This is a genomic window from Streptomyces aureocirculatus, from assembly GCF_000720475.1.
In the GTDB taxonomy this organism is placed as follows: Bacteria; Actinomycetota; Actinomycetes; order Streptomycetales; family Streptomycetaceae; genus Streptomyces; species Streptomyces aureocirculatus.
Genome location: NZ_JOAP01000008.1, coordinates 285,859 through 331,797 on the forward strand (window position 1 = coordinate 285,859; position 45,939 = coordinate 331,797).

Genomic DNA, 45,939 nt, shown 5'->3' on the forward strand with positions numbered 1-45,939 from the left:
CGCGCCACCGGCCACACCGAAGAACGTCTCGCCCGCGAGTTCCTCGAAGGACAGCGAGGCGCGCCCCGCGAAGCGGTGGCCGAGCGGCACCGCGAGGGCCCGGGACTCGTTGATGACGACCGGGCCCACCGTCAGATCGGGCTCCTGCACCGGCAGACAGGTGAAGAGGACGTCCACCTCACCCGCGCGCAGCGCGCCCAGCGGGTCCTGGAACTGCGTCTCGCGCATCCGCACCGCGCACCCGGGGCACCGCTCCCGGAACAGCTTCAGGACTGGCTGGGTGAGCGAACCGGCCCCCGACCCGAGGAAGCCGACCACAAGCTCCCCCTCCACACCCCGCGCCACGTCCTTGGCGCGGGCTACGGCCGCCTCCATCCGGTCGTGCAGCGGTGCGAGGTCGTCGTACAACTGCCGTCCCAGGGGCGACATCCGCACCACCCGGCTGGTGCGCTCGAACAGCGGCGCGCCGATCTTCCGCTCCAGCTTCTTCACGGTCTGGCTCACCCGGGCCTGCGAGAGCAGCAGCCGCTCGGCCGTGCGGCCGAAGTGCAGCTCCTCGGCGAGGGTCAGAAAGGTCTGCAGTTCCTGTCGTTCCATGGCGCGCTCCCCCTGTGACCTGCATCGATAAGCCCGAGCGTGGTGATCGTTTCACGGTTCGGCGTTGATGGGCCATCGCCGTGGGCGGATCTTTGAGTGGTCGGCACGGCAGCGTGCCGACCACCTCGGAGCCGGGGCGATCCCGGCTCCCTCACGGCCAACCTCCAGGAGTTCCCGATGTTTTCGCGTACCCGAACGACCTCCGTCGCCGTCGCCCTCGCCGTCACCGCCGGTACCGCCGTCACCGTCGCCCAGGCCTCCGACAGCGGGGCCTCCCGTCACGCAACCGGCCACGAGGCCGCCGAGGGGGCCTGGACCGCGGCGTGGGCCGCGGCGCCGCAGCGCCCGAGCACCAACTTCAAGGCCAACTGGTCCGAAGCGGGCTTCGACGACCAGACCCTCCGGCAGGTCGTCCGGGTGACGGAAGGGGGTGACAGAGCCCGCATCCGTCTCTCCAACCGGTACGGGGCCTCACCGCTGCGCATCGCGAGCGCGACCGTCGCCCGCACCGCGGGCACCAAGGGCGCGGACGTCGAGCGGGGCTCGGTGCGGCGGCTCACCTTCGGCGGCGCGGGGTCCGCCACCGTCCCGGCGGGCGGGCAACTGGCGAGCGACGAAGCCGGCCTCGACCTCGGCCGGTTCGAGTCCGTGACCGTCACCCTGCACCTGGCGGGCACCACGGGCCCCGCCACGTTCCACGCCCAGTCGTTCGCCACCAGCTACCGGGCGCAGGGCGACCACACCGCCGACACCGGCGCGCGGGCCTTCAAGGAGTCGACCGAGTCCTGGTACTACCTGTCCGGCGTGGACGTACGCGACTCGCGGACGGCGGGCGGTCGCGGCACCGTACCGCGGCGTACCGGGGTCGTCCTCTTCGGCGACTCCATCACCGACGGCTTCGCCTCCTCCACCGACACCAACCGCCGCTGGTCCGACGCCCTCGCCGAGCGCCTCGCGAAGTCCGGTACGCCGCGGCCCGTCCTGAACTCCGGCATCGGCGGCAACATGGTCCTCAACGACTCGGCCTGGTACGGCGACAAGGGCACGGGACGGTTCCGCAGGGACGCGCTCGACCTGCCGGGCGCGAAGACCGTCGTCGTCCTCGAAGGCGTCAACGACATCGGTTTCAGCGAGACCGACAAGCCCACCTACAAGCCCGCACCCGTCGTCAGCGCCGAGCAGCTCATCGCCGGGCACCGCGAGTTGATACGCGCCGCGCACGACAAGGGCCTGAAGGTCGTCGGGGCGACGCTGGTGCCGCTCGGCGGGTCCGACCACTACGGTGCGCGGGCCGCCGCCGTCAGCGACGCGTTCAACGCGTGGGTGCGGACTTCCGGCGAGTACGACGCGTACGTCGACCTCGACCGGGCGCTCGCCGACCCGGCGGACCCGGAGCGGATCCGTCCCGCCTACGACAGCGGGGACCACCTGCACCCGAACGACGCGGGGTACCGGGCCATGGCCCGGGCGGTCGACCTCGGAACCCTCTGAGGCACGCGCACCGCAGGGGCCAAGCCGTCACTCCCGTGTGTAGTACCGGTAGAACGCCGTCGCGAAGACAACCGCGGCGACCAAGGCCGCCACCACAGCCGTCCGCAGGACACCCGCGTCCGTGAGGCTGTACAGGAAGCCGAAGGACACCCCCGCGAAGAGCGCCCAGGCCGCGCCGCGCAGCTCGCGGGGGAGCGCGGGGGCGACGGCACGCAGCGCGACGTACAGTCCGGCGAAGACGAGGCCGGACAGCACCCCGAGAAGGACGTTGCCGCCGGTGATCGGACCACCGTCGCGGTGGTTGGCGGCGGCCCAGACGCCGTACACGACGGCGAGGAGGGCGGGCACCGCCCAGGTGGCCGAGAGTGTTCCAAGTCCCCCGTGCGCGCCGTGCCCGGTGTGCGCGGTGCGCGCGCCGTGCCCGGTGTGCCCGGTGTGTGCGGTGTGAGCCATGACGCGGCTCCTCTCTGCTCACGCCCAGTGGCGTCCTGTTCCCCAGCTCAAGGAAACACCCGTTCGACCCCGCGCTCCACCGGAGCGCGTGCCACGCTGGACAGCAGCGACCCGCCGCCGGGCCCCGCAGCGATGAGTTTCCGCCGCCGGACCGGTCTTCCCTCACGACGGACAGCCGACGAACCGCACAGCGGAGGGCACAGGGACATGAGCGACAAGCACCCACACCGGGGCCCGGGGTCCGGAGGTCCGGCCATCGAGACCGCGGGCCTGGTCAAGACGTTCGGCGACAACCGCGCGGTCGACGGCGTCGACCTGACCGTCCCCGCGGGCACGGTCTACGGGGTCCTCGGGCCGAACGGCGCGGGCAAGACGACGACCGTGAAGATGCTGGCCACGCTGTTGCGACCGGACGGCGGTGAGGCGCATGTCTTCGGCCACGACGTGGTCCGCGAGGCCGACACGGTCCGCGGCCTCGTCAGCCTCACCGGGCAGTACGCCTCGGTGGACGAGGACCTCACCGGCACCGAGAACCTGGTGCTCCTCGCCCGCCTCACAGGACACGGCAAGAAGGCCGCGTACGCCCGCGCCGAACAGCTCCTTGACGCCTTCGGGCTCGGGGACGCCGCGGCCCGGCAGGTGAAGCACTACTCCGGCGGCATGCGGCGCCGCATCGACATCGCCGCCTCCATCCTCAACACCCCCGACCTGCTGTTCCTCGACGAGCCGACGACCGGCCTGGACCCGCGCAGCCGCAACCAGGTGTGGGACATCGTCCGCGCCGTCGTCGGCCACGGCACCACGGTGCTCCTGACCACGCAGTATCTGGACGAGGCCGACCAGCTCGCGTCCCGTATCGCCGTCATCGACAAGGGCCGGGTCATCGCCGAGGGCACCAAGGGCGAGCTGAAGGCGTCCGTCGGCGCCGGGTCCGTGCACGTCAGGCTGCGCGACGCCGAGCAGCGCCCCCGGGCCGAGGAGGTGCTGCGGCTCGCGCTCGACGGCGCCACGATCCAGTTGGAGGCCGACCCGGTCGCGCTCACCGCCCGCGTGGGCGAGGGCTCCGCCAACGGCATCGGTGCCGCCGAGCAGGCAGCGCGCGCCCTCGCCGAACTGGCCCGCACCGGCATCACCGTCGACAACTTCTCCCTGGGCCAGCCCAGCCTCGACGAGGTGTTCCTCGCGCTCACCGGCCACCCGAGCGAGCACGAACCCCCGGGCGGGGGCGCCCCCCGCAAGGACATCGACGTCAACGACCGCGAGGAAGCCGAGGTGACCCGATGACCACCACGCGTACCGCGACCACCACCGAGGCCCAGGACCTCGCCCCCGTCCGCCCGGAGTCCCTCGCCGAACTGCTCATCGCCAAGGAACGCCCGCCGCGCCCCAGCGCCCTGTCCGCGTCCCTGACCTTCGGCTGGCGCGCCATCCTGAAGATCAAGCACGTGCCGGAGCAGCTCTTCGACGTCACGGCGTTCCCGATCATGATGGTGCTGATGTACACGTACCTGTTCGGAGGCGCCCTCGCCGGTTCCCCGCGCGAGTACATCCAGTACCTGCTGCCCGGCATCCTGGTGATGTCCGTCGTCATGATCACGATGTACACGGGTGTCTCGGTGAACACCGACATCGAGAAGGGCGTCTTCGACCGTTTCCGCTCGCTGCCGATCTGGCGGCCCTCGACGCTCGTCGGCTATCTCCTCGGCGACGCCCTGCGGTACGCCATGGCGTCCGCGGTGATGCTGACCGTCGGCATCATCCTGGGCTTCCGCCCGGACAGCGCGCTCGGTGTGCTCGCCGGGGTGCTGCTCCTGCTCGTGTTCTCGTTCGCCTTCTCCTGGGTGTGGACGATGTTCGGGCTGCTCCTGCGTACGGAGAAGTCCGTGATGGGCGTCAGCATGATGGTGCTGTTCCCGCTGACGTTCCTCAGCGACATCTTCGTGAAGCCGGAGACGATGCCGGGCTGGCTCCAGGCCTTCGTCAACAACAACCCCGTCACGCATGTCGCCTCGGGGGTGCGCGGTCTGATGGACGGTGACTGGCCGGCCGCCGACATCGCCTGGAGCCTCGGCTGGGCGGGCCTGCTCGTCGCGGTCTTCGGTCCCGTGACGATGCGCCTCTACAACCGCAAGTAGCCCGTACGCGGCGCGCGGGCGGCGTCCCACGAAGGCGGGCATTCCTGCCCCCATATGCAGTGACCCCGGTCGCGCGGTCCGCGGCCGGGGTCTTGCCTGGGGGGCGTGCCCCGACGTCCACGCGCCGCCCTGTCCGCCGTACTGCTGGTCCTCGCCTGCCTGCTCGTACCGCTCGGCACGGTCTCGACCTGGGCGAAGTACGAGATCGAGGACGCGAGCGCGTACGTGGCCACGATGGCGCCGCTCGCCTCCGACCCCGCGGTGCGTGCCGCCGTCAGCGACGCCGTCACCGAGTCCGCGATGAACGAGATCGACGCGGGTCCGCTGCAGTCGGTCGTCACGTCCTTCGTCCGGGACGCGGTGCACTCCTTCACCGAGACCGGCGCCTTCCAGGCCGCGTGGAACGCCGCCAACCGGGCCGCCCACGACGCCGTGCAGGCCGCGCTCACCCATGACGCCGAGGGCGCCGTCACCATCGACCTCGCGCCCATCACCCAGCAGGTCAAGCGCCAGCTCACCGAAGAGGGCACGCCCTTCGCGAACCGCATCCCGGTGCGGCACACCGAGGTCACCGTCATGAAGGCCCAGGATCTCAGCGACTTCCGTAAGGGGTTCCGCATGCTCCAGGTCGCGGGTCTCTGGCTGCCCGTCGCCGCCGTGCTGCTCGCCGCGGGCGGCATCCTCCTCGCGGTGCGCCGCCGCCGCGCGGTGGTCGCGACCGCCCTCGGCGCGGCCGCGGGGGCGGGCGCGCTCGCCGTCGCCGTAGCCGTGGGCCGCGGGCTCACCCTCGACGACCTGCCCCCGGACGTGTCCCGTGACGCGGCGGGCGCCGTGTACGACGCACTGACCGACACCCTGCGGACCGCGTCCTGGGTGATCGTCGCCGTGGGCCTCACGGTGGCACTCGGCACGTGGCTGATCCGACACCCCCGGGGCGGGGCGCCCCGGGGGCCTCGGATGTCCCGCCTGACAGGACTGTTCCGGCGAGCCGGATGGCGTACGGGGCCGGGGCGGGCGTCGTCCGGGGGGCCTGGGGGGACGACGGCCCGTACGGGCGGGATGGCTCGTATGGCCTGTGCTGCCCGCGCTGCCTGTGCTGCCCGTGCTGCCCGTGCTGCCCGTGCTGCCCGTGCTGCCCGTGGCGACTGTGCGGCCGGAGCTGCCGGTGCCGCCCGCGCCGACCGTGTGACCGGTGCCGATGGTGTGACCGGTGCGGCCGGTGCAGCCGGTGCTACCGGTGTGGCCGGTGTGGCCGGTGCCGACTGTGCCGACTGTGCCGCCGGTGCTACCGGTGTGGCCGGTGCCGACTGTGCCACCGGTGTGGCCGGAGCCGCCGGTGTGATCGGTGCTACCGGTTTGACCGATGCGGCCGGAGCGGCCGGAGCGGCCGGAGCCGACTGTGCCACCGGTTTGACCGGTGTAGCCGGTGCGGCCGGTGCGGCCGGTGCCGACTGTGCCACCGGTGTGGCCGATGTGGCCGGAGCCGCCGGTGCCACCGGTGCCACCCGTGCCACCGGTGTGTCCAGTGTGGCCGGTGTGTCCGGTGCTACCGGTGTGGCCGGTGCCAACTGTGCCGCCGGTGCGGCCGGAGCCGCCGGTGTCATTGGTGTGACCGGAGCCGCCGGTGTGATCGGAGCTACCGGTTTGACCGATGCGGCCGGTGCGGCCGGTGCCGCCGGTGCGGCCGGTGCCGCCGGTGTGGCCGGTGTGGCCGCCGGTGTGGCCGGTGCCACCGGTGGTGCCGGTGCCGACTGTGCGGCCCGTGTGGACGGAGCTGCGGTTGCTGCCGGTGCTGCCGCAGTTGGTGCGAGCGCCGCCGTCGGCGACGGTGATGGGGACGCCCCGCGCCCCGGCCGGACGCGGTGCGCCCCCGCCCCCGTTCCCGCCTTCGGCAACCCGCCCGCCGTCCGTTCGCGTCCCTGAGGGAGGATCTGCGCGCGCAGATCCTCTCCGCGCGAGACGAAAGGGCGCCCCTTGGAGCACGTGACGGCACCGTCCCCACCTCCCGAGGCCGGGCCCGGTGGCCTCGACGGCGGTGACGAGTACACGTACGTACGGCGGCCGCAGAGTCGTCGCGTCGCCGCCTGGGTCGCCGGGCTGCTGCTCGCCGGGGTGAGTGCCGTCCTCGGGTGCCGCGCCGCCGACACGGACGCCGTCACGCCCGTGCCGCAGGTCCTCGCCTTCCTGCCGTGGCTGCTCGTGCCCGCCGCGGCCGCGCTGCTGCTCGCCGCGCTCGGGCGGTGGCGGGTGGGCCTGGTGTGGGCGGTGACCGTACTCGGCGGGCTCGCGTGGTTCATCCAGCCGTACGGGACGGTGGCCGACCCCGAGGGGCCGCCGGTCGCCGAGGTGCGGGTCCTCGCGTCCAACGTCGAGTTCGGGCGCGGAGTGCGGGGGCTCGTGGAGACGGTGCGGGAGCGCAGGCCCGACCTCGTCTTCGCCTCCGAGTGCGACCGGGCGTGCGACGCCGCGCTGCGCGCAGGGCTGCCCCGGTCCGCCTACCCCTACCGGGTCGCCGTCTCCGGGAACGGTGCCGACGGCTCCGTCATCCTCAGCAACCTGCCACTGACACCGGCCGACGGCGTGCGCGGGACCCTCGGCATGCCCGGTGCCGTCGCCGACGTGAAGGGTGTGCCCGTACGCCTCCAGCTCGCGCACCCCATGCCGCCGACGCCCGGTGATGTCGGCCGCTGGCGTACCGAGCTGGGGCGGCTTCGTGACTTCGCCGCCTCGGGGGGCGGGCAGGCCACCATCATCGCCGGGGATTTCAACGCCACCCAGGACCATGCGGCGTTCCGGCGCATTCTCCGTGCCGGGGTGCGTGACGGCGCGCGGGTCGCCGGCTCCGCCCGCACTCCCAGTTGGCCCACCGCCGTGCCACGGCCCCTTGGCACGCAGATCGACCACGTTCTGGCCACGGAGGATTTCGCTGCGCGCGACGCCCGTTTCCTGGAGATCGGTGACACCGATCACCGGGCGCTCCTCATCGACCTGACGCTGCACCGTGCTCCGGAGTGACCGCGCCCCCCTGTCGGCGCTACGCGCCTCGTCCTCAATCGCCGGACGGGCTTTTTTTCCCCACCCGCCCGCCCTTTCCCGCGCTGACGCGCTTGTCCTCAAACGCCGGACAGGCTGAATACTCCGCCCCCGGCGGCACGGTTCCAGCCCCCGGGCAAAGCTCCTAGCCCGTCCGGCACAGCTTCGAGCCCGTCCGGCACAGCTTCAAAAGCCCGTCCGCCGAAGCTTCAAGCCCGTCCGGCGCTTGAGGACAAGCGCGCAGCGCGATTACAGCCCGCCCGGCAAAGTTCCAAGCCCTCCCGGCGAAGCTTCAAGCCCGTCCGGCGTTTGAGGACGAGGCGCGGAGCGCCGATGGGGCGGGGGTCCAGGGGGCGGCAGCCCCCTGGTTATCGGGAAAGGGGCGGGACCGGGGCGCCCCGCGAGGGACCAGCCACCCCCCACCAGCGATAATGACCCCATGCGGAACAGCACACTCCGTCCCCTCACCCCGCCCGACTGGCTGGTCCGCTCGCTGAAGCCACAACCGGCCACCACCCCATGGGCAGCCGTGGCCCGCGCAGCGATCGCCACGAGCCTGCCCCTGGCAGTGGGCACCGCCGCAGGCCACCCGGAGTACGGCGCACTGGCCTCGATGGGCGCCCTGTCGGGCGTCATCGGGGACACGGCGGACGCGTACCGCATGCGCATCCTGAACATCGCCGTCCCCCAGCTCTTCGGCGCCCTCGGCGTAACCCTCGGCTCCCTCGTCTTCGGGCACGGCTGGACAGCGGTGGCCGCGGTCACGCTCGTCGCCCTGGTCTCCGGGATGATGTCGACGATCGGCGCCGTCGCCTCCGTATCGGGACTGCTGCTCCTGCTGAACAGCGTGATCGGCGCGGGCCTCCCCCTGCCGGGCCAGTGGTGGCTCGCCCCCGCCCTGATGACCGGCGGCGGCCTCCTGGTCCTCGCCCTGGCGCTGCTCGCCTGGCCCCTGCGGTCCGGCGTACCGGAGCGCGCCGCGGTAGCGGCCACGTACCGCAGCGCGGCCGCACTTCTGGAGGCGGCAGGCCCGGGCGACGGCACCGCCGCCCGGCACGAGGCCTACGACAGGGCCCGCGCCGACGTCACCGCCGCCCTCAACAAGGCCTACGACCTGGTCCTGGCCCGCCGCACCCGCGACCACGGCCGCAGCCCCGACCTGGTCCGCCTCATCGCCGAACTCAACGCCGTCACCCCCGTCGTCGAGGCCGCCCCCACCGCCCACCGGTACGGCGAGAGACTGCCGCCCGAACTCCCCGCCGCCCTGCGCGCCCTCGCCGACGCCGTCGGCCGCGGCGAACGCCCGGGCGACCCGGCGTACACCGACATCGGCCTGCCGGAGGAACCGGCCCTGCCGTACGGGCCCGCCGCCCGCGCCGTGCACCACGCCCTGCGGCACGCCGCCGACACCCTCGCCGACCCCGACCCGCTCACGGTGGTGCACGCCGAGGACCGCCTCGGCCGCCCGGCCGCGCTGCGGGTCCGCGCCCGCCGCGCCACCCGCAACGTCATCCTCTCCGGGGCCTCCTGGCGCTACGGCCTGCGCCTGGCCCTGTGCATCGGCATCGCCCAGGCGCTGGTGTCGCTCGTCGACGTACCGCGCTCCTACTGGGTGGCCCTGACCATCACGTTCGTACTGAAACCCGACTTCGGCTCGGTGTTCTCACGGGCCGTGCTGCGGGCGCTCGGTACCGTCGCCGGGCTCGTGGTGGCCGCCGCCGTCCTCTCCGCCGTGGAACGCGGCTGGTGGGACGTGCCGGTGGTGCTTGCACTCGCCGCGCTCATCCCGGCCCTCACCCCCCGCGGCTACGGCTACCAGACGGCCGCCATCACCCCGGTCATCCTGCTCCTGTCCGACGTACTGAACCACCAGGGCTTCGGGCTCGTCCTGCCGCGTCTCGTCGACAGCCTCATGGGCTGCGCCATCGCTCTCGTCGCCGGGTATCTGCTCTGGCCGGAGAGCTGGCACACCCGCATCGGCGACCGGCTCGCCGACGCCGTCTCCGACACCGCGCGCTACGTCGAGTGCGCCTTCGGGCCCGAGTCCGAGCAGGCCCCGGCCGCACGGGCCCGGATGCGGCGCCGCCTCTACCGCGACCTGTCCGACATCCGCACCGAGTTCCAGCGCGCCCTGACCGAACCGCCGCCCACCGGGGCGCGGGCCGCCGCGTGGTGGCCGCTGGTGGTGGCCGTCGAGCGGATCGTCGACGCGACGACCGCCGCCCGGGTGCGGGTCCGCCACGGGGCGCGGCAGCCGGGTTCCGTGGAGGTCTCCGAGGTCTCCCGGCAGTTGCGGGAGCTGGCCGGGGGCCTGCGCGAGGTGGAGGTCCTCGTGCCGGTCCCGGTGGAGTTCACCGGGACCGACGAAGGTGTGCTCGGGCCGCTCCGCCAGGAAGTGACAGCGGCCCGCGCGGTGGCTTCACCGGGCGGGCAACTGTCCTGACGTGATCGTCAGCCCTGCTTCTGGACCTGCTTCATCGCCGTGGCGAGGCCGTTGGCCCAGAGCTGGTTGACGCGGGCCCGCTCCTGCGCGTTGGGCTGGGCGTTCTGGCAGGAGGTGCCGGGGCCGCCACCGGACATCAGCTCGGAGCACGGGCCGCGGTAGTTGTCGGGGAGACCGAGCACGTGGCCCGTCTCGTGGGCGGTCACCCGGGTGGAGTTGTACTGCTGGTTCTGCCGGTAGTCGAGGAAGATGTAGCCGCGCCCGTGGCCGTCGGTGCTCGCGTACGAGCCGCGCGGGTCATTGCCCTCGCGGTACGAGAAGCTGGCGCCGGACGTGCCCTGGCGGAGCTGGACGTTGGTGACGGCCGCGTTCCATATGGAGGTGGACGTGGCGATCTGCTGCCGGAACGTGGGCGCCTGCGCGGCGTTGTACGTCACGGTGACGGCCTTGGCGCCCGGGTTGGCGGCCCGCTTCTCGGCGACGGCCTTCACGACGGCCTGGAAGAACGCCTTGTTGGCGGCGGCCTCTTCGCCCGAGCCCGCGTACTTGGCGACGGACGCCGGCGTGGACACCGAGGACGTGGTGCCGGTCGCGGCCCGGGGGGAGTCGGTGGCCGACGCGACGGACGAGGTCCCGAGAGCGGCGACGGCGAGGCCGAGGGCAGCGGCGACAGACAGGTATCGCTTGTGCATGTGGGGGGCTCCCTGCTCGTTCGATGAAAGGTGAACGTTTCGGTATCCGTGAGTGTCGGGGAGCCGCGCCGCCCCGGGATGATGGCAGATGGCGATAGCACCGCCCTATCGCCGCACATCAGGACACCGGGCATACGTGCCAACTCATGGGGGTCCGTCGGGGTTTGGGAGGCTGGTGGGAGGCCGTCAGCCGCTCTAGTCTCACGCCATGGAGCTAGAGGTCAGGCACCTCCGCGCACTCTGTGCCATCGCCGATACGGGCAGCCTGCACAAGGCCGCCCGGCAACTCGGCATGAGCCAGCCCTCGCTGACCACCCAGTTGCGCCGCATCGAGCACGCCGTCGGCGGTCAGCTCTTCGCCCGCGAGCGCACCGGCTGCCGGCCGACACCACTCGGCCGCACCGTCCTCAGCCGTGCCCGCCCCCTCGTCGTGGAGATGCGCGCCCTGCTCACCGAGGCGCGCGCGGTGGCCGCCCGCTCCGCCGACGGCACCCCGCAGTTGCGCATCGGCTCCACCGCGAGCCGCGCCATACCGGGGTGGCTGCGCCGCCTTCGGCACCGCATGCCGGAGGCCGACACCTCGCTCCAGATGGACGTCTCCGCGAACGCGCTGCTGCAAATGGTGGCCGCGGGGCAGCTTGACATCGCCTTCGTGCACGAAGTGGAGGGCAGCCCGCTGCGCCTCCCCGACGGGCTGCGCCGGAGGGTGCTCGTCGAGCGCGAGCCGCAGTTCGTCTCGCTCGCCGCCGACCATCCCGCGGCCCGCAAGCCCGTCGTCCACCTCACGGACCTCGCGGCCGACCGCTGGATGGTGGACCCGACGGTCGACGGCGAATGGGACGGACTGCAAAGGGTGTTGCGCGAAGCGGGGCTCAGCCCGCGCGTCCTGCACGGCGACTACCTCACCGCGGCCACCCTCGTCGCCACCGGTGAGGTCGTCACGGTCTGCCAGCCGACCTCGGTGGCGAGACCCGACCTGGCGGTCAGACCCCTGTACGGCGATCCGCTCGGGGTACGGCTGCTCGTCGCGGCCCGCACCACCGCGGAGCTAGACGCGGTCTACGGCGAGCTGGAGGCCGCGTACTGGGAGGCCGCCGCGGAAGCCCCCGCCTACCAGGACTGGCTGCTCGGCACGAGAGCCACCACACCGCCCCCGGCCGTCGAACAGGTCCCGGCACCCCCCACGACGGCCCGGCTCCCACGCCTCACCCCGGGGCGCATCCCACCGCCGGGCCTCGGACCCGCCCCGGTCCAGAACCTCCGCCCCACCCCGCTGTGACCTCTCCGGCACCCTGACGACAGGGTGCCGTCGTCAGGGTGCTCAGACGCCGATGTCGGAGCCGTCCTTGCGCCACACCGACACGACCGCGGGACGCACGATCCTGCCCGGCCCGTCGGGCCAGGCGCTCGCGGGCTTCTCGACGGACGCGCCGTCGATCTCACCCGGGTGCTGCACGGCGACGAGCACGCGCCTGTCCTGCACCAGCGGACCGCAGGTCTCCGCGCCCTTGGGCATCGTCAGGAACTGCTTGAGCTCACCGCGCCGCTCGCCCTTGGTGGCGACGCCGAACAGGCCGTCGTGGGAGCCGAGCTGCGCGCCGTCCGTGGAGATCCACAGGTTTCCGTGCGGGTCGAAGGTGACGTTGTCCGGGCAGGAGATGGGACTGACCTTGTCCTTCGGGAAGCCCGCGAAGTACGTGGCCGGGTCGTTCGGGTCGCCCGCGACCAGGAAGAGGTTCCAGGCGAAGCGGGTGGACTCCGGGCGGTTGCGGGACTCCGTCAGCTCCAGGACCTGGCCGTGCTTGTTGAGGTTGCGCGGGTTGGCCTCGTCGGCGCCTGCCTTGCCGGGCTTGCCGCGGTCGGTGTTGTTCGTCAGGGCGACGTACACCTTGCCGGTCTGCGGGGACGGCTCGATGTCCTCGGGGCGGTCCATCTTCGTGGCGCCGACCTTGTCGCCCGCGAGGCGCGTGAAGACGTACACCTCGTCGGCGGTCATGCCCTCGACGTGGGAGACGGCCTTGCCGCCCGCGTACGAGGTGGCCAGCGGAATCCACGTACCGCTGCCGTCGAACTCGCCGTCACCGGGGAGCTTGCCCGTGCCGTCGATCTCCTTCTCCGGGGAGTCACCCGTGAACTTCGCGACGTACAGGGTGCCCTCGTCGAGGAGCGTGAGGTTGTGCTCACGGGCCCAGCGCGAGTTCCCCTTCGCCATCCGCTTGCTGCCGACGAACTTGTACACGTAGTCGAAGCGCTCGTCGTCGCCCATGTAGACGACCGGACGGCCGTCGGCGGTCAGACGCGGCTGGGCGCCCTCGTGCTTGAAGCGGCCGAGCGCCGTGCGCTTGCGCGGCACCGAGTCCGGGTCGTACGGGTCGAGTTCCACGACCCAGCCGAAGCGGTTGGCCTCGTTCGGCTCCTTGGCGAGGTCGAAGCGGTCGTCGAAACGCTCCCACTTGCGCTCGGACTCGGCCCCGGCGACGCCGTACCGCTTCAGCCGCGCGGCCTGCGTCGGGTCGGTCACCTTCGCCGCGTTGGCGAAGTACTGGTTGAAGTTCTCCTCGCCGTGCAGCGTCGTGCCCCACGGCGTCGTGCCGCCCGCGCAGTTGTTGAGGGTGCCGAGGACGGTGACGCCGCGCGGGTCGGCCTTGGTGCGGACGAACTCGCTGCGGGCGGCGGGGCCCGTCAGGTGGAACTTGCTGGTGACGGTCAGGCGCCGGTTGAGGTGGTGGCGCGGCACGGCACGCAGCGCACCGCTCCTGCGCTCGCCCTCCACCACGACCACCGAGAGGCCGTGCGCGGCCCAGGCGATCTCGACCTGCTCACGGGTGGGGTTCTTCGCGTCGTACCCCTTGAACATCAGGATCTCGTCCGTGTACTCGTGGTTGGCCACGAGGACCTGACGGCCGTGGTCCTGGCCGTGCTTCTCGCCGGGCAGCGGGAGCAGGCTGAGGAAGTCGTTGTTGTAACCGAACTGGCCCGCCTGCGCCTTGGCGGTCTGCTTGTCCGGGTCGAAGGCGGGCGCGCCGCGCAGGATGGGCTCGCCCCAGCGGATCACCACGTTCTGGCCGTAGCCGGTGGGGACGGTGACCGTGTCGGCGGTGTTGGGGGCGACGGGCGTGAAGCGAAGGCCGCGGGCCGCCCTTTTCCCTCTGCGTTTCGCCGCGGCGGCCGCCGCCTGTGCCTCGGCGGACCCGGACGCCGCCTGCGCATCGGCCGTGCCCGGGCCGAGGGCGAGGCCGCCGGACGCGGCCGTCGCGACGGTCACGACCGCCGCGGCGCGCATCATCGAGCGGCGGCTGAGCGCGCCCGCTATGACGTCACCCATGTACGCGTTGTCGCTGGTGTTGGGCACCGGGTGGAAGCAGGCGTCGCCGCAGCGGAACCGGCACGTCATGGCCGAGCGGCCGCCGGAACCGCCCGGGTGTGAGGTGATCAGAGGCAGCAGCTTGGGCACGGGGTCCTCCATGAAGTGGCCGGTTGGCGGCGCTTTGGCTTTTTTTTGCCGGTGATTCCGGCTGGAGGCTAGGCGGGGTGGCCTGCACGGCGGGGGACTGCGGGTGAACGGAGGGTGAATCCGTGCCTGTCGTGGGCCGCCGGTGCGGGCGCGGCGGGGGCCGCTAACCTTACGTGTCCCTCTTGGCCAGAGGGGGCTCCGGGATTTCGGGGACACAAGTCACGTGAAGGGTTGCGCACATGGGCATTTGGGATCGCCTGCGGGCTGTCTTCCGACGGTCCCGTAACGAGGGCGCTTCGACGGGGGTCCCGTCGACGTCCCCTGAGCTTGCTGCCTCCCCGGCGGGGTCGCCCGACGGCACGCCCGCCTCACCGGCGCGGGACACCGCCGACGGCACGTCCGGCTCCTCGGCGCGCGATGCCGACGGTACGTCCGCCTCTCCGACGCGGGATGCCGCCGACGGTACGTCCGGCTCCTCGGCGCGGGATGCCGACGGTACGTCCGCCTCACCGGCGCGGGATGCCGCCGACGGTACGTCCGGCTCCTCGGCGCGGGATGCCGACGGCATGTCCGCCTCACCGGCGCGGGATGCCGACGGTACGTCCGCCTCCGGCGGTGGGGGTGAGGGCGGGGTCACCGCCGCGCCCGCTGTGACCTCCGTCGGGTCCGCGGCCGCGGAGGCGCTCGTTGCTCAGGCCTTCGACCATGTGACCGTACGCGTACCCGCTGCCCGCCGCTCCGCGGCGGATGCCTCCCACCCGCCCACCCGTGACCCCGAACAGCCGGATGCGGCTACGGCGCCGGGGTCCGACGCCGCCACACCCCTCACCGCCGCACCCCTCACCGCCACACCGCAGGCGTCCCCCGCCGGGGTCACGGAGCCCGCGGAGGCGGAGACGAGCGCCTCCCCTGTGGGCACCTGGTCCGCCCAGGGGGCGGAACGGGTGGGCACAGCCACGGCCGACGGGACCGTCAACGACGAGGGCACCCCCTCCGACCCCCTGGCGAAGCCGGAAACCGGGGCCCCGGCCCACGGGACCCTCGACGACAAGGACGCCCCCTCCAACCCCCCGGCGAAGCCGGAAACCAGGACCCCGGCCCACGGGACCTCCGACGACAAGGACGCCCCCTCCAACCCCCCGGCAAAGCCGGAAACCGTCGGCGTCCAGGCGCAGGACGCGGCCCCGGCGCAGCCGAGCCCCACCCCTGCCGAGCCCAAGGCCGCCCCGGCAAAGCCGGAAACCAGGACCCCGGCCCACGGGACCGACAACGGCAAGGGCACCCCCTCCAACCCCCCGGCAAAGCCGGAAACCGGCGGCGTCCAGGCGCAGGACGCGGCCCCGGCGCAGCCGAGCCCCACCCCCGCCGAGCCCAAGGCCGCCCCGGCGCAGCCGGAAGCCACCACGCAGCCGCAAAGCCCGGCGCAGCCGGAAGCCGGTGCCCGGCCCGCCGGCAAGCCCGCCCTGAGCCTCGCCAGGGTCAAGGCCGTCGCCCCCACCCTCACCACCGCCTACAAGGCAGCAGGCGCAGCCCTCCGCAAGGGGGGCCAGGCCGGCGCCCGGGCGCAGGTGTACCTCGTTCTCGACCGGTCGGGGTCGATGCGCCCGTACTACAAGGACGGCTCCGTCCAGAATCTGGCCGACCAGACGCTGGCGCTCGCGGCCCACACGGACGCCGGTGAGAGCGGCGGCGGCCCCACCCTCCACGTGGTGTTCTTCTCGACGGACATCGACGGCACCGCCGACCTCACACTCGACGCCCACGAGAACCGCGTGGACGAACTGCACGCGGCCTGCGGCCGCATGGGCCGCACCAGTTACCACCGCGCGATCGAGGAGGTCGTGGCCCACTACGAGAAGTCGGAGTCGGCCCGCACCGGCGCACCGGCCCTCGTGGTCTTCCAGACCGACGGCGCCCCGGACACCAAGGGCCCCGCCACCCAGGCCCTGGCCGACGCCGCCCGCCACCCCCTGTTCTTCTCCTTCATCGCCTTCGGGGAGAAGGACAACAAGGCCTTCGACTACCTGCGCAGGCTCAAGGCGGACAACGCCGCCTACTTCCTCGCGGGCACCGACCCCCGGGAACTCACCGACAAGGAGCTCTACGAGGGCATCCTCGCCTCCTGGCGCCCGGAGGCACCGGAGGCACCGGCTCCGCACCAGGGCGAGGTGTGAGTCGATCTTCCTGGGGCCGTTAGGATTTCGGCCATGGCGGCCACTGGATCCGAGAAGCAGGGGACGAGCGAGAACGCGAAGGCGTTCTACGTGTCGACCCCCATTTACTACGTCAACGACGCTCCTCACCTGGGCCACGCCTACACGACCGTCGCAGGCGACGTGCTCACGCGCTGGCACCGCCAGCGCGGCGAGAAGGTGTGGTACCTCACCGGCACGGACGAGCACGGTCAGAAGATCATGCGCACGGCCGAGGCGAACGGCGTCTCACCTCAGGAGTGGTGCGACAAGCTCGTGGAGGAGGCCTGGCGGCCCCTCTGGGAGCACCTGAACATCGCGAACGACGACTTCATCCGCACCACGGAGAAGCGCCACACGGACCGGGTGCAGGAGTTCGTCCAGGATCTCTACGACAAGGGCGAGATCTACAAGGGCGGCTACGAGGGCCCGTACTGCGTCGGCTGCGAGGAGTACAAGCTCCCGGGCGATCTCATCGACGGTGAGGGCGAGTACGCGGGCGAGAAGCTGTGCCCGATCCACAAGAAGCCGGTCGAGCTGCTCAGCGAGGAGAACTACTTCTTCAAGCTGAGCGAGTACGGCGACAAGCTGCTCGCCCTGTACGAGTCGAACCCCGGCTTCATCCAGCCCGAGTCCGCGCGCAACGAGGTCGTGAACTTCGTCAAGCAGGGGCTTCAGGATCTTTCGATCTCGCGGTCGACGTTCGACTGGGGCGTCAAGGTGCCCTGGGACGACAAGCACGTCATCTACGTGTGGGTCGACGCGCTCCTGAACTACGCCACCGCCGTCGGGTACAACGAGAACCCGGCCAAGTTCGACGCCACCTTCCCCGCGAACGTGCACCTGGTCGGCAAGGACATCCTGCGCTTCCACGCGGTCATCTGGCCCGCGATGCTGATGGCGCAGGGCCTGCCGCTGCCCGGCAGGGTCGCCGCCAACGGCTGGCTGATGGTCGGCGGCGAGAAGATGTCCAAGTCGAACCTGACGGGCATCAAGCCGCAGGACCTGACCTCGCACTTCGGCGTCGACGCCTACCGCTGGTACTTCCTGCGCGCCATCGCCTTCGGCCAGGACGGCTCGTTCTCCTGGGAGGACTTCACCGCCCGCTACACCAGTGAGCTGGCCAACGACTACGGCAACCTCGCCTCGCGCCTCGCCGCCATGGTCGGCAAGTACTTCGGCGGCGCGCTGCCCGCCGACGAGGCGCCCGGCGCCGCCGAGCAGACGGTCCGGAACGGCCTGGCCACGGCGGTCGCGGAGGCCGACCGGCGCGTCGGCGACGACCTCGACTTCCAGGGCGGCATCCTCGCCGTCTTCGACTTCGTGAAGCAGGTCAACGGCTACATCACGGAGCAGGAGCCGTGGAAGGTCGCCAAGGACGAATCGCCCGAGGGCAGGGCGCGCCTCTCGACCATCCTCTACACCGCCGCCGAGTCGCTCCGCGCGGTCGCCGTGCTCCTGAACCCCGTCATGCCCGAGACCTCCCAGAAGCTCTGGGACTCCCTCGGCGCCGAGGCCCCGCTGGGCGCCCTCGCCGAGCAGCGGATCCAGGACGCGGGCACCTGGGGGCAACTCCCCGCCGGGGCCACGGTCACCAAGGGCGCCGTGCTCTTCCCGCGCCTTGAGGAGCCCAAGCAGGCCTGATCCCCGTACGGGATTCCCGTACGGAGTCCTCGTACAGAGTCCCCGTACGAAGTCCCCCGAAGGGCCGGAACCGCACGTCGGTTCCGGCCCTTCAGGGTTTGCGTACGCCCACGCGTACGCCCACGCGTACGTCCACGCGCACGTCCACGCGTACGTCTACGCGTACGTCTACGCGTACGTGCCGATGAGCCGCGCGAGCTGCCTGCCCGCCGCCCGCAGCGGCTCCTCGCTGCGGCTCACCTGGGCGGTGACCTCCGCGCCCTCCAGGGCGCTGATGACGGTGGTGGCCACCTCGCGGGCGTCCTGGTCGGCGAAGCCGCAGGCGCGGAGCTTCTCGGCGACGATGTGCTCCCAGCCGCGCAGGGCCTCGGCGCACACCTGCTGGATCGCGGAGTCGGTGCCGAGGGTCTCCAGGGCGGCGGCCGTGACGGGGCAGCCGTCGACCCAGCCGGACTCCCGCAGCCCGCGGGCCAGTTCGACGGCGCAGGCCTCGACGGCGGCGGCCGGGTCGTCCTCGGGGCCGAGCGTGTCCCTGAGGAGCTGGGCGAACTCCATCTCACCGTGCCGGAGCGCGGCCACGGCGACGGCCTCCTTGCCGCCCGGGAAGAAGTGGTAGACGGAGCCGAGCGTGGCCTGGGCATCGTTGGCGATCTGCTTGATGCCGGTGCCGACGTAGCCCTGCCGCTGGATGAGCCGCGCGGCGACCAGGACGATGCGCTCGCGCGTGCTGGGGGGCGCGCTGTGGGGACTCATCCGCCCACCATACCCATTCTCTAAGTAGAGCGTTCGTTCTAGAGCTGTGCTATGTTTTCGCACAGCGCTGGATAGAGCGCTCGTTCTAGTAACTTCACGTACTCACTGGGGGCACCCATGTCGCAATCCGTAACCGTCATCGGCCTTGGTCCGATGGGGCAGGCGATGGCCGCCGCATATCTGGACCGGGGCTACGAGGTCACCGTCTGGAACCGCACCCCGTCCCGCGCCGACGCGCTCGTGGCACGCGGCGCCGTGCCGGCCGCGAGCCCGGAGGAGGCGCTGCGCGCCAACGAGTTGGTGATCCTGAGCCTGATCGACTACGACGCGATGTACACGGCGTTCAAGGGGGCCGAGCAGGCCGTCGCGGGCCGGGTCCTGGTGAACCTGAGCTCGGACGTGCCGGAGAAGGCGCGCGCGGCGGCCCGCTGGGTGACGGGCCTCGGCGGTACGCATCTGACGGGCGGCGTCCTGTCCCCGCCGCCGGGGATCGGCAGCCCGGACATGTCGACCTTCTACAGCGGCCCGCGAGAGACGTACGAGAGGTACCGCGCGGACCTGGAGGTCATCACCGGCAGGACCGACCACCGGGGCGAGGACCCGGGCCTCGCCGCCCTCATGTACCAGCTCAACATGGTGATCTTCTGGCCCGCGATGCTCGCGTACTGGCAGGCCGTCGCGCTCGCGGGCGCGCACGGCATCACCGCGTCGGAGATCGCCCCGTACGCGGTCGAGAACTACGCGGGCATGGGGCAGTTCATCGACTTCTACGCGCCCCGGATCGACGCGGGCAACCACGCGGGCGACGTGGACCGCCTGTCCATGGGCGTGGCCAGCATGGAGCACGTCGTCCACACGAACGCGGACGCGGGCGTGGACACGGCGTTCCCCGAGGCGGTCCTCGACGCCTTTCGGCGCGGCGCGGCGGCGGGCCGCGGCGCGGACAGCTTCAGCAGCGTGGTGGAACTGCTCCGCGCCCCGGCGGGCTCTTGAGCGGCTCGCCGGGATCCCGGTGACCCGCCACGGGTCCTCACGGCAGCCGAGGCATGGTCACACCTGGTCACCGGCTGAGCGGGGCACCGCTCAACACCCGCGCGCCGGAGCACGCGGCGCGTGATACCGGATCGTCGCCGGTCCGCGCTCACCACCACCCCAACAGCGCTGCTCAAAGCCGTGATTGAGAAGCCCCGTTCGGATTCAGATTACGGAACGCCCTTGCGTGTGCGAAAAACCTGACCCTACGGTGTGTCACGCCTCGACCACACAGAGCAACGGCCCTGCCGCCCGCCTCCGACTCCACCACGACACACTGGAGTTCCGCATGCACCGCAGCAGCGACACCGGCGACGACCACACATCTCCCTGGCAGTACACCCTGCACATCCCCAACGATCTCCGTGCCGTTCCCATCTGCCGTCGCACGCTCGGCGTCATCCTCACCGCCCACGGCCTCCCGCACCTCGCCGAGTCCGCCGAACTCGTCACCACCGAGCTGGTGGCCAACGCCGTCACGCACACCAAGGGCCCGGCGGCCCTGCGCCTGTACTGGTCCGAAGCCGTCCTGCGCATCGAGGTGTGGGACGCGGACCCGACCCCGCCACGACCACCCTCTCCTTCGGCGCGGGACACCCTGCTGCTGGAGGCGGGCCGCGGCCTCGCCCTCGTGAGGGGGTGCGCCGACGGCTGGGGCTGGTATCACCTGGACAGCGCCCATCTGACGGAGGGAGAGGGCAAGTTCGTATGGTGCGAGCTGGCCGAGGCGGCATGAGGCGGCAGTCGTCCCGCACGGGGCCCCAGGGGGTCGGCTACGGCAGTGCGGCCGACCGCCCTCCCCCGGCCCCGAGCAGCGCCCAGGCCGCACAGGCCGCGCCCAGCAGGATCCAGAACCCCACGAACAGTGCGTCGGTGTAGCCCTGGACCGAGGCGGCCGCGGCGCTCGCGGCGCGGTGGGCGGCCACGTACGCCGCTGCCGCGCTCGACGCGACCGTGTTGAGCAGGGCGGTGCCGAGCGCGGCGCCCAACTGCTGCGAGGCGTTGTACGCGGCCGAGGCCGCGCCGATGTCATGGCCCGCCATCCCCGCCGTCGCCAGGCTCGCGGTCGGCGGCAGCACACAGCCGAGGCCCAGTCCGGTGAGGACGAGGGAGGGGACCAGATACAGCCAGAAGACATGCCCGCTGTCCGCGCTCAGTCGGGTCAGGACGAGCATGCCCGCGGCCGCCGCGAGCAGGCCCGACACCACCAGAGCCCTCGGCGCCACCCGCCCGTGCAGCCTCCCCGCCACGAACGTCGCCCCGACCAGCGCGGCGAGCGCGTTGACGATCAGCGTCAGGCCCGCCTCCACCGGCGAGTAGCCGAGCGCCGTCTGGGTGTAGTAGCTCATGAACAGGTAGAAGCCGAACATCGCGACGAACAGCAGCGTGATCGCGACGAACGCGCCCGCCCGTGCCCGGTGCAGCAGGATCCGCAGCGGCAGCAGCGGTCGGGGCGCCCGCAGTTCGACGGCGACGAACGCGACGAGGAGCACGACACCGGCGGTGAGGAGCGCGAGCACCCGGCCCGACGCCCAGCCCCGCGGCTCCGCCTCGTTGAACGCGTACACCACCGCTGCGAAACCCCCGGCCGACAGCAGCGCCCCCGGCACGTCGAGCCGCCCGGCGCCCTGCGCGCCCCGCACCTCTTGTGCCCCTTGTGCCTCCTGTGCCCCCTGTGGCTCCTGTGGCTCCTGCACGCCCTGCACGCCCTGCCCCTTACGGTCCCGCGGCACGAACGTGGCCCCGAGGACCGCGAGCAGCGCCACCGGCACATTCACGTACAGGCACCACCGCCAACTCGCGTACTCCGTCAGGAGCCCGCCCGCCACCAGGCCCACCGCCGACCCGGCCGCGCCGACCGCGGCGAACACGCCGAACGCGCGCCCCCGCGCCCGCGGCTCGGTGAAGGTGATCGTCAGCAGGGAGAGCCCCGCGGGCGCGAGCAGCGCCGCGAACACGCCCTGGAGGGCCCGCGCCCCGAACAGCATCCCGGAGTTCGCCGCGGCCCCGCCGAGCGCCGAGGCCGCGGCGAAGCCGACAAGACCTGCGACGAAGGCCCGGCGGTGGCCGAGCGCCCCGCTGACCCGACCACCGATGAGCAGCAGTCCGCCGAAGGCGAGGGCGTACGCGGTGATCGCCCACTGCCGGCTCGCGTCCGACATGCCGAGGGCGCTCTGCGCGGAGGGCAGCGCGATGTTCACGATCGTCCCGTCCAGGACGACGAGCAGTTGGGCGGCGCTCACCGCGAGCAGCGTCCACCAGCGCGTTGTGCGTTCCTTGCCGGCGTCGGTCAGGGGTTCGGCGGCCTCGGCCGCGGTGCGTTCGGGAGTCATGGATTCAAGTGTTTCGTTGAAGTGCTCCCGGAGACTTCGCGCGGGTGAGCGGGGAGGAAAGGCGGTCAGGTCTCAAGCGGGGGTTGAAGTGACCGGAGACACAGTTTGCACGTGGCTTGATTTGCACTGTGCCGATGAGCCGTTGATCACTTCGTGACCGGCCTCACTTCGTCTTCACGCTGACACACGTACGCTTCACACTATGCCCACGAATCCCGCTTCCGAGAGCACGCGGACCCCGCGTACCTCCGCCGAGGTGAACGAGGAGATCCGTGCGCTGTGGCTGCGTTGCGGCGGGCGCCTGAGCACCGAGCAACGGCGTGAGTACCAACGCCTTGTGACCGAGTGGGCCGCCGCCGAATCCCTGGCGCACAGCTCCCGGATCACCCCGAGCCCGCAGGCGCACGGCGCCCCCGAGCACGCCTCCGAACACGCCGCCTGACCGGCCCGTCCGACCGCCCGACCGGCCCCCGTCCCGCCCGTCACCCCTCACGTCCCGCTCGGCACCACGCAGTCCTTCGGCTGCGGCCGCCCCTCCGGCCATGCCAGGCCGACGAACGCCAGCTTCCGCGTACGGGGGTCGAGTTCGACGACGGCCATCGGCTTGTCGTACGGATTTCCGGCGTTGGTCAGACACACCCACCCACTGGTTCCGGCCACCCGGTGCGCGGACTCGAGGCGGGACCACTGGGCGGACACCCGCTCGCGCGGTGGCACCGCACCGGCCGACTGCGCGTTCGCCAGGTACACCGCCCGGGCGATCGTGCGCACCCCGTCGTGCACCAGCATGGTGCGGGAGTCGTCAAGCTCGACCGGGCCGATGTCCCCGGCGCCCTCCCGCCCGACGAGCCCGCGCAGCTCGTCCAGCTCCCGGGCGGGCTCGGCCAGGTGCGCGGGCCGGTTCTTCGCCCCGCGCGACGCCGCCGACCAGGCCGCGGGGTGCCCCGGGGCCGTGTACTGCACGGTGACCGTGGGCTCCTTGGCGCTCTCGTCGCCCCGGAGCTTGTTCCAGTCCGCGTCGCTCATGTACCGGTCGAGGGTCGCCGCACCCGAACCGCTCACAACCTTGTACTTCCTGCCGTGGCACGGCACCTCCGCCAGCTTGAGGGCGAAGAGCCGCAGGTGGGCGGGGCGCCCGGCGAAGTAGACGACCTTCGCCCTGGACTGGCAGATGTTGTGGCCGATCAGGGTGAAGTCGTTGCCGGTCTCCCCCGCATCGCTGATCGACGGTGAGACGAACGTCTGGTCCTTCGCCCCCGCCCGGCCCGGCTCGTCCCGGCTGAACGCCCGCGCCAGGGACTCGACATAGACGTCGTCCGGCCGGGTGTCCCTGACCAGGACGGTCTCGTCGTCGTTCAGATCGCCGTGGAACGCGGCGAGCGCCTCGGCCTGCTGCTGGTTGGTGGGGATCACGCGCGCGAGGCCCCGGAAGCGCGGCTTGCTCTCACGCCCCTCGGTGTTGGCGAGTTCGTCGGCGCTCGCGCGGCTGATCAGGACGGGGATGCGCAGCTCGTTGGTGAGCCGGTCCACGGCGTCGACCGTGTTGCGCAGACTCAGATTGAAACCGGTGACCGCGCGCAGATTGTGCCGCGTGGAGTCGGCGAGCACGGCGAGCTGGTCCACGACCCGCGCCTGCTGGCCGTAGTTCCGGCCGGGGTTGGCGAGAACCAGGCGAATCAGTGGCTTCTGCTCGGCGCGGTTCGCGCGGTACTGCGCGAGATAGGCGCCCTGGACGTCGCTGCGCAACTGCGCGCGCTCGGCGCCCGACTCCGGTTGCAGCGGCAGCATCATGGCCACCGTGATGTGCGGGCGGCCGTCCACGCGCCGGTTCTCCGCGGCGATCGCGTCGCTGACCTTGGTGATCTCCGGTGTGCCGAAGTCGTATCCGGAACCATTGACCCCGATGCACTCGCCGCCGTGCTTCTCCACACCGTCGGCGCAGTTGTCGGAGCCGCCCACGTTCCGCGGTACGACGATCGCCACCGTCGTCACCACCGCCACTGTCACCACGATCGTGACGGCCTTCTTCAGGCGCGTCGCCCACAGGTGGTTGTACAGCCAGTTCAGCACCGCGCCCGCCCTCTCCTGCCGTCGTGCATCGCCGCCCCCTGTACCGATCCGTACTGAGCCGCATGATCCGTACTGATCCGCGCTACCCGAGGTGCCGTGTGCACGCGCACGCGCTCAACGGCTGCCTCTCCTGCGCGAGTTGCGCCCACTCTCCCGCCATGCGCGTGAGCACCTCCGTGCCCGGCACCGGCTCGTCCGTGAGCCGGTCGAGCAACTGCCGCCAGGTGCCCGCGAGCGCCTGGTCGACCGGGCGCGTCCGGTCCTCGTACACCCACACCGCGTGCAGCAGCCGGTCGATCCGGCGCCGCAGCCAGTCGCCGCCGGACGGCGGTGCCTCCCCCAGGGCGCGCGCGTGCCGGTCGTCCGGCGCACCGGCGAGCGGGGCGGCGCAGGGGGCGCCCGCGATGGCGAGCAGTTCCGCGCACCACTCCCGCATCGAGCGGGTGGCGTCGCGCAGGGGGAACCCACCGGTCAGGTAGTCCACGGCGGCGTCGACGCCGCCCGCGGCGAGATGGTGGTGCGCGGCGTGCGCCGCCGCGGTGCCGCACTGGTCGTCGGCGGAGGGGAAGCGGTCGGCGAAGTGGTCGCGCAGCAGCACGTGGTCGGCCCGCCAGACGCCACCGTCCGCGCCCGCGCCATCACCTGCGCCCCTGCTCGCACCACCCGCGCCCGCGCCATCGCCTGTGCCCCCGCTCGCACCACCCGTGCCCGGGCCATCGCCTGTGCCCCCGCTCACACCGCCCGCGCCCCCGGCCCCGTCACCGCCCCCGGCCTCGTCCCCCCGCATCCGGTGCAACCGCCGCATCAGCAGATGCCGCAGCCCCCGGTCGCCGATGAAGTGGCGCGAGCACTGCGGCCAGCCGCTGTCGGCGAGCAGTTCGTCTATGCGGTACGCGGAGAGGCGCACATCGCGCCCCTCCTGCCAGGACTGCACAAGGCGCTGCGCGCACGCCCCGGTGTGCGCGACCGACAGATGGGTGAGCAGGTCGAGCCAGTGGTCGTGCTGCTCGGGCGGCAGTTCCTCGGGGAGCTGCCGGACGATCAGGTCGTCAAGGAGCAGGTCCGCCACGGGCACAGGACGCCCCTCCGGCTCGTTCCGCGACCGCACCGGGGCGTCGAGGAGGTCCCAGTCGGTGAACGCGTCCGGGTCCCGCACCCGTAACGACGCGGCGCCCTCCCCGAGCCGGGTGACGAACCGCGGCCGGCCGCCGCTGAGCCGGTGGACACCGCTCTCGACCCGCAGCCGCGACGCGTGCTCCCCGGGCGGATGCCCACCGGAGACCCGCGCCCCCGCGGCGCCGCCACGGCCGTGCCCCTGGAGCCGGGCGACCTCGTTGTTCTGCTGCTCGGTCGTCAGGGTGGGCATGCGGACGAGCAGTACGCCGCGCGCCGGGGCGACAAGACCGGGTACGCCGCCCCGCGTGCGCTGCCAGGCGGGCAGCCCACCGTCGGCGGGGCCCCAGACCGTCACGGTGCCCGCGTCGGCGTCCGTCGAGCGGTACAGGAAGCGGCCGCCGTCCGCGCGGCGGGCCGTCGCGCACACCACCACCCGGTCGTGGTGCCCGCTCTCCCGGTCGAGCAGGACGGGCCTGAGCAGTCGTCTGCCGAGCGGGTTGTCCGCGTGGTCGAGCAGCACCGCGGGGCGCCCGGCGCGCGCCATCCGCCCGCGCACCGACGCGTACGCCGCCTCGATGTCCTCGCGCAGCGCCCGGAACAGGAAGCTCTCGGCGTTGGCGCGCCCCTCGCCGCCCTGCTGGAAGTCCACGCTCAGGGCGTGCAGGCCGAGGCGCGGATGTCCGGCCGCACCCGAGTAGGCGCCGTAGCAGTCCTCAAGGGCCGCCCTGCCCTCCGAGGAGACCCGTTCGAAGAGTTCGTCGAGGATGGCGGTGATGAGTGGGGTGGCCAGGGGCTGGGCGGCGAGCAGGGCGGCGAGCGCGGCGAGGTAGGCGCGGAACGCCCGGTGCAGGACACCGCCCCAGAAGGAGCCCTTCGGCAGCAGGTCGTCGTGCCTGCGCACCTCTTCAAGGCCGGTGGCCGAAGCCGCCAGCGGGTCACCGGCGGCGACGGCCACCAGGCCCGCGTACAGGCGCGGCACCGGGATCGCGCCGCCGTCGCCGCCCCACGCCCCGAACTGCACGGCCAGTTCCCGCAGGGCCTCGGTGACGTCGGAGCGGGTGGTGGGGTGCTGGGCGGCGCGCTCGGCGTACACGGGGGCGGCGCAGTCCAGGTGGGCGGCCGGGACATGGCGTCCGAACTCGTCCCGTACGCAGCGCAGGAGCCGTCCCTTGCCCATGCCGGGGCCGCCGGTGAGCAGGACGACCGGCAGGTCGGGTCCGTACAGGAGCGGGCGGTTGCGCCCCTTGTGGGTCTTGCCGAGCAGCCGGGCGACCAGCCCGTCGTCGTCCAGCAGCTTGCCGAATCCCAGGTCGTCGGACACCGGCCCCCCGATGTGTCGCCGTTCGGCGCGTCCTCAACACGTTCCCGACGCGGGTGCGCACGGCGCGCGTCCCGGCGCGGGTGCGTTCCGAGTGCGCTCCGTACGCGCTTGGTGTGCGCTTGATGGACAGTCAGGGTAGTGGAGCGACCAGGGGGTTGGGGAGGTTCCGCCCACTCCCGCTCCACCGAGGACCCGTACGGCGCTCCACCGAGGACCGGTACGGCGCTCCACCGATGACCCGTACGGCAAGGAGGCCCACTCACGGCAGAGGGGCCCGGAACCACTCAGGTCCCGGGCCCCTCCCTGCCGTGCGGCAAGCGCTACTTGGCGCCCTGCTCCCCCTTGCCGGAGGCGCCTTACTTGCCGGAGGCGTTCTCCTTGCCGGCGGCGCCCTCGGTGCGGGCCGGGGCGGCCGGCTTGCGCAGCGAGATGTTCAGCTCCCTGAGGCGGGACTCCTCCAGCTCGGTCGGGGCGCCCATCATGAGGTCCTGGGCGTTGCCGTTGAGCGGGAAGGCGATCGTCTCGCGGATGTTCGGCTCGTCGGCGAGCAGCATCACGATGCGGTCGACGCCGGGGGCGATGCCACCGTGCGGCGGGGCGCCGAGGCGGAACGCGCGCAGCATGCCCGCGAACTCCTGCTCGACGGTCTCCGCCTCGTAACCCGCGATCTCGAAGGCCTTCAGCATGACCTCGGGCTCGTGGTTACGGATGGCGCCGGAGGACAGCTCGATGCCGTTGCAGACGATGTCGTACTGCCAGGCGAGGATGTCCAGCGGGTCCTTCTCCTCCAAGTCCTTCATGCCGCCCTGGGGCATGGAGAACGGGTTGTGGGAGAAGTCGATCTTCCCGGTGTCCTCGTCCTTCTCGTACATCGGGAAGTCGACGATCCAGCAGAACCGGAAGACGTTCTCCTCGAAGTGCCCGGCGCGCTTGGCGGCCTCGACGCGCACCGCACTCATGATCTTCGAGACGTCGTCGAACTCGCCCGCGCCGAAGAATACGGCGTGGCCGGGGACCAGGGACAGGCGCTTGGTCAGCTCCTGGACGTCGCCCTCGGTGAGGAACTTGGCGATCGGGCCCGCGAACGCGCCGTCCTCGCCGACGCGGATCCAGGCCAGTCCCTTCGCGCCGTGCTCGACGGCGTACTCACCGAGGCCGTCGAAGAACTTGCGGGACTGCCCGGCCGTGTCCGGCACCGGCAGGGCACGCACGTGCTTGCCCGCGAACGCCTTGAACTCCGAGTCCGCGAACACATCGGTGATGTCGACGAGTTCGAGCTTGGCGCGCAGGTCGGGCTTGTCGTTGCCGTACTTGAGCATCGACTCGCGGAACGGGATGCGGGGGAACGGCGAGGTCACCTCGCGGCCACCGCCGAACTCCGTGAACAGCTCCGTCATCAGCTTCTCGATGGGCTGGAAGACGTCCTCCTGCTCCACGAAGGACATCTCCACGTCGAGCTGGTAGAACTCGCCCGGCGAGCGGTCCGCGCGGGCGTCCTCGTCGCGGAAGCACGGCGCGATCTGGAAGTACCGGTCGAAGCCGGAGATCATCAGGAGCTGCTTGAACTGCTGCGGGGCCTGCGGCAGGGCGTAGAAGCGGCCCGGGTTCAGTCGCGAGGGGACCACGAAGTCGCGCGCGCCCTCGGGGGAGGTCGCGGTGAGGATCGGGGTCGCCATCTCGTTGAAGCCGAGGGCCACCATCTTCGAGCGGATCGAGGCGATCACGGCGCTGCGCAGCATGATGTTGCGGTGCATGCGCTCGCGGCGCAGGTCCAGGAAGCGGTACTCCAGGCGCCGCTCCTCGTTCACGCCGTCCTCGGCGTTGATCGTGAAGGGCAGCGGGGCGGCCGCGCCGAGCACCTCGACCTCGACGGCCTCGATCTCGACCTCGCCGGTGGGCAGCTCCGGGTTCACGTTCTCCGCGCCGCGCGAGACGACCTTGCCGTCGACGCGGACGACCGTCTCCTTGGAGAGCTTGTCCAGGGTCTCGGCCGCGGCGGTGCCGGGGCGGGCGACGAGCTGCGTGATGCCGTAGTGATCACGGATGTCGATGAAGAGGATGCCGCCCAGGTCGCGCCGATTGTGCAGCCATCCGCTCAGCCGGACGTCGGTGCCGACGTCAGAGGCCCGGAGTTCACCGCACGTGTGCGACCTGTACCGATGCATCGTCGTTCATCCAGTCTTTCGGAATCGGGGGGGTGCCCGCCCGGGGGCGTGCCGGGGGCGGACGTCAAGAAGGTGCTTGCGAATCAAGGCTACCGTCCGGCGGGAGATCGCTTCCCCCCATATATCGGGAGGTCACTTCTCCCCGTATGTGGGGAGCGCCGCCGGGCCGCGCGGACGGACATACGGTGGCGAGCGGCGCATCAGTGTTCCTAAAGTGATGCAATGCGCACCGATGAGCCCCGCGAGCAGGTGGGGGAAGGTTCCCTGCCTCCCGGACGGGACTCCCTCACACCAGTGGAGGACTCCTTGCCGCCCGTGGGCGACTCCCTGCCGCCCGTGGCGGACGTGCTCGCGGCGATCGCCACCGGCCTGTGGCGCTGGGACAACGCCACCGGAATCGTCACCCTGGACGCCGAGGCGGCCCGGCTGCTCGGCCTGCCCCCGCACGCCCGGATCACCACCGAGGCGGCGGTCCGCTCCCGCTTCCACCCGGTCGACTGGAACGAGATCCACGGCATCGTGCAGCTCGCCGTCGCCGAGGACACCCTCGCCGAGGCCCGGCTGCGGATCATGGACGAGCAGGGCCGCCGCGTACTGCGTACGGTGCGCAGCCGCACCCGGCCGATCGTGCACGAGAAGGCGAACACCTACGAGCTGATCGGCACCCTCCAGGAGGTCGGTGAGCCCGCCCCCGGCGCCGCCGCCCGCGCGCCCGTCACCGGCGACTGGCGGCGCTCCCGGGAGGCCTTCCTGCTCGACGCGGGCCGCGCGCTGGCGGAGGCGCGCTCCACGGAGGAGGTCCTGCGGGTCGCCGCGGGCCTGTCGATGCCCGGCTTCTCGCCGGACGGGCTCGCCGTCTTCGGTGCCAGGGGCGACCGTCTCACCGTCGTCGGCCACCACGGGCACCACGGCTTCGGGGACGACGACCCGCTCGCCTCCATGCCCCTGGACACGGAGTATCCCGCCACCGAGGTGCTGCGCACCGGCCGCGCGGTCTACCTCTCCTCCCCGGAGGAGTACCGCCGCCGCTATCCGACCACCTGGCCGCTGGTGTCGCGGTTCGAGCGACGGTCGTGGGCCTTCCTGCCGCTGACCGTCGCGGGCCGCACCATGGGCGCGTGGATGGCGGCGTTCACCTACCCCGTCTCGTTCACGCCCGACGAGCGCTCCGTCCTGACGACGGTCGCCCGGATGCTGGCGCAGGCCCTTTCGCGGGCCGGGGTCGCGGAGTCCGAGCGTGAGCTGACCGACGGCCTCCAGCGCTCCATGCTGCCGATGCTCGGCCCGGAGATCCCCGGCATGAGCGTGGCCGCGCGCTATGTGCCGACGGGCGGCGGCCTCCAGGTCGGCGGCGACTGGTACGACGTGATTCCGCTGCCCAGCGGCCGCATCGCCTTCGTCATCGGCGACGTACAGGGCCATGACGTGCGGGCGGCGGGCCTGATGGGCCAGTTGCGCATCGCCCTGCGTGCGTACGCCTCCGAGGGGCACCGCCCGGACGCCGTGCTCTCCCGCGCGACCCGCTTCCTGTCCGGCGTCATGGACGGCATCGCCTACGGCTCGACGGACACCCGTGAGGACCGCGACAACCGCGAGGACCGCGACGAGATGGCGGGCGACCCGCGGTTCGCGACGTGCCTCTACGTAGAGGCCGACCCCACGACCGGTGTCCTGGAGATCGCCCGCGCGGGCCACCCCGAACCCGTCATACGCATGAGTGACGGAACGGTTCTCCAGAGACCCATCGCGGGCGGCCTGCCCCTGGGCATCGACCCGGACGCCGACTACCCCACGACCCGGCTCGTCCTCGACGCCGGCGAGACGATGCTGGTCTGTACGGACGGCCTGATCGAGACGGGCGGCCACGACCTGGAGACGGGCTGGGCACGGATCCGGAGCGTGCTGGAGCGGGAGGGGCACGAACCCGAGCCGTACGAAGCGCAGCCCTCCGGGGCGCGGCCGTACGAAGCGCAGCCCTCCGGGGCACAGCCGTACGAAGCGCAGCCCTCCGGGGCACAGCCGTACGAAGCGACGCCCTCCGTAGCGCAGCCGTACGAAACCGAGCCCTACGTAGGGCAGCCGTACGAAGCGCGGCCCTCCGGGGAGCAGCCGTACGAAACCGACAGCTCCGTAGCGCAGCCGTACGAAACCAGGTCCTACGAGGCGCAGGCGGCCGAGAGCGACAGTCTGGAGGCGCTCGCCGACGCCCTCGTGCAGGCCGTGCACGGGCCGTCCTCGCACCACACCACGGGCCCGCTCGCCGACCGCAGGGAGGACGACATCGCCGTACTCCTGCTGCGCCGTACCGACCGCCCCGAGCGGAGAGCCCGCACCCGCCGCACGATGCTGACCATCGCTCAGGCCGAGCCGGAGCGCGTGGCGGGTGCCCGCAGCCATCTGCGGGCCCTGCTGCACGACTGGGCGGACTCCGACCAGGTCGACTCGGCGGTCCTGCTGGTCTCCGAGATGATCACCAACGTCCTGGTGCACACGGACGGCGACGCGCTCCTGGTCGCGGAGGTCACCGGCGAGGAGGGCACGCGCAGGCTCCGCGTGGAGGTCTCCGACGGCAGCGACGACCTGCCGCACAAGCGCAGGCCCGGCGAGCTCGCGTCCTCGGGCCGCGGCCTGGTGCTCATGGAGCTGCTCGCGCACCGGTGGGGGGTGGACCCCCGGGGCGAGGGCAAGAGCATCTGGTTCGTGCTGTACGAGGAGTCGGGGAGCCCCGAGGAGACGGCCGCGTAGTCGCGGTGGGCCCTGGGAGCTGTCCGGCCGGTCATGTGGTCGCCGGCTGATCTGCTCGTTGTTTCGGGCATGGGGCGGGAACGCGGCGATCTGTCGGACGTGGAGTGGGAGCGGCTGCGGCCCTTGCTGGCGGTGAGCAATGGGCGGTGCGGTCGGTGGCGTGATCACCGCTAGGTGATCGATGGGATCGAGAACACCAGGGCGAGACTCCGCGGCCGAGCCTGGTCGGCCGGCTGTGGAGGTGGTGAGCGAGGTGAGGGCCTGGGCTTTCGTGCGGCGGCTTCACCAGCAAGATCCACCTCAGCGCCGACGGCCGCTGCACCTCCCGGATTGCCCCTAAGGGACAAGGACGACCTTTCCGAGGTTACGGCGCTGCTCGATGAGGGTGTGGGCTCGGGCGGCGTCGTCGAGGGGGATCTCCTCATGTACGGCGGTGCGCAGGGTGCCCGCGTCGCGCATCTGCCAGAGTTCGCGCAGCCAGCGATCGTAGAGTTCAGGCTTGCCTACAGCGATGGCCCGCATCTGGAAGCCGATCATCGAGGCGCCGCGGACCAGGAGTTCGTACGCCTCCACCGTGCCGCCGCCGGAGCTGAAGGCCACCAGTCGGCCGCCCGTCGCCAGGGCTCGTACAGCGGGGCCGAGAAGGTCACCGCCGACGCCGTCGAGAATCACGTCGTACGGGGCGCCCCAGTCGGCGTCCTTGTAGAGGACGACCTCGTCGGCACCCAGCCCTCGGACGAAGTCGGCCTTGTCGGCGCTGCTGACGGCGGCGACGACGCGTGCTGCCCCACCGGCCTTGGCGTACTGAAGGGCGAGCGTGCCCACTGCGCTGGCCGCCGCCGTGACCAGGACCGACTCGCCGGGCTCCACACGTGCAGCCTCGTAGGCGCCACGAGCCACCAGCCCGCTGCGGACCAGCGCGACCGCCTCCACGGCACTCGCGCCGTTCGGGACCGGGGAAGTCATGGCGGTGTTCAGAACCGCGAACTCGGCGTAGGCGTCAGCGAAGCACAGCCCGGTGACGCGGTCTCCGACTCCGAAGGCGGTGACTCCCGCGCCCAGGGCGACGACCTCCCCGGCGACCTCGCCGCCGAACGGGATCGGCTCGCTGCCCTCCCGCACCTTGCGCACGGTGGGCAGGGTCACCCCGACCGCCTCGACCCGGAGCAATACCTCCCCGGCTCCAGCCTCGGGTCGGTCGACCTCCTCGGCGAACAGCACCTCGGGTCCACCGTTGACCTCATGGCGAATGCGCAGCACAGGACCTCCCCGATCCGGACTCATTGGGTGACCCAACGATAAAGCGAATGTCATTGGGAGGTCCAATGACTTTTGGATAGGCTGAGCACATGGCCTCGGACCTCCAGCGCATTCAGTCCCTGCCGACGTGGCTCGTCGGCCGTGTCGCGGCGCGTGGCCGGGGCATGGTCGCCGACGCGATCGCCGCGGAGGGGTTGAAGCTCATGCACCACGCGGTACTGGCCGCGACGGCCGAGTGCGGGCCCGTCACCCAGGCCGACCTGAGCCGTCGGCTGGCCGTCGACCCCAAGGACATGGTCGGCATCCTCAACCACCTCCAGAAGGAGGGCCTCGTCCTGCGCGCCCCCCACCCCTCCGACCGCCGCAAGAACGCCGTCACCGTCACCCCGGAGGGCACGGCCGTCCTCACGCGCTGCGGAGCTCTGGCCGAAGCCGCCAATGCCGAACTGCTGGCACCCCTCACCCCGGATGAGCAGAAGCAGTTGTTGGCGCTGCTGACCCGGCTCCACGAGACAACGGAGAGCTGGCCTGATCACACATGATCGGCGGGGACAGCTCCTGGGGCGCGTCGGCGCCGCGGCGGTGGGTGCGCATTGCTGGGTCCTAGGTGGGTGCGCATTGCTGGGTCCTAGGCGGCGTCGGGGCCGCGGTAGTGGGTGCGCATTTCGGAGACGACCCCGAACGCGGCGGCCGTCAGGGGCACGGCGAGCAGCATCCCGATGATCCCGGCGACGGACGCGCCCGCGGTGATGGCCAGCATCACCACCGCCGGATGCATCTGCACGGTGCGGCTCTGGATCACCGGCTGGAGTACATGCCCTTCGAGTACCTGCACGGCGAGGACCACGCCGAGTGCCCACAGCGCGATGACGAGACCGCGGTCGGCGAGCGCCACGAGCACGGCGATGGCGCCGGACAGGAACGCCCCCAGGTAGGGAATGTAGGCGCCCACGAAGACCAGCGCCCCGAGCCCGGCGGCGCCCGGCACGCGCAGGATCAGCAGGCCGACGGTGATGCACACGGCGTCGATGAGCGCGATGACCGTGGTCCCGCGCATGAAGCCCTCGACGGCAGTGAACGCGCGCCTGGCCATCGCCTCGACGGTGTCGGCGGAGGACTCGGGCACCAGGGAGCGCAGGGCGCCCGCGGCCTTGTGGGAGTCCCGCAGGAAGAAGAAGACGAGCAGCAGCGCGAGCACGGCGGTGGCGATCATCTGGCCGACGACGCTGATCCCGCTGACGACCCCGGACGCGGCCGTGCCGCCGAACTTGCCGAGCAGGTCCTTGGCGTTGGACGCGAGGTCGTCGAGGGAGGTCCCGGCCACGCTGAAGTGCTTCGACAGGTCGACGGCGGCCTGCTTCAGGGACGCGATGATCTGGTCGCCGGTGTCGATGAGGGCCTTGACGACGATGTACGTGGCTCCGCCGACGACGGCCAGGACGGCCGCGCAGGTCAGACCCGCCGCGAGGGAGCGCTGGACGTGCATCCGCACGAGCCGCCGGTACAGCGGCCCGAGCAGCGCCGTCCCGAGCAGCGCGAGCAGCACGGGCGTCACAGCCGTCTTCAGGACCGTGCACAGCCACACGCCGACGCCCGCGACACCGGCCACGAGCAGCACGACCACACACCAGGCGGCGAGCCGCCGCACGGCTTCGGGCAGAAGGGTATGCACGGGACCACCCGAGCACAGGAGTACGGCCCACGCATGCGCTGCGTAGGCCGTACGGCAGTGCGCGCGCACGCACTGCGTGGGGCGTACGGCAGTGCGCGCGCACGCACTGCGTGGGGCGTACGGCAGTGCGCGCGCACGCACTGCGTGGGCTGTACGGCAGTGCGGGGCGGAACGGGTGGCTCAGCCCATCCGCACCGCCCGCACCCGTTCCCGTCCCTTCCGTCCCCTCCGGGTTACATGCCGTGAACGGCCGGAACCGAACCCAGCAGCCCCTTCTGGAAGTCCTCGAAGGCCTGCTGCAGCTCCGCGCGGGTGTTCATCACGAACGGCCCGTAGTGCGCCATGGGCTCCCGGATCGGCTGCCCGCCGAGGAGTACGACCTCCAAGTCGGGCGTGTGCGAGTCCTGCTTCTCGTCCGCACGGACGGTCAGCGAGGACCCGGCCCCGAACACCGCGGTCTGCCCCAGGGCGACGGGCCGCCGCTCGGCGCCCACCGACCCGCGGCCTGCGAGCACATAGGCGAGCCCGTTGAAGTCCTCCCGCCAGGGAATCGATACTTCAGCCCCGGGGCGCACCGTCGCGTGGATCATGGTGATCGGGGTGTGGGTGATCCCAGGTCCCTCGTGCCCGTCCAGCTCACCTGCGATGACGCGGAGCAGCGCGCCACCGTCCCCGGTGGTCAGGAGCTGCACCTGGCCGCCGCGGATGTCCTGGTAGCGGGGGTCCATCATCTTGTCCTTGGCGGGCAGGTTCACCCACAACTGGAGCCCGTGGAAGAGCCCACCGGACATGACGAGCGACTCCGGCGGCGCCTCGATGTGCAGCAGCCCGGACCCGGCGGTCATCCACTGGGTGTCACCGTTGCGGATGGTGCCGCCGCCGCCGTTGGAGTCCTGGTGGACGAAGGTGCCGTCGATCAGGTACGTCACGGTCTCGAAGCCGCGGTGCGGGTGCCAGGGGGTGCCCTTGGGCTCCCCCGCGGCGTACTCCACCTCGCCCATCTGATCCATCATGATGAACGGGTCGAGGTACTTGTAGTTGATCCCGGCGAAGGCGCGGCGCACCGGGAACCCTTCGCCCTCGAAGCCGGTAGGCGCGGTCGTCACGGTGAGCACGGGGCGTGCCACCGCGTCGGCCGGCGCGACCACCTTGGGCAGGGTCAGCGGATTCTCGACGGTCACTGCAGGCATGTTTGGGGCCTCCTTGTACGCTCAGGTTAGTTGAACGTAGAACTTTCTGCCACTGGGAACGCGGAACGCCCGGAGGGCATTCCCTCCGGGCGTTCCGGTGATCACTGGTGGCGCGGCTCCTGGCCGAAACCGTCAGCCGTACATGCGGCGCATGGCGAAGTCGACCATCTGCTCGACGGCCTTCGCGTCGAACACCATGCGGTGCTCACCCTCCATGTCGAGGACGAAGCCGTAGCCGGTCGGCAGCAGGTCGATGACCTCGGCGCCGGTGATCACGAAGTACTTCGAGTCCTTACCGGCGTACCGGCGCAGCTCCTTGAGCGACGTGAACATCGGGATGACCGGCTGCTGGGTGTTGTGCAGCGCGAGGAAGCCGGGGTTGTCGCCGCGCGGGCAGTACACCTTCGACGTGGCGAAGATCTGCTGGAAGTCCTCGGCGGACATCGATCCCGTGGTGAACGCGCGCACCGCGTCCGCGAGGGACGGCGGCGACGGCTCCGGATACAGCGGGGGCTGCTGGCCGTATCCACCGGGCATCTGGCCTTGCGGCGGCGGCTGTTGCGGCGGGGCGTACCCCTGCCCCGCGCCCGCGTGCTGGTCGTAGCCGTACATACGGGCCAGGGTACCGACCCCGACGCGGGCGCCGTACGCGGTCGGGGACGTGACTTTTATATAGCGAGCGCTAGACAAAGGAGAGACGCGGGGGCTACGGTTTCTATAGCGCCGACTACAGAACACGGGTCGCCGCGAGCCGAACCTGTCCAAAGGATCCGAGGGGGGACCACGCATGCCTACGAGCACGACCGCGACCACGACCACGACCACGACCACGACGACCGAGTCCGAGGTCGAGACCGAGGACAAGGCCGCTACCGAGAGCAAGGCCGCTACCGAGACCGATGCCGAGCCCGCAGCGACCGACGCGCCCACGAAGCTCCGAGCCGTGCGCGCGGCGACGACCGGTGCGGGCCCGGTCCTGCTCCTGGCGCACGGCGCGGGCGGCTCCGTCGACGCCAACTTCGGCCCGGTGCTCCCGGCCCTGGCGGCCACGCACAGAGCGGTCGCCGTCGACTATCCGGGCACGGGGGCGACACCGAGGGCCACGACCCCCCTCACCCTGGACGGCCTCGCGGACGAGCTGGTGGCGGCGGCCGACGCGCAGGGCGCGGACACCTTCGCGCTCGCCGGGTATTCCCTGGGCACGGCGGTCGCCGTCCGTGTCGCGGCCCGCCATCCGTCGCGGGTGACCGCCCTGGTCCTGACCGCGCCCTTCGCCCGCCCCGACACGCGTATGACCCTGGCCGCCCGGACCTGGCACCACCTGGCGACGGCGGGGAGCACGCCCCGTGACCGGACGGCGCTGGCCCGCTTCCTGCTCCCGGTCGCCCTCAGCCCGGCGGCGCTGGCCGCCCTGTCCGAGGAGGAGGTCGAGCAGGCCGTGCGGAGCACGGCGGATTCGGTGCCGGAGGGCACCCCCGAGCACGTGGACCTGGTGCTGCGCACGGATGTCCGCGCGGACCTCGCCGCGATCACGGCGCCCACGCTGGTCATAGCGACGACCCAGGACCAGTTGGTCCCGCTCTCCGTCCAGCGCGAGGTCGCGGCCGGAATCAGCGGTGCGCGCACGTCCGATCTGGCCACCGGACACCTGCCCTTCGCGGAGCGCCCCGAGGAGTGGCAGCAGCTCATGGGCGACTTCCTCGGCGGCTTCCTGCCGGAAAGGACGGACGGAACGCACAGGACGCACAGGCCGCACGGGTGGAAGGAAGGCCCGGCCAGGTAGACCCTGCTCACACTTGGGGGATCAGGGGTTGCCTCTTATTACCGACGGGTAGCATCATGGGGAGCGATTAGCTACTTACTGGTACGCCTACGAGGATTCCAGCCTCCCGAGCCACTTACGGAGCCGTCGCCATGGGGCACTACAAGTCGAATCTCCGCGACATCGAGTTCAACCTCTTCGAGGTGCTCGGCCGCGACCAGCTTTACGGCAGCGGCCCGTTCGCGGAGACGGATGTCGAGACCGCCAAGAGCATTCTCAGCGAGCTGTGCCGTCTCGCGGAGAACGAGCTGGCCGAGTCCTACGAGGACGCCGACCGCAACCCGCCGGTGTTCGACCCGGAGACCAACACCGCACCGGTCCCGGCCTCCTTCAAGAAGAGCTACCAGGCCTTCATGGACTCCGAGTACTGGCGTCTCGGCCTGCCCGAGGAGATCGGGGGCACCACGGCCCCCCGCTCCCTCATCTGGGCGTACGCGGAGCTCCTGCTCGGCGCCAACCCGGCGGTCTGGATGTACTCCTCGGGTCCGGCGTTCGCCGGCATCCTCTTCGAGGAGGGCACCGAGGCGCAGAAGAAGGTCGCCGAGATCGCCGTGGAGAAGCAGTGGGGCTCCACCATGGTCCTCACCGAGCCGGACGCCGGTTCGGACGTGGGGGCGGGCCGCACCAAGGCCGTGCAGCAGGTGGACGGCTCCTGGCACATCGAGGGCGTGAAGCGCTTCATCACGTCCGGTGAGCACGACATGTCGGAGAACATCCTCCACTACGTCCTCGCCCGCCCCGAGGGCGCGGGCCCGGGTACCAAGGGCCTGTCCCTGTTCCTGGTCCCCAAGTTCGAGTTCGACTGGGAGACCGGCGAGCTCGGCGAGCGCAACGGCGTGTACGCGACGAACGTCGAGCACAAGATGGGCCTGAAGGCGTCCAACACCTGCGAGATGACCTTCGGCGACAAGCACCCCGCCAAGGGCTGGCTGATCGGCGACAAGCACGACGGCATCCGCCAGATGTTCCGCATCATCGAGTTCGCCCGCATGATGGTGGGCACCAAGGCGATCTCCACGCTCTCCACCGGTTACCTGAACGCCTTGGAGTACGCCAAGGAGCGCGTGCAGGGCCCCGACCTCGCGCAGTTCATGGACAAGGCCGCGCCGAAGGTGACGATCACTCACCACCCGGATGTGCGCCGCTCCCTGATGACGCAGAAGGCGTACGCGGAGGGCATGCGCGCCCTGGTCCTGCACACGGCGGCCGTGCAGGACGAGATCGCGGTCAAGGAGGCGAACGGCGACGACGCGTCCTCGCTGCACGCGCTGAACGACCTCCTCCTGCCCATAGTCAAGGGCTACGGCTCGGAGAAGGCCTACGAGCAGTTGGCGCAATCGCTCCAGACGTTCGGCGGCTCGGGGTACCTCCAGGAGTACCCGATCGAGCAGTACATCCGCGACGCCAAGATCGACACGCTCTACGAGGGCACCACCGCCATCCAGGGCCAGGACTTCTTCTTCCGGAAGATCGTCCGCAACCAGGGTGCCGCGCTGAACGGTCTGGCCGAGGAGATCAAGAAGTTCCTCGCCGTCGGCTCCGGTGGCGAGGAGCTCGCCGGTGCGCGGGAGGAGCTGGCCAAGGCGGCCGTCGAGCTGGAGGCCATGGTCGGCGTCATGCTCACGGACCTCGCGGCCACGGAGCAGGACGTCAAGGCCATCTACAAGGTGGGCCTCAACACCACCCGCCTCCTCCTCGCCTCCGGCGATGTCGTCGTCGGCTATCTGCTGCTGCGCGGTGCCGCGGTGGCCGCCGAGAAGCTCACGAGCGCCGGCGCCAAGGACGCGGCCTTCTACCGGGGCAAGATCGCTGCCGCCAAGTTCTTCGCGGCGAACATACTCCCCGGCGTCACCACCGAGCGCGCCCTCGCCGAGGGAGTCTCCCTCGACCTCATGGAACTCGACGAGTCCGCCTTCTAACCCCCTAGGGGCCCAGCCCCCAACCCGGTGGCCCGCCCACCCCAGGACGGGCCACCACCACACCACCCACAGCGGCTGCACCCACCGACCCCGCCCAGCGACCCGCCCACACCAACACCCGCAGACGGCAAGCCCTCCACGGGAGACGCCCACCCCCCGGCGGGCAGCAACGGGCGGGCGGGAGACACCCGACGCGAAGCGGCGGGAACGAACGGGGCCGCAGACGCCAACGATGGGCACCCCGCACGGGAGACGCCCACCCCCCGGCGGGCAGCAACGGGCGGGCGGGTGGGAACACCCGACGCGAAGCGGCGGGACCGAACGGGGCCGCACGCCCACGGCGGGCACCCCCACCGCAGGTGGGCCACGCAGCGGGCCCAGGGGCCTGACTAGGCTGGCAGCCATGAGCACTCGCCCCCGCTTCGACCGCGGCCACACCGACGACCTCATCAGCTTCCTCGCGGCAAGCCCCTCGCCGTACCACGCCGTGGCGAGCGCCGCCGAACGCCTGGAGAAGGCCGGCTTCCGCCAGGTCGAGGAGACCGAGGCGTGGGACGGCAGCACCGGCGGCAAGTATCTGCTGCGGGGCGGCGCGATCGTCGCCTGGTTCGTGCCGGAGGGCGCCGCCGCCCACACCCCGTACCGCATCGTGGGCGCCCACACCGACTCCCCGAACCTGCGGGTCAAGCCGCTGCCGGACACCGGGGCACACGGCTGGCGCCAGGTAGCCGTCGAGATCTACGGCGGGCCGCTGCTCAACTCCTGGCTGGACCGCGACCTGGGCCTGGCAGGCCGCCTCTCCCTGCGGGACGGCACATCGCGCCTGGTCAACGTGGACCGCCCGCTGCTCAGAGTGCCGCAACTGGCCATCCACATGGACCGTTCGGTGCACACCGACGGGCTGAAGCTCGACAAGCAGAAGCACATGCAGCCCATCTGGGGGCTCGGCACCGACGTCCGCGAGGGCGACCTCATCCGGTTCGTGGAGGAGGAGTGCGGCCTGGCGCCGGGCGACGTCACCGGCTGGGACCTGATGACGCACTCCGTGGAGCCGCCCGCCTACCTGGGCCGCGACCGCGAGCTGCTGGCGGGCCCGCGGATGGACAACCTGCTGTCCGTGCACGCGGCCACGGCGGCGCTGGCGGCCGTGGCCACCGCTTCCGACGCCGACGCGCTCCCGTACATTCCCGTGCTGGCCGCGTTCGACCACGAGGAGAACGGCTCGCAGTCCGACACCGGCGCCGACGGCCCGCTGCTCGGCACGGTCCTGGAGCGTTCGGTGTTCGCGCGCGGCGGTACGTACGAGGACAAGGCTCGGTCCTTCGCGGGCACCGTCTGTCTGTCCTCCGACACGGGCCACGCCGTCCACCCCAACTACGCCGAGCGGCACGACCCGACGCACCACCCGCGGGCCAACGGGGGACCGATCCTGAAGGTGAACGTCAACAACCGGTACGCCACGGACGGCGGCGGCCGGGCCGTGTTCGCCGCCGCCTGCGAGAAGGCGGGCGTGCCGTTCCAGTCGTTCGTGTCCAACAACGCGATGCCCTGCGGCACGACGATCGGCCCGATCACCGCGGCCCGGCACGGCATCAAGACGGTCGACGTGGGCGTGGCCATCCTGTCGATGCACAGCGTGCGCGAGCTGTGCGGCGCCGACGACCCGCACCTCCTCGCGGACGCGCTGCGGGCGTTCCTCGAAGGCTGAACCGGGCCGGGCGGGGCCGAACAGGGCGTCCGCGCGAGCGGAACGTCCGTTTCGGGGTACTCATGGCCGCATGAAGCTACTCGTACGCGACCGCGTGTTCGGCATCGGCGACGACTACTGGATCGAGGACGACCAGGGACGCAAGGTCTTCCTCGTCGACGGCAAGGCGATGCGCCTGCGGGAGACCTTCGAGCTGAAGGACATGCAGGGGCGGGTCCTCATCGACATCCACGTGAAGATGCTGTCCGTGCGCGACACGATGGTGATCGAGCGCGAGGGCGAGCCGCTGGCCACGGTGAAGCGCAAGCGGCTCTCCCTGCTGCGCAACCACTACCGCGTGGCGCTCGCGGACGGCTCCGAGCTGGACGTCAGCGGCAAGATCCTGGACCGCGAGTTCGCCGTCGAGTACGAGGGCGAACTGCTCGCCGACATCTCCCGCCGCTGGTTCACCGTCCGCGACGCCTACGGCGTCCAGATCACCCGCGAGGACGCCGACCCGGCCCTCCTCCTCGCGGTGGCGGTCTGCGTGATCCGCCTCGCGGAAAAGGAGCGGGGCCAGGCGGACTAGCCCCCTCCGCTTCCCCTCCGCTTCCCTTCCGGGCGCCCTCACCCACTCCCCCTGCGGGCGCCCCCGCCCGCGGCAACCGTGACGCCTACGGCAACCTACGGTCCTTGAGGGCCGGGAACTGCTCCCGGGTCTCAGCGACCTTACGGAGGTCGAGGTCCACGGTGAGGACCTCCTCCTCCGCCCCGGCCGCCTCGGCCAGAACCTCACCCCAGGGGTCGACCACCACACTCGCCCCGGCCTGGGGCACCCCCGCGTGCGTCCCCGCGGTCCCACAGGCCAACACGAACACCTGGTCCTCCACGGCCCGCGCCCGCGCGAACAACGACCAGTGCGACCGCCGCCGCGCGGGCCACCCGGCGGGCACCACGAACACCTCGGCGCCCGCGTCGACGAGGCCCCGGAAGAGCTCGGGAAAACGAAGGTCGTAGCAGGTCGCGAGGCCGAGGACGGCCTCGGGTACCCGGACGGTGGCGAGCTCGGTGCCCGCGCCCATCAGGACCGCCTCGCCCTTGTCGAAGCCGAAGCGGTGGATCTTGCGGTAGGAGGCGGCGAGCTCCCCCTCGGGCGAGAAGACGAGCGAGGTGTTGTACAGCGCCCCCTCGCCCGCGGCGTCCCGCTCGGGGATCGACCCGGCGTGCAGCCACACCCCCGCCTCCCGCGCGGCCTTGGCCATCACCTCGTACGTAGGCCCTGCGAGCGGCTCGGCCTCCGCGGCGAAGGACTCGTACGCGAACGCCCCGGTCGTCCACAGCTCGGGCAGCACGACCAGGTCGGGACCCTCCCGCTCGGCGACCTCGCGCACCAGCGAAGACACGCGCTCACGCCGGGAATTAACTGGTTCGTCATCATCTACGGCGATCTGGAGGAGAGAGGCGCGCACACTACCACCGTCCTGGCATTCGAGCCGTCAACTAGGCCTACGATCGTCATACGAAAGCACTGCCGGGGTGCCCGCGGGCAGCGTACTGTGCCTTTCCGGGGGTACCCCCCGGGCCCCCAGCATCCCAAGACACCCACCGCCCGCGTACGACCGCCGAGGGGTCCCGTGAGTCTTCATCCCAGCCTTCAAACCTACGCCGATGCCTGGACCCACGCAGTGGAAGCGATATCCGAGCTGGTGTCACCCCTCGCCGAGAGCGAGTGGAACCGCGCGACCCCCTGCCCCGCCTGGTCCGTGCGGGACATCGTGTCCCACGTCATCGGTCTCGACTGCGAGATGCTGGGCGACCCGCGGCCGATCCACACCCTGCCCCGGGACCTGTACCACGTACAGACCGAGAGCCAGCGGTACATGGAGATGCAGGTCGACGTCCGCCGGCACCACACGGCGCCCGAGATGACCTCCGAGCTGGAGTACACCATCATCCGCCGCTCCCGGCAGTTGCGGAACGAGTCCCGCGACCCGTCGGCGAAGATCCGCGGCCCGCTCGGCACCGAACAGACCCTGGAAGTGGCCTCGCGGGTACGGGCGTTCGACGTCTGGGTGCACGAACAGGACCTGCGCACGGCCCTGAACAAGCCGGGGAACCTCGACTCACCGGGCGCCTATGTCGCCCGCGACCTGCTGTTGCAGGGGCTGCCGAAGGTCGTCGCGGAGAAGGCGGGCGCCCCCGCGAGCTCGGCGGTCGTCTTCGACGTCAACGGACCCGTCGAGTTCCTGCGCACGGTGCGTGTCGACGCGGAGGGCAAGGCCACGGTCGACAGCGCCCCCTCCCTCGGCCCGCTCGTCACCATCGGCATGGACTGGGACATCTACTTCCGCCTCGCCTGCGGGCGGGTGACGTACGCGGCGGTCAGGGACCGCGTCAAGGTCGAGGGCGACCAGGACCTCGGTGACGCGATCCTGCGGGACTTCGCGGTCACGCCGTAGCCGTCGGCCGGGGGTTCCGGGGGTGGGCCCGGAACCCGGCCGTCCGCACCGGGGGCGCGTCGCACGGGAACGCGCCCGTCACACCGGGACGTACGCCGTCGCGCATCCGAGCACGTACGCCGCGCATCCAGGCTCGTACGCCGTCGCGCAGCCAGGCCGGTACGCCGCCACGCCTCCGCGTGCGCGCGCCGTCACACCGGAACGTGCACCGTCTCCACCCTGCTCGCCACGAGCCGCTCCCGCTCCCGTCGCGCCGCCCGGTTGCGCAGCCGCAGGATCTGGCTGACGCCGAGCGCCTCCAGGACGAAGACCGCGGAGAACGCGACGCGGTAGTTGTCGCCGGTCGCGTCGAGCAGCACACCGATGGCGAGGAGCGTCGTCATCGAGGCGATGAAACCACCCATGTTGGTGATGCCGGACGCCGTTCCCTGCCGCTCCGGCGGGTTCGCGGGGCGCGCGAAATCGAAGCCGATCATCGAGGCGGGACCGCAGGCGCCGAGCACCACGCACAGCACCACGAGCAGCCACAGCGGCGCGTGGTCCCCGGGGTGGGCGAGCGTGGCCGCCCAGACGGCCGCCGTGGCCGCGACCGTGCCGAGCGCCAGCGGCAGCCGCGCCGCGTGATGCCGGGCGACGACCTGCCCGTACACGAGCCCGATCGCCATGTTGGCGAGGACGACCAGCGTGAGCAGCTCCCCCGCCGCCCCCCTGGACAGGCCCTGCGCCTCGACCAGGAAGGGCAGGCCCCACAGGAGCAGGAACACCATCGCGGGGAACTGCGTCGTGAAGTGCACCCACAGGCCGAGCCGGGTGCCGGGCTCCCGCCAGGAGAGCGCGATCTGCTCGCGTACGTAGCCCGGGCCCGTGCCGCGCGCCCCGGAGCCCGCGCCGGGGCGCGGGGCGACCGGCTCCGGCTCGTGGCCCTCAGGGTGGTCCTTCAGGAACAGGGTCATGAGGACGAGGACGAGGACCCCGGCGAGGGAGCTGCCCGCGAACGCGGCGGTCCAGCCGATCTCGTGCAGCATGCGGGCGATGACCAGCGTCGAGACCAGGTTGCCCGCCATGCCCACAAGCCCCGCGAGCTGCGCGACGAGCGGGCCGCGGCGGGCCGGGAACCAGCGGGTGCCGAGCCGCAGCACGCTGATGAACGTCATCGCGTCGCCGCAGCCGAGGAGCGCGCGCGACGCGAGAGCCGTGCCGTACGAGGGCGAGAGCGCGAAGCCGAGCTGGCCGAGGGTGAACAGGACCACCCCGAACGTGAGGACCTTCTTCGTGCCGAGGCGGTCCACCATCAGGCCGACGGGTATCTGCATGCCCGCGTACACCAGGAGCTGGAGTATCGAGAACGTGGAGAGCGCCGAGGCGCCCACGTGGAAGCGGTCGGCGGCGTCCAGGCCCGCGACGCCGAGCGAGGTGCGGAAGATGACGGCGACGAAGTAGACGGCGACGCCCACGGACCAGACGAGGACGGCCCCGCGGCCGCCCGGCGGGTCCCCCGGCAGTTGTGCCGCTCCGGCGGACGGCGCGCCGGTGGTCATCGTGCCGCTCCCCGCGCCAGGTTCTGGAACCAGCCGACGTGCCGCGTGACCACGTCGACGGCCGCGTCGGTGTCCTGCGCCGTCAGGGCGGCGAGGAGCTCCTCGTGCTCGGCGAGGGTCTTGGCGATGCGGTCGGGGTGGGAGTGCATCACGGCGACGCCCATCCGCAACTGCCGGTCGCGCAGTTGGTCGTAGAGGCGGGACAGGATGTCGTTGCCGCCACTGCGGACGATCTCGGCGTGGAAGCAGCGGTCGGTGACCGCCGCCGCGGTGTAGTCGCCGGCCGCGGCCTGCTCCCGTTGCTGTTCGAGCAGCTTTGTGAGCCGGTCGAGCAGTCCGGGCGGCGCGGGCACGGCCTTGCGCACGGAGTGGGTCTCGACGAGGAGCCGGGTCTCCACGACGTCCGCGATCTCCTGGGCGGAGACCGGCAGGACGAGGGCGCCCTTCTTCGGGTAGAGCCGCAGCAGCCCCTCGACCTCCAGCTTGAGCAGGGCCTCGCGGACCGGCGTGCGGGACACACCGACGGCTTCGGCCAGCTCGCCCTCGGTCAGGAGCGTGCCGCCCTCGTAGCGGCGCGCCAGGACGCCCTCCTTGACGTGGGTGTAGACGCGCTCGGCGGCGGGGGGCTGCTTCAGGGACTTGGGGGAGGGGTGGGGGGTGACCGGGGGGGCGGGTGGGGCGGCGGGCATGCGCACAGCATAGATACAAGACGTATACGTGGGG

Annotated in this window: 35 protein-coding genes (1 of these 35 only partly in view); 19 read left to right on the top strand and 16 right to left on the bottom strand. The window is 71.8% G+C overall.

The window, feature by feature from the left end:
* Nucleotides 1-597, bottom strand: the 5' portion of a protein-coding gene (locus IG78_RS0110770; protein WP_030561589.1) for a LysR family transcriptional regulator. It extends 312 nt beyond the left edge of the window; the window shows 597 of its 909 coding nt (coding positions 1-597); its start codon is at nucleotides 595-597; the stop codon falls past the left edge of the window.
* Nucleotides 598-774: 177 nt separating this feature from the next.
* On the opposite strand from IG78_RS0110770, the gene IG78_RS0110775 reads away from it, so the two are divergent.
* Nucleotides 775-2,088: an SGNH/GDSL hydrolase family protein gene (locus IG78_RS0110775; protein WP_030561591.1), complete on the top strand. Its 1,314-nt coding sequence runs from the start codon at nucleotides 775-777 to the stop codon at nucleotides 2,086-2,088.
* 27 nt (nucleotides 2,089-2,115) lie between these two features.
* Here the strand turns inward: IG78_RS0110775 and IG78_RS41915 are convergent, their stop codons facing one another.
* Entirely contained in the window at nucleotides 2,116-2,541 is a 426-nt protein-coding gene (locus IG78_RS41915) for a hypothetical protein (protein ID WP_030561593.1), read from the bottom strand.
* Between the two features lie 207 nt (nucleotides 2,542-2,748).
* Between IG78_RS41915 and IG78_RS0110785 the strand changes: the two genes are divergently transcribed.
* The 5 genes from IG78_RS0110785 (at nucleotide 2,749) to IG78_RS0110810 (ending at nucleotide 10,152) form a co-directional block, all read left to right on the top strand.
* Nucleotides 2,749-3,825 carry a daunorubicin resistance protein DrrA family ABC transporter ATP-binding protein gene (locus tag IG78_RS0110785; RefSeq protein WP_031128653.1) on the top strand — a complete coding sequence of 359 codons (1,077 nt, stop codon included), beginning with the start codon at nucleotides 2,749-2,751 and terminating at the stop codon, nucleotides 3,823-3,825.
* Nucleotides 3,822-4,676, top strand: coding sequence for an ABC transporter permease (locus tag IG78_RS0110790; RefSeq protein WP_030561597.1), 855 nt, complete (start codon nucleotides 3,822-3,824; stop codon nucleotides 4,674-4,676). Before IG78_RS0110785 ends, IG78_RS0110790 begins: the two co-directional genes overlap by 4 nt.
* A 105-nt stretch (nucleotides 4,677-4,781) precedes the next feature.
* Entirely contained in the window at nucleotides 4,782-6,599 is a 1,818-nt protein-coding gene (locus IG78_RS51185) for a hypothetical protein (protein WP_225882030.1), read from the top strand.
* Between the two features lie 51 nt (nucleotides 6,600-6,650).
* On the top strand, nucleotides 6,651-7,691 hold the full coding sequence (locus IG78_RS0110805; protein WP_030561601.1) for an endonuclease/exonuclease/phosphatase family protein: 1,041 nt from the start codon (nucleotides 6,651-6,653) through the stop codon (nucleotides 7,689-7,691).
* 457 nt (nucleotides 7,692-8,148) lie between these two features.
* Nucleotides 8,149-10,152: an FUSC family protein gene (locus tag IG78_RS0110810; protein WP_030561603.1), complete on the top strand. Its 2,004-nt coding sequence runs from the start codon at nucleotides 8,149-8,151 to the stop codon at nucleotides 10,150-10,152.
* Between the two features lie 8 nt (nucleotides 10,153-10,160).
* Here the strand turns inward: IG78_RS0110810 and snpA are convergent, their stop codons facing one another.
* Nucleotides 10,161-10,844, bottom strand: a complete 684-nt coding sequence (gene snpA / locus IG78_RS0110815) for a snapalysin (protein ID WP_030561605.1) — start codon at nucleotides 10,842-10,844, stop codon at nucleotides 10,161-10,163.
* A 208-nt stretch (nucleotides 10,845-11,052) separates the two neighbouring features.
* On the opposite strand from snpA, the gene IG78_RS0110820 reads away from it, so the two are divergent.
* Complete coding sequence (locus tag IG78_RS0110820) at nucleotides 11,053-12,123, top strand: LysR family transcriptional regulator (protein WP_030561607.1); 1,071 nt, start codon at nucleotides 11,053-11,055, stop codon at nucleotides 12,121-12,123.
* Nucleotides 12,124-12,165: 42 nt separating this feature from the next.
* Here IG78_RS0110820 and IG78_RS0110825 read toward each other — a convergent pair whose 3' ends face one another.
* The gene (locus IG78_RS0110825) at nucleotides 12,166-14,298 is read right to left on the bottom strand and encodes a PhoX family protein (RefSeq protein ID WP_030561609.1); all 2,133 of its coding nucleotides are present in this window, start codon (nucleotides 14,296-14,298) and stop codon (nucleotides 12,166-12,168) included.
* Nucleotides 14,299-14,537: 239 nt separating this feature from the next.
* On the opposite strand from IG78_RS0110825, the gene IG78_RS51190 reads away from it, so the two are divergent.
* Together IG78_RS51190 and metG are read left to right on the top strand one after the other, a co-directional pair.
* A complete protein-coding gene (locus tag IG78_RS51190) occupies nucleotides 14,538-16,472 on the top strand; it encodes a VWA domain-containing protein (protein WP_225882029.1) in 1,935 nt (644 codons plus the stop codon).
* A 33-nt stretch (nucleotides 16,473-16,505) separates the two neighbouring features.
* On the top strand, nucleotides 16,506-18,134 hold the full coding sequence (gene metG / locus IG78_RS0110835; protein ID WP_030561613.1) for a methionine--tRNA ligase: 1,629 nt from the start codon (nucleotides 16,506-16,508) through the stop codon (nucleotides 18,132-18,134).
* 168 nt (nucleotides 18,135-18,302) lie between these two features.
* Here metG and IG78_RS0110840 read toward each other — a convergent pair whose 3' ends face one another.
* Nucleotides 18,303-18,887 carry a TetR/AcrR family transcriptional regulator gene (locus IG78_RS0110840; RefSeq protein WP_030561615.1) on the bottom strand — a complete coding sequence of 195 codons (585 nt, stop codon included), beginning with the start codon at nucleotides 18,885-18,887 and terminating at the stop codon, nucleotides 18,303-18,305.
* Between the two features lie 117 nt (nucleotides 18,888-19,004).
* On the opposite strand from IG78_RS0110840, the gene IG78_RS0110845 reads away from it, so the two are divergent.
* Nucleotides 19,005-19,880, top strand: coding sequence for an NAD(P)-dependent oxidoreductase (locus tag IG78_RS0110845; RefSeq protein ID WP_030561616.1), 876 nt, complete (start codon nucleotides 19,005-19,007; stop codon nucleotides 19,878-19,880).
* Between the two features lie 328 nt (nucleotides 19,881-20,208).
* A complete protein-coding gene (locus tag IG78_RS0110850) occupies nucleotides 20,209-20,655 on the top strand; it encodes an ATP-binding protein (RefSeq protein ID WP_037685384.1) in 447 nt (148 codons plus the stop codon).
* 37 nt (nucleotides 20,656-20,692) lie between these two features.
* Here the strand turns inward: IG78_RS0110850 and IG78_RS0110855 are convergent, their stop codons facing one another.
* Entirely contained in the window at nucleotides 20,693-22,252 is a 1,560-nt protein-coding gene (locus IG78_RS0110855; protein WP_051852516.1) for an MFS transporter, read from the bottom strand.
* Nucleotides 22,253-22,454: 202 nt separating this feature from the next.
* On the opposite strand from IG78_RS0110855, the gene IG78_RS41925 reads away from it, so the two are divergent.
* Complete coding sequence (locus IG78_RS41925) at nucleotides 22,455-22,694, top strand: hypothetical protein (RefSeq protein WP_037685375.1); 240 nt, start codon at nucleotides 22,455-22,457, stop codon at nucleotides 22,692-22,694.
* 47 nt (nucleotides 22,695-22,741) lie between these two features.
* Here the strand turns inward: IG78_RS41925 and IG78_RS0110865 are convergent, their stop codons facing one another.
* The 3 genes from IG78_RS0110865 to aspS form a co-directional block, all read right to left on the bottom strand.
* Nucleotides 22,742-24,322, bottom strand: a complete 1,581-nt coding sequence (locus tag IG78_RS0110865) for an ABC transporter substrate-binding protein (RefSeq protein ID WP_030561624.1) — start codon at nucleotides 24,320-24,322, stop codon at nucleotides 22,742-22,744.
* An 82-nt stretch (nucleotides 24,323-24,404) separates the two neighbouring features.
* Nucleotides 24,405-26,759, bottom strand: a complete 2,355-nt coding sequence (locus IG78_RS0110870) for a DEAD/DEAH box helicase family protein (RefSeq protein WP_030561626.1) — start codon at nucleotides 26,757-26,759, stop codon at nucleotides 24,405-24,407.
* 356 nt (nucleotides 26,760-27,115) lie between these two features.
* A complete protein-coding gene (gene aspS / locus IG78_RS0110875) occupies nucleotides 27,116-28,924 on the bottom strand; it encodes an aspartate--tRNA ligase (protein ID WP_030561628.1) in 1,809 nt (602 codons plus the stop codon).
* A 222-nt stretch (nucleotides 28,925-29,146) separates the two neighbouring features.
* Between aspS and IG78_RS0110880 the strand changes: the two genes are divergently transcribed.
* Complete coding sequence (locus IG78_RS0110880) at nucleotides 29,147-31,669, top strand: ATP-binding SpoIIE family protein phosphatase (protein ID WP_199813246.1); 2,523 nt, start codon at nucleotides 29,147-29,149, stop codon at nucleotides 31,667-31,669.
* A 336-nt stretch (nucleotides 31,670-32,005) separates the two neighbouring features.
* Here IG78_RS0110880 and IG78_RS0110885 read toward each other — a convergent pair whose 3' ends face one another.
* Nucleotides 32,006-32,929, bottom strand: coding sequence for a quinone oxidoreductase family protein (locus IG78_RS0110885; protein WP_030561632.1), 924 nt, complete (start codon nucleotides 32,927-32,929; stop codon nucleotides 32,006-32,008).
* 89 nt (nucleotides 32,930-33,018) lie between these two features.
* Here IG78_RS0110885 and IG78_RS0110890 point away from each other — a divergent pair, with 89 nt between their 5' ends.
* Nucleotides 33,019-33,471 (top strand): MarR family winged helix-turn-helix transcriptional regulator, encoded by a 453-nt coding sequence (locus tag IG78_RS0110890; protein WP_030561634.1) that lies wholly within the window; start codon nucleotides 33,019-33,021, stop codon nucleotides 33,469-33,471.
* Between the two features lie 86 nt (nucleotides 33,472-33,557).
* Here the strand turns inward: IG78_RS0110890 and IG78_RS0110895 are convergent, their stop codons facing one another.
* The 3 genes from IG78_RS0110895 to IG78_RS0110905 all read right to left on the bottom strand — a co-directional run bounded on the left by IG78_RS0110895 (nucleotide 33,558) and on the right by IG78_RS0110905 (nucleotide 36,403).
* Nucleotides 33,558-34,601, bottom strand: coding sequence for an AI-2E family transporter (locus IG78_RS0110895; protein ID WP_037685374.1), 1,044 nt, complete (start codon nucleotides 34,599-34,601; stop codon nucleotides 33,558-33,560).
* Nucleotides 34,602-34,834: 233 nt separating this feature from the next.
* Nucleotides 34,835-35,791: a pirin family protein gene (locus tag IG78_RS0110900; RefSeq protein WP_030561638.1), complete on the bottom strand. Its 957-nt coding sequence runs from the start codon at nucleotides 35,789-35,791 to the stop codon at nucleotides 34,835-34,837.
* A gap of 132 nt (nucleotides 35,792-35,923) precedes the next feature.
* A complete protein-coding gene (locus IG78_RS0110905; RefSeq protein ID WP_030561640.1) occupies nucleotides 35,924-36,403 on the bottom strand; it encodes an SseB family protein in 480 nt (159 codons plus the stop codon).
* A 175-nt stretch (nucleotides 36,404-36,578) separates the two neighbouring features.
* Between IG78_RS0110905 and IG78_RS0110910 the strand changes: the two genes are divergently transcribed.
* From IG78_RS0110910 to IG78_RS0110925, 4 genes are all read left to right on the top strand, one after another.
* Nucleotides 36,579-37,574, top strand: coding sequence for an alpha/beta fold hydrolase (locus IG78_RS0110910; protein WP_078964992.1), 996 nt, complete (start codon nucleotides 36,579-36,581; stop codon nucleotides 37,572-37,574).
* 131 nt (nucleotides 37,575-37,705) lie between these two features.
* Nucleotides 37,706-39,532: an acyl-CoA dehydrogenase gene (locus IG78_RS0110915; RefSeq protein ID WP_030561645.1), complete on the top strand. Its 1,827-nt coding sequence runs from the start codon at nucleotides 37,706-37,708 to the stop codon at nucleotides 39,530-39,532.
* Between the two features lie 403 nt (nucleotides 39,533-39,935).
* Complete coding sequence (locus tag IG78_RS0110920; RefSeq protein WP_030561647.1) at nucleotides 39,936-41,240, top strand: M18 family aminopeptidase; 1,305 nt, start codon at nucleotides 39,936-39,938, stop codon at nucleotides 41,238-41,240.
* A gap of 70 nt (nucleotides 41,241-41,310) precedes the next feature.
* Nucleotides 41,311-41,808 (top strand): LURP-one-related/scramblase family protein, encoded by a 498-nt coding sequence (locus tag IG78_RS0110925; protein WP_030561649.1) that lies wholly within the window; start codon nucleotides 41,311-41,313, stop codon nucleotides 41,806-41,808.
* Between the two features lie 85 nt (nucleotides 41,809-41,893).
* Here the strand turns inward: IG78_RS0110925 and IG78_RS0110930 are convergent, their stop codons facing one another.
* Nucleotides 41,894-42,688, bottom strand: a complete 795-nt coding sequence (locus tag IG78_RS0110930; protein WP_030561651.1) for a carbon-nitrogen family hydrolase — start codon at nucleotides 42,686-42,688, stop codon at nucleotides 41,894-41,896.
* Nucleotides 42,689-42,853: 165 nt separating this feature from the next.
* Here IG78_RS0110930 and IG78_RS0110935 point away from each other — a divergent pair, with 165 nt between their 5' ends.
* Nucleotides 42,854-43,678 (top strand): maleylpyruvate isomerase family mycothiol-dependent enzyme, encoded by an 825-nt coding sequence (locus IG78_RS0110935; protein ID WP_030561653.1) that lies wholly within the window; start codon nucleotides 42,854-42,856, stop codon nucleotides 43,676-43,678.
* A 191-nt stretch (nucleotides 43,679-43,869) separates the two neighbouring features.
* Here the strand turns inward: IG78_RS0110935 and IG78_RS0110940 are convergent, their stop codons facing one another.
* On the bottom strand, nucleotides 43,870-45,216 hold the full coding sequence (locus IG78_RS0110940) for an MFS transporter (protein ID WP_030561655.1): 1,347 nt from the start codon (nucleotides 45,214-45,216) through the stop codon (nucleotides 43,870-43,872).
* Complete coding sequence (locus IG78_RS0110945) at nucleotides 45,213-45,905, bottom strand: GntR family transcriptional regulator (RefSeq protein ID WP_051852517.1); 693 nt, start codon at nucleotides 45,903-45,905, stop codon at nucleotides 45,213-45,215. The genes IG78_RS0110940 and IG78_RS0110945 overlap by 4 nt, the downstream gene beginning before the upstream one ends.
* Nucleotides 45,906-45,939 lie beyond the last annotated feature (34 nt).

What these genes read in the sequence shown, in the direction of transcription:
- IG78_RS0110775 (WP_030561591.1), top strand. Translation starts at nt 775, where the DNA reads ATGTTTTCGCGTACCCGAACGACCTCCGTCGCCGTCGCCCTCGCCGTC.
- IG78_RS41915 (WP_030561593.1), bottom strand. Translation starts at nt 2,541, where the DNA reads ATGGCTCACACCGCACACACCGGGCACACCGGGCACGGCGCGCGCACC.
- IG78_RS0110785 (WP_031128653.1), top strand. Translation starts at nt 2,749, where the DNA reads ATGAGCGACAAGCACCCACACCGGGGCCCGGGGTCCGGAGGTCCGGCC.
- IG78_RS0110790 (WP_030561597.1), top strand. Translation starts at nt 3,822, where the DNA reads ATGACCACCACGCGTACCGCGACCACCACCGAGGCCCAGGACCTCGCC.
- IG78_RS0110810 (WP_030561603.1), top strand. Translation starts at nt 8,149, where the DNA reads ATGCGGAACAGCACACTCCGTCCCCTCACCCCGCCCGACTGGCTGGTC.
- snpA (WP_030561605.1), bottom strand. Translation starts at nt 10,844, where the DNA reads ATGCACAAGCGATACCTGTCTGTCGCCGCTGCCCTCGGCCTCGCCGTC.
- IG78_RS0110820 (WP_030561607.1), top strand. Translation starts at nt 11,053, where the DNA reads ATGGAGCTAGAGGTCAGGCACCTCCGCGCACTCTGTGCCATCGCCGAT.
- IG78_RS51190 (WP_225882029.1), top strand. Translation starts at nt 14,538, where the DNA reads ATGGGCATTTGGGATCGCCTGCGGGCTGTCTTCCGACGGTCCCGTAAC.
- metG (WP_030561613.1), top strand. Translation starts at nt 16,506, where the DNA reads ATGGCGGCCACTGGATCCGAGAAGCAGGGGACGAGCGAGAACGCGAAG.
- IG78_RS0110840 (WP_030561615.1), bottom strand. Translation starts at nt 18,887, where the DNA reads ATGAGTCCCCACAGCGCGCCCCCCAGCACGCGCGAGCGCATCGTCCTG.
- IG78_RS0110845 (WP_030561616.1), top strand. Translation starts at nt 19,005, where the DNA reads ATGTCGCAATCCGTAACCGTCATCGGCCTTGGTCCGATGGGGCAGGCG.
- IG78_RS0110850 (WP_037685384.1), top strand. Translation starts at nt 20,209, where the DNA reads ATGCACCGCAGCAGCGACACCGGCGACGACCACACATCTCCCTGGCAG.
- IG78_RS0110855 (WP_051852516.1), bottom strand. Translation starts at nt 22,252, where the DNA reads ATGACTCCCGAACGCACCGCGGCCGAGGCCGCCGAACCCCTGACCGAC.
- IG78_RS41925 (WP_037685375.1), top strand. Translation starts at nt 22,455, where the DNA reads ATGCCCACGAATCCCGCTTCCGAGAGCACGCGGACCCCGCGTACCTCC.
- aspS (WP_030561628.1), bottom strand. Translation starts at nt 28,924, where the DNA reads ATGCATCGGTACAGGTCGCACACGTGCGGTGAACTCCGGGCCTCTGAC.
- IG78_RS0110880 (WP_199813246.1), top strand. Translation starts at nt 29,147, where the DNA reads ATGCGCACCGATGAGCCCCGCGAGCAGGTGGGGGAAGGTTCCCTGCCT.
- IG78_RS0110890 (WP_030561634.1), top strand. Translation starts at nt 33,019, where the DNA reads ATGGCCTCGGACCTCCAGCGCATTCAGTCCCTGCCGACGTGGCTCGTC.
- IG78_RS0110900 (WP_030561638.1), bottom strand. Translation starts at nt 35,791, where the DNA reads ATGCCTGCAGTGACCGTCGAGAATCCGCTGACCCTGCCCAAGGTGGTC.
- IG78_RS0110905 (WP_030561640.1), bottom strand. Translation starts at nt 36,403, where the DNA reads ATGTACGGCTACGACCAGCACGCGGGCGCGGGGCAGGGGTACGCCCCG.
- IG78_RS0110910 (WP_078964992.1), top strand. Translation starts at nt 36,579, where the DNA reads ATGCCTACGAGCACGACCGCGACCACGACCACGACCACGACCACGACG.
- IG78_RS0110915 (WP_030561645.1), top strand. Translation starts at nt 37,706, where the DNA reads ATGGGGCACTACAAGTCGAATCTCCGCGACATCGAGTTCAACCTCTTC.
- IG78_RS0110920 (WP_030561647.1), top strand. Translation starts at nt 39,936, where the DNA reads ATGAGCACTCGCCCCCGCTTCGACCGCGGCCACACCGACGACCTCATC.
- IG78_RS0110925 (WP_030561649.1), top strand. Translation starts at nt 41,311, where the DNA reads ATGAAGCTACTCGTACGCGACCGCGTGTTCGGCATCGGCGACGACTAC.
- IG78_RS0110940 (WP_030561655.1), bottom strand. Translation starts at nt 45,216, where the DNA reads ATGACCACCGGCGCGCCGTCCGCCGGAGCGGCACAACTGCCGGGGGAC.
- IG78_RS0110945 (WP_051852517.1), bottom strand. Translation starts at nt 45,905, where the DNA reads ATGCCCGCCGCCCCACCCGCCCCCCCGGTCACCCCCCACCCCTCCCCC.